68 protein-coding genes (2 of these 68 running past the window's edge) are annotated in these 53,011 nt (G+C 72.0%); 40 read left to right on the forward strand and 28 right to left on the reverse strand.

Features of this window, described 5'->3' with window-relative positions; translation table 11 throughout:
- A protein-coding gene (locus MUY14_RS45415; protein WP_247019173.1) for a cysteine hydrolase family protein crosses the window boundary here: on the reverse strand, positions 1–150 show its start. Its footprint begins 393 nt before the window's first position; 150 of the gene's 543 nt are visible here — the first part of the coding sequence; it begins with the start codon at positions 148–150; its stop codon lies beyond the left edge, outside the window.
- 71 nt (positions 151–221) lie between these two features.
- Here MUY14_RS45415 and MUY14_RS45420 point away from each other — a divergent pair, with 71 nt between their 5' ends.
- The 4 genes from MUY14_RS45420 to MUY14_RS45435 all read left to right on the forward strand — a co-directional run bounded on the left by MUY14_RS45420 (position 222) and on the right by MUY14_RS45435 (position 2,988).
- Entirely contained in the window at positions 222–1,181 is a 960-nt protein-coding gene (locus MUY14_RS45420) for a GlxA family transcriptional regulator (protein WP_247019174.1), read from the forward strand.
- Complete coding sequence (locus tag MUY14_RS45425) at positions 1,178–1,951, forward strand: enoyl-CoA hydratase-related protein (protein ID WP_247019175.1); 774 nt, start codon at positions 1,178–1,180, stop codon at positions 1,949–1,951. Before MUY14_RS45420 ends, MUY14_RS45425 begins: the two co-directional genes overlap by 4 nt.
- A gap of 75 nt (positions 1,952–2,026) precedes the next feature.
- Positions 2,027–2,527 carry a TetR/AcrR family transcriptional regulator gene (locus tag MUY14_RS45430; protein ID WP_247019176.1) on the forward strand — a complete coding sequence of 167 codons (501 nt, stop codon included), beginning with the start codon at positions 2,027–2,029 and terminating at the stop codon, positions 2,525–2,527.
- Entirely contained in the window at positions 2,524–2,988 is a 465-nt protein-coding gene (locus MUY14_RS45435) for a DUF2867 domain-containing protein (protein WP_247019177.1), read from the forward strand. The genes MUY14_RS45430 and MUY14_RS45435 overlap by 4 nt, the downstream gene beginning before the upstream one ends.
- Here MUY14_RS45435 and MUY14_RS45440 read toward each other — a convergent pair.
- Positions 2,960–3,505: an NUDIX hydrolase gene (locus MUY14_RS45440; RefSeq protein WP_247019179.1), complete on the reverse strand. Its 546-nt coding sequence runs from the start codon at positions 3,503–3,505 to the stop codon at positions 2,960–2,962. The genes MUY14_RS45435 and MUY14_RS45440 overlap by 29 nt on opposite strands.
- 37 nt (positions 3,506–3,542) lie before the next feature.
- Here MUY14_RS45440 and nucS point away from each other — a divergent pair, with 37 nt between their 5' ends.
- Together nucS and MUY14_RS45450 are read left to right on the forward strand one after the other, a co-directional pair.
- The gene (gene nucS, locus MUY14_RS45445) at positions 3,543–4,202 is read left to right on the forward strand and encodes an endonuclease NucS (protein WP_247019181.1); all 660 of its coding nucleotides are present in this window, start codon (positions 3,543–3,545) and stop codon (positions 4,200–4,202) included.
- 1 nt (position 4,203) lies between these two features.
- Positions 4,204–4,410 (forward strand): DUF1653 domain-containing protein, encoded by a 207-nt coding sequence (locus MUY14_RS45450; RefSeq protein WP_247019183.1) that lies wholly within the window; start codon positions 4,204–4,206, stop codon positions 4,408–4,410.
- Positions 4,411–4,418: 8 nt separating this feature from the next.
- Here MUY14_RS45450 and MUY14_RS45455 read toward each other — a convergent pair whose 3' ends face one another.
- On the reverse strand, positions 4,419–5,111 hold the full coding sequence (locus tag MUY14_RS45455; protein WP_247019185.1) for a ribosomal protein L7/L12: 693 nt from the start codon (positions 5,109–5,111) through the stop codon (positions 4,419–4,421).
- A gap of 412 nt (positions 5,112–5,523) precedes the next feature.
- Between MUY14_RS45455 and MUY14_RS45460 the strand changes: the two genes are divergently transcribed.
- The 8 genes from MUY14_RS45460 (at position 5,524) to MUY14_RS45495 (ending at position 13,785) form a co-directional block, all read left to right on the forward strand.
- Positions 5,524–6,300: a hypothetical protein gene (locus MUY14_RS45460; RefSeq protein WP_247019187.1), complete on the forward strand. Its 777-nt coding sequence runs from the start codon at positions 5,524–5,526 to the stop codon at positions 6,298–6,300.
- 189 nt (positions 6,301–6,489) lie between these two features.
- A complete protein-coding gene (locus tag MUY14_RS45465; RefSeq protein ID WP_247019189.1) occupies positions 6,490–8,187 on the forward strand; it encodes a sodium:solute symporter family protein in 1,698 nt (565 codons plus the stop codon).
- A 10-nt stretch (positions 8,188–8,197) separates the two neighbouring features.
- Positions 8,198–8,482 (forward strand): hypothetical protein, encoded by a 285-nt coding sequence (locus MUY14_RS45470; protein WP_247019191.1) that lies wholly within the window; start codon positions 8,198–8,200, stop codon positions 8,480–8,482.
- 47 nt (positions 8,483–8,529) lie between these two features.
- Entirely contained in the window at positions 8,530–9,534 is a 1,005-nt protein-coding gene (locus tag MUY14_RS45475) for a DUF3558 domain-containing protein (protein ID WP_247019193.1), read from the forward strand.
- Between the two features lie 67 nt (positions 9,535–9,601).
- Positions 9,602–10,603, forward strand: a complete 1,002-nt coding sequence (dhaK, locus tag MUY14_RS45480) for a dihydroxyacetone kinase subunit DhaK (protein ID WP_247019195.1) — start codon at positions 9,602–9,604, stop codon at positions 10,601–10,603.
- Positions 10,603–11,232: a dihydroxyacetone kinase subunit DhaL gene (dhaL, locus tag MUY14_RS45485; RefSeq protein ID WP_247019197.1), complete on the forward strand. Its 630-nt coding sequence runs from the start codon at positions 10,603–10,605 to the stop codon at positions 11,230–11,232. Before dhaK ends, dhaL begins: the two co-directional genes overlap by 1 nt.
- Positions 11,229–11,900 (forward strand): dihydroxyacetone kinase phosphoryl donor subunit DhaM, encoded by a 672-nt coding sequence (gene dhaM / locus MUY14_RS45490; protein ID WP_247019199.1) that lies wholly within the window; start codon positions 11,229–11,231, stop codon positions 11,898–11,900. The genes dhaL and dhaM overlap by 4 nt, the downstream gene beginning before the upstream one ends.
- Positions 11,901–12,018: 118 nt before the next feature.
- A complete protein-coding gene (locus MUY14_RS45495; RefSeq protein ID WP_247019201.1) occupies positions 12,019–13,785 on the forward strand; it encodes a 3-hydroxyacyl-CoA dehydrogenase family protein in 1,767 nt (588 codons plus the stop codon).
- Here the strand turns inward: MUY14_RS45495 and tsaA are convergent, their stop codons facing one another.
- The 3 genes from tsaA to MUY14_RS45510 are packed head-to-tail and all read right to left on the reverse strand — an operon-like array spanning position 13,786 to position 15,454.
- Positions 13,786–14,196 (reverse strand): tRNA (N6-threonylcarbamoyladenosine(37)-N6)-methyltransferase TrmO, encoded by a 411-nt coding sequence (tsaA, locus tag MUY14_RS45500; protein ID WP_247019203.1) that lies wholly within the window; start codon positions 14,194–14,196, stop codon positions 13,786–13,788. It abuts the gene before it with no gap.
- Entirely contained in the window at positions 14,193–14,618 is a 426-nt protein-coding gene (locus MUY14_RS45505; RefSeq protein WP_247019204.1) for a nucleoside deaminase, read from the reverse strand. The genes tsaA and MUY14_RS45505 overlap by 4 nt, the downstream gene beginning before the upstream one ends.
- Positions 14,615–15,454: an LLM class flavin-dependent oxidoreductase gene (locus MUY14_RS45510; RefSeq protein WP_247019207.1), complete on the reverse strand. Its 840-nt coding sequence runs from the start codon at positions 15,452–15,454 to the stop codon at positions 14,615–14,617. The genes MUY14_RS45505 and MUY14_RS45510 overlap by 4 nt, the downstream gene beginning before the upstream one ends.
- Positions 15,455–15,547: 93 nt before the next feature.
- Between MUY14_RS45510 and MUY14_RS45515 the strand changes: the two genes are divergently transcribed.
- Both MUY14_RS45515 and MUY14_RS45520 read left to right on the forward strand, forming a co-directional pair.
- Complete coding sequence (locus tag MUY14_RS45515; RefSeq protein WP_247019209.1) at positions 15,548–16,012, forward strand: Lrp/AsnC family transcriptional regulator; 465 nt, start codon at positions 15,548–15,550, stop codon at positions 16,010–16,012.
- Positions 15,996–16,520 carry an adenylate kinase gene (locus MUY14_RS45520; protein WP_247019211.1) on the forward strand — a complete coding sequence of 175 codons (525 nt, stop codon included), beginning with the start codon at positions 15,996–15,998 and terminating at the stop codon, positions 16,518–16,520. The genes MUY14_RS45515 and MUY14_RS45520 overlap by 17 nt, the downstream gene beginning before the upstream one ends.
- Positions 16,521–16,522: 2 nt before the next feature.
- Here MUY14_RS45520 and MUY14_RS45525 read toward each other — a convergent pair whose 3' ends face one another.
- Positions 16,523–16,999: an Lrp/AsnC family transcriptional regulator gene (locus MUY14_RS45525; RefSeq protein ID WP_247019213.1), complete on the reverse strand. Its 477-nt coding sequence runs from the start codon at positions 16,997–16,999 to the stop codon at positions 16,523–16,525.
- Positions 17,000–17,057: 58 nt separating this feature from the next.
- On the opposite strand from MUY14_RS45525, the gene MUY14_RS45530 reads away from it, so the two are divergent.
- Positions 17,058–18,176: a PLP-dependent aspartate aminotransferase family protein gene (locus MUY14_RS45530; RefSeq protein ID WP_247019215.1), complete on the forward strand. Its 1,119-nt coding sequence runs from the start codon at positions 17,058–17,060 to the stop codon at positions 18,174–18,176.
- On the opposite strand, the gene MUY14_RS45535 is transcribed toward MUY14_RS45530, so the two are convergent.
- Positions 18,173–18,379: a zinc ribbon domain-containing protein gene (locus MUY14_RS45535; RefSeq protein WP_247019217.1), complete on the reverse strand. Its 207-nt coding sequence runs from the start codon at positions 18,377–18,379 to the stop codon at positions 18,173–18,175. The two genes, MUY14_RS45530 and MUY14_RS45535, sit on opposite strands and share 4 nt — an antisense overlap.
- A gap of 466 nt (positions 18,380–18,845) precedes the next feature.
- On the opposite strand from MUY14_RS45535, the gene MUY14_RS45540 reads away from it, so the two are divergent.
- The 3 genes from MUY14_RS45540 to MUY14_RS45550 all read left to right on the forward strand — a co-directional run bounded on the left by MUY14_RS45540 (position 18,846) and on the right by MUY14_RS45550 (position 21,838).
- Positions 18,846–19,970, forward strand: a complete 1,125-nt coding sequence (locus MUY14_RS45540) for an alkaline phosphatase family protein (protein WP_247019219.1) — start codon at positions 18,846–18,848, stop codon at positions 19,968–19,970.
- A gap of 95 nt (positions 19,971–20,065) precedes the next feature.
- Positions 20,066–21,166, forward strand: coding sequence for an NAD/NADP-dependent octopine/nopaline dehydrogenase family protein (locus tag MUY14_RS45545; RefSeq protein WP_247019220.1), 1,101 nt, complete (start codon positions 20,066–20,068; stop codon positions 21,164–21,166).
- Between the two features lie 363 nt (positions 21,167–21,529).
- Complete coding sequence (locus MUY14_RS45550) at positions 21,530–21,838, forward strand: hypothetical protein (RefSeq protein WP_247019221.1); 309 nt, start codon at positions 21,530–21,532, stop codon at positions 21,836–21,838.
- A gap of 36 nt (positions 21,839–21,874) precedes the next feature.
- Here MUY14_RS45550 and MUY14_RS45555 read toward each other — a convergent pair whose 3' ends face one another.
- Positions 21,875–22,414, reverse strand: coding sequence for a GNAT family N-acetyltransferase (locus MUY14_RS45555; RefSeq protein WP_247019222.1), 540 nt, complete (start codon positions 22,412–22,414; stop codon positions 21,875–21,877).
- On the opposite strand from MUY14_RS45555, the gene MUY14_RS45560 reads away from it, so the two are divergent.
- A complete protein-coding gene (locus MUY14_RS45560) occupies positions 22,413–23,195 on the forward strand; it encodes an alpha/beta fold hydrolase (protein ID WP_247019223.1) in 783 nt (260 codons plus the stop codon). The two genes, MUY14_RS45555 and MUY14_RS45560, sit on opposite strands and share 2 nt — an antisense overlap.
- Here the strand turns inward: MUY14_RS45560 and MUY14_RS45565 are convergent.
- Positions 23,183–24,013 (reverse strand): phosphotransferase, encoded by an 831-nt coding sequence (locus MUY14_RS45565; RefSeq protein ID WP_247019224.1) that lies wholly within the window; start codon positions 24,011–24,013, stop codon positions 23,183–23,185. The two genes, MUY14_RS45560 and MUY14_RS45565, sit on opposite strands and share 13 nt — an antisense overlap.
- 135 nt (positions 24,014–24,148) lie before the next feature.
- Here MUY14_RS45565 and ctaD point away from each other — a divergent pair, with 135 nt between their 5' ends.
- The 4 genes from ctaD to MUY14_RS45585 all read left to right on the forward strand — a co-directional run bounded on the left by ctaD (position 24,149) and on the right by MUY14_RS45585 (position 28,476).
- Positions 24,149–25,936 (forward strand): cytochrome c oxidase subunit I, encoded by a 1,788-nt coding sequence (ctaD, locus tag MUY14_RS45570; RefSeq protein ID WP_247019225.1) that lies wholly within the window; start codon positions 24,149–24,151, stop codon positions 25,934–25,936.
- Positions 25,937–26,052: 116 nt separating this feature from the next.
- Entirely contained in the window at positions 26,053–27,282 is a 1,230-nt protein-coding gene (serB, locus tag MUY14_RS45575) for a phosphoserine phosphatase SerB (RefSeq protein WP_247019227.1), read from the forward strand.
- The gene (locus MUY14_RS45580; protein WP_247019229.1) at positions 27,279–28,058 is read left to right on the forward strand and encodes a peptidyl-tRNA hydrolase; all 780 of its coding nucleotides are present in this window, start codon (positions 27,279–27,281) and stop codon (positions 28,056–28,058) included. The genes serB and MUY14_RS45580 overlap by 4 nt, the downstream gene beginning before the upstream one ends.
- A gap of 16 nt (positions 28,059–28,074) precedes the next feature.
- Complete coding sequence (locus tag MUY14_RS45585; protein ID WP_247019230.1) at positions 28,075–28,476, forward strand: OsmC family protein; 402 nt, start codon at positions 28,075–28,077, stop codon at positions 28,474–28,476.
- A 3-nt stretch (positions 28,477–28,479) separates the two neighbouring features.
- Here the strand turns inward: MUY14_RS45585 and MUY14_RS45590 are convergent, their stop codons facing one another.
- From MUY14_RS45590 to MUY14_RS45605, 4 genes are all read right to left on the reverse strand, one after another.
- The gene (locus MUY14_RS45590; RefSeq protein WP_247019232.1) at positions 28,480–28,776 is read right to left on the reverse strand and encodes a hypothetical protein; all 297 of its coding nucleotides are present in this window, start codon (positions 28,774–28,776) and stop codon (positions 28,480–28,482) included.
- A gap of 250 nt (positions 28,777–29,026) precedes the next feature.
- On the reverse strand, positions 29,027–29,368 hold the full coding sequence (locus tag MUY14_RS45595; protein ID WP_247019234.1) for a hypothetical protein: 342 nt from the start codon (positions 29,366–29,368) through the stop codon (positions 29,027–29,029).
- Positions 29,369–29,529: 161 nt separating this feature from the next.
- On the reverse strand, positions 29,530–31,581 hold the full coding sequence (locus MUY14_RS45600; RefSeq protein ID WP_247019236.1) for an ATP-dependent DNA helicase: 2,052 nt from the start codon (positions 31,579–31,581) through the stop codon (positions 29,530–29,532).
- Positions 31,582–31,662: 81 nt separating this feature from the next.
- Positions 31,663–32,250: a biotin transporter BioY gene (locus MUY14_RS45605; RefSeq protein WP_247019239.1), complete on the reverse strand. Its 588-nt coding sequence runs from the start codon at positions 32,248–32,250 to the stop codon at positions 31,663–31,665.
- Positions 32,251–32,457: 207 nt separating this feature from the next.
- On the opposite strand from MUY14_RS45605, the gene MUY14_RS45610 reads away from it, so the two are divergent.
- A complete protein-coding gene (locus tag MUY14_RS45610; RefSeq protein ID WP_315863309.1) occupies positions 32,458–33,075 on the forward strand; it encodes a choice-of-anchor P family protein in 618 nt (205 codons plus the stop codon).
- A 10-nt stretch (positions 33,076–33,085) separates the two neighbouring features.
- Here the strand turns inward: MUY14_RS45610 and MUY14_RS45615 are convergent, their stop codons facing one another.
- From MUY14_RS45615 to MUY14_RS45625, 3 genes are read right to left on the reverse strand one after another with little or no spacing between them, the layout of a single operon-like run.
- A complete protein-coding gene (locus MUY14_RS45615) occupies positions 33,086–33,745 on the reverse strand; it encodes a bifunctional 4-hydroxy-2-oxoglutarate aldolase/2-dehydro-3-deoxy-phosphogluconate aldolase (protein WP_247019243.1) in 660 nt (219 codons plus the stop codon).
- Complete coding sequence (locus MUY14_RS45620) at positions 33,742–34,320, reverse strand: isochorismatase family protein (protein ID WP_247019244.1); 579 nt, start codon at positions 34,318–34,320, stop codon at positions 33,742–33,744. The genes MUY14_RS45615 and MUY14_RS45620 overlap by 4 nt, the downstream gene beginning before the upstream one ends.
- 14 nt (positions 34,321–34,334) lie before the next feature.
- Positions 34,335–35,636, reverse strand: a complete 1,302-nt coding sequence (locus MUY14_RS45625; RefSeq protein WP_247019247.1) for a nicotinate phosphoribosyltransferase — start codon at positions 35,634–35,636, stop codon at positions 34,335–34,337.
- Positions 35,637–35,710: 74 nt separating this feature from the next.
- Here MUY14_RS45625 and clpS point away from each other — a divergent pair, with 74 nt between their 5' ends.
- The 3 genes from clpS to MUY14_RS45640 are packed head-to-tail and all read left to right on the forward strand — an operon-like array spanning position 35,711 to position 37,541.
- A complete protein-coding gene (gene clpS, locus MUY14_RS45630) occupies positions 35,711–36,010 on the forward strand; it encodes an ATP-dependent Clp protease adapter ClpS (protein WP_247019249.1) in 300 nt (99 codons plus the stop codon).
- Positions 36,007–36,564: a DUF2017 domain-containing protein gene (locus MUY14_RS45635; protein WP_125313000.1), complete on the forward strand. Its 558-nt coding sequence runs from the start codon at positions 36,007–36,009 to the stop codon at positions 36,562–36,564. Before clpS ends, MUY14_RS45635 begins: the two co-directional genes overlap by 4 nt.
- Positions 36,561–37,541, forward strand: a complete 981-nt coding sequence (locus MUY14_RS45640; protein WP_247019252.1) for a P1 family peptidase — start codon at positions 36,561–36,563, stop codon at positions 37,539–37,541. The genes MUY14_RS45635 and MUY14_RS45640 overlap by 4 nt, the downstream gene beginning before the upstream one ends.
- Before the next feature lies 1 nt (position 37,542).
- Here MUY14_RS45640 and MUY14_RS45645 read toward each other — a convergent pair whose 3' ends face one another.
- Positions 37,543–37,920 (reverse strand): hypothetical protein, encoded by a 378-nt coding sequence (locus MUY14_RS45645; protein ID WP_247019254.1) that lies wholly within the window; start codon positions 37,918–37,920, stop codon positions 37,543–37,545.
- Positions 37,921–37,991: 71 nt separating this feature from the next.
- On the opposite strand from MUY14_RS45645, the gene MUY14_RS45650 reads away from it, so the two are divergent.
- The 3 genes from MUY14_RS45650 to MUY14_RS45660 all read left to right on the forward strand — a co-directional run bounded on the left by MUY14_RS45650 (position 37,992) and on the right by MUY14_RS45660 (position 39,691).
- A complete protein-coding gene (locus tag MUY14_RS45650) occupies positions 37,992–38,399 on the forward strand; it encodes a Mov34/MPN/PAD-1 family protein (RefSeq protein ID WP_247019256.1) in 408 nt (135 codons plus the stop codon).
- Positions 38,400–38,464: 65 nt separating this feature from the next.
- Positions 38,465–38,737: a MoaD/ThiS family protein gene (locus tag MUY14_RS45655; RefSeq protein ID WP_020640924.1), complete on the forward strand. Its 273-nt coding sequence runs from the start codon at positions 38,465–38,467 to the stop codon at positions 38,735–38,737.
- Positions 38,738–38,740: 3 nt separating this feature from the next.
- The gene (locus MUY14_RS45660; protein WP_247019258.1) at positions 38,741–39,691 is read left to right on the forward strand and encodes a PLP-dependent cysteine synthase family protein; all 951 of its coding nucleotides are present in this window, start codon (positions 38,741–38,743) and stop codon (positions 39,689–39,691) included.
- Position 39,692: 1 nt separating this feature from the next.
- Here the strand turns inward: MUY14_RS45660 and MUY14_RS45665 are convergent, their stop codons facing one another.
- The gene (locus MUY14_RS45665; RefSeq protein ID WP_247019260.1) at positions 39,693–40,520 is read right to left on the reverse strand and encodes an MBL fold metallo-hydrolase; all 828 of its coding nucleotides are present in this window, start codon (positions 40,518–40,520) and stop codon (positions 39,693–39,695) included.
- A gap of 9 nt (positions 40,521–40,529) precedes the next feature.
- Here MUY14_RS45665 and MUY14_RS45670 point away from each other — a divergent pair, with 9 nt between their 5' ends.
- Positions 40,530–41,246: an aspartate/glutamate racemase family protein gene (locus MUY14_RS45670; RefSeq protein WP_247019262.1), complete on the forward strand. Its 717-nt coding sequence runs from the start codon at positions 40,530–40,532 to the stop codon at positions 41,244–41,246.
- On the opposite strand, the gene MUY14_RS45675 is transcribed toward MUY14_RS45670, so the two are convergent.
- A complete protein-coding gene (locus MUY14_RS45675) occupies positions 41,204–42,055 on the reverse strand; it encodes an arylamine N-acetyltransferase (protein WP_396126666.1) in 852 nt (283 codons plus the stop codon). The two genes, MUY14_RS45670 and MUY14_RS45675, sit on opposite strands and share 43 nt — an antisense overlap.
- A gap of 93 nt (positions 42,056–42,148) precedes the next feature.
- On the opposite strand from MUY14_RS45675, the gene MUY14_RS45680 reads away from it, so the two are divergent.
- From MUY14_RS45680 to rdgB, 5 genes are read left to right on the forward strand one after another with little or no spacing between them, the layout of a single operon-like run.
- Positions 42,149–42,787: a rhomboid family intramembrane serine protease gene (locus MUY14_RS45680; protein WP_247019264.1), complete on the forward strand. Its 639-nt coding sequence runs from the start codon at positions 42,149–42,151 to the stop codon at positions 42,785–42,787.
- Positions 42,784–43,590, forward strand: coding sequence for a glutamate racemase (murI, locus tag MUY14_RS45685; RefSeq protein WP_247019266.1), 807 nt, complete (start codon positions 42,784–42,786; stop codon positions 43,588–43,590). Before MUY14_RS45680 ends, murI begins: the two co-directional genes overlap by 4 nt.
- A 29-nt stretch (positions 43,591–43,619) precedes the next feature.
- A complete protein-coding gene (locus MUY14_RS45690; RefSeq protein ID WP_247019268.1) occupies positions 43,620–44,387 on the forward strand; it encodes an MBL fold metallo-hydrolase in 768 nt (255 codons plus the stop codon).
- Positions 44,388–44,411: 24 nt separating this feature from the next.
- Positions 44,412–45,188: a ribonuclease PH gene (gene rph / locus MUY14_RS45695; protein ID WP_160694094.1), complete on the forward strand. Its 777-nt coding sequence runs from the start codon at positions 44,412–44,414 to the stop codon at positions 45,186–45,188.
- Positions 45,185–45,793: an RdgB/HAM1 family non-canonical purine NTP pyrophosphatase gene (gene rdgB, locus MUY14_RS45700; protein WP_247019269.1), complete on the forward strand. Its 609-nt coding sequence runs from the start codon at positions 45,185–45,187 to the stop codon at positions 45,791–45,793. The genes rph and rdgB overlap by 4 nt, the downstream gene beginning before the upstream one ends.
- A 20-nt stretch (positions 45,794–45,813) precedes the next feature.
- On the opposite strand, the gene bcp is transcribed toward rdgB, so the two are convergent.
- From bcp to MUY14_RS45725, 5 genes are all read right to left on the reverse strand, one after another.
- Positions 45,814–46,287: a thioredoxin-dependent thiol peroxidase gene (bcp, locus tag MUY14_RS45705; RefSeq protein ID WP_247019270.1), complete on the reverse strand. Its 474-nt coding sequence runs from the start codon at positions 46,285–46,287 to the stop codon at positions 45,814–45,816.
- 117 nt (positions 46,288–46,404) lie between these two features.
- Entirely contained in the window at positions 46,405–46,950 is a 546-nt protein-coding gene (locus tag MUY14_RS45710) for a hypothetical protein (RefSeq protein WP_247019271.1), read from the reverse strand.
- A 192-nt stretch (positions 46,951–47,142) separates the two neighbouring features.
- On the reverse strand, positions 47,143–47,325 hold the full coding sequence (locus tag MUY14_RS45715; protein WP_247019272.1) for a hypothetical protein: 183 nt from the start codon (positions 47,323–47,325) through the stop codon (positions 47,143–47,145).
- Positions 47,326–47,459: 134 nt separating this feature from the next.
- The gene (locus MUY14_RS45720; protein ID WP_247019273.1) at positions 47,460–48,347 is read right to left on the reverse strand and encodes a hypothetical protein; all 888 of its coding nucleotides are present in this window, start codon (positions 48,345–48,347) and stop codon (positions 47,460–47,462) included.
- A 50-nt stretch (positions 48,348–48,397) separates the two neighbouring features.
- Positions 48,398–49,291, reverse strand: coding sequence for an AraC family transcriptional regulator (locus MUY14_RS45725; RefSeq protein WP_247019275.1), 894 nt, complete (start codon positions 49,289–49,291; stop codon positions 48,398–48,400).
- A 116-nt stretch (positions 49,292–49,407) separates the two neighbouring features.
- On the opposite strand from MUY14_RS45725, the gene MUY14_RS45730 reads away from it, so the two are divergent.
- The gene (locus MUY14_RS45730) at positions 49,408–50,493 is read left to right on the forward strand and encodes an aldo/keto reductase (RefSeq protein ID WP_247019277.1); all 1,086 of its coding nucleotides are present in this window, start codon (positions 49,408–49,410) and stop codon (positions 50,491–50,493) included.
- On the opposite strand, the gene MUY14_RS45735 is transcribed toward MUY14_RS45730, so the two are convergent.
- Positions 50,487–50,804 (reverse strand): hypothetical protein, encoded by a 318-nt coding sequence (locus MUY14_RS45735; protein WP_247019279.1) that lies wholly within the window; start codon positions 50,802–50,804, stop codon positions 50,487–50,489. The genes MUY14_RS45730 and MUY14_RS45735 overlap by 7 nt on opposite strands.
- A 159-nt stretch (positions 50,805–50,963) precedes the next feature.
- Positions 50,964–51,881, reverse strand: coding sequence for a helix-turn-helix domain-containing protein (locus MUY14_RS45740; RefSeq protein WP_247019281.1), 918 nt, complete (start codon positions 51,879–51,881; stop codon positions 50,964–50,966).
- Between the two features lie 70 nt (positions 51,882–51,951).
- Between MUY14_RS45740 and MUY14_RS45745 the strand changes: the two genes are divergently transcribed.
- On the forward strand, positions 51,952–52,899 hold the full coding sequence (locus tag MUY14_RS45745) for a saccharopine dehydrogenase NADP-binding domain-containing protein (RefSeq protein ID WP_247019283.1): 948 nt from the start codon (positions 51,952–51,954) through the stop codon (positions 52,897–52,899).
- On the opposite strand, the gene MUY14_RS45750 is transcribed toward MUY14_RS45745, so the two are convergent.
- A protein-coding gene (locus MUY14_RS45750; RefSeq protein ID WP_315863247.1) for a helix-turn-helix domain-containing protein crosses the window boundary here: on the reverse strand, positions 52,892–53,011 show its 3' portion. It continues 162 nt past the right edge of the window; only the last 120 of its 282 coding nucleotides appear in the window; its start codon lies beyond the right edge, outside the window; the stop codon is at positions 52,892–52,894. The two genes, MUY14_RS45745 and MUY14_RS45750, sit on opposite strands and share 8 nt — an antisense overlap.

Raw genomic sequence — 53,011 nt, forward strand, 5'->3', positions numbered from 1 at the left:
CACGAGCACGACGGGCAGCCGCCGCTCCTGCCACGCGTCGAGCAGCGCCTTCATGTTCGCTTCGGCGCCGGGGTTGTTGCGCGGGCCCCAGAACGCCGCGTCGCCGAACCCGCGCTGGACGTCGATCAGGATGAGTGCCGTTTCGGTCATGTCGTCGAGTTTCGCCGGTCCGGCCGGCTCGGGGGAGTGGCAGAAGACGCGCGATGCGGTACTTTCCTGCCATGCGCACGATCGGCGTTCTGCTGCTGCCCGGTACCCGGATGTTCGACCTCGCGGTGGTCGGCGAGGTCTGGGGCCAGGACCGGACGGACAGCGGGATCGGCCCGTTCACCGTCCGGCTGTGCAGTCCGGGCCGGGCGCGGACCGCGGTGTCGCCGTTCGGTGACGTCGCGGCCACGCACGGTCTGGCCGGGCTCGACGGCTGCGACCTCGTGCTGGCCCCGGGCCGCGACGACCCGCTCGCCGCGGTGCTTCCGGCGGCGACGAGCGCGTTGCGGCGCGCGCACCGGGACGGGCGGACGGTCGCCGGGCTGTGCTCCGGCGCGTTCACCCTGGCCGCCGCGGGCCTGCTCGACGGCCGCCCGGCGACCACGCACTGGCGGGATCTCGACGCGTTGGCGCGGGTCGCGCCGCGGGCGGACCTCCAGCGGGACGTGCTCTACACCGACGACGGCGGTGTCCTGACGTCCGCGGGTGTGGTCGGCGGCCTCGACCTCTGCCTGTACCTGGTCCGGCGCGACCACGGCGCGGAGGTCGCCGCCGCGCTCGCCCGCCGCCTGGTGATGCCGCCCGCGCGGGAAGGCGGGCAGCGGCAGTACGTCGACACCCCGTTGCCCCCGGCTTCCCGGCCCGGCATGACGTCCACAATGGACTGGGCGCTGGCCCGGCTCGGCTCCGGGATCGGCGTGGACGACCTGGTCGGACACGCGCGAATGAGCGAACGGACGTTCCACCGCGAGTTCGCCGCGGCCACCGGAGTCACCCCGGGGCGCTGGCTGCGCGTGCAGCGGGTGCGGCTCGCGCAACGGCTGCTGGAGACGACGTCGCTGCCGGTCGAGCGGGTCGCCGAGCGGTCCGGACTGGGGACGGCGGCGAACCTGCGGCGGCGGATGCGCGCCGAAGTCGGCGTCGGCCCGGACAGCTACCGGCGCACGTTCCGACCGGTTACCGTCAAAGCATGACCGAGTACGAACACATCCTGGTCAAGCGCGACGGCGACACCGTCACGATCACGATGAACCGCGCGGCGCGGCGCAACTCGCTGTCCGCCGACCACCTGGCGGAGCTGCTCGCCGCGTTCCGCGAGGCGGGCACGTCCGACGCGACCGGCATCGTGCTGGCCGGCGCCGGCCCGGTGTTCTCCGCCGGCCACGACTTCGGCGACGTCGCCGCGCGTGACCTGATGGGCGTACGCGAGCTGCTCACGCTGTGCACGGACCTGATGAAGACGATGGAGTCCGTGCCGCAGGTGGTCATCGCGCGGGTGCACGGCCTGGCCACCGCGGCCGGCTGCCAGCTCGTGGCGTCCTGCGACCTCGCGATCGCCGCCGAATCGGCGGGCTTCGCGCTGCCCGGCGGCAAGGGCGGCTGGTTCTGCCACACGCCGGCGGTGCCGGTGGCGCGCTCGATCGGCCGCAAGCGCCTGATGGAGCTGGCGCTGACCGGTGACGTCATCGACGCGCTCACGGCGTTGGAGTGGGGCCTGGTCAACCGCGTCGTTCCCGACGAGCAGCTCGACGACGCCGTCGCGGAGCTGCTGGCACGGGCGACGCGCGGCAGCCGCGCGAGCAAGTCAATGGGCAAGGTCACGCTCTACGCCCAGCTCGACCGGCCCGAGGCCGATGCGTACGCGATCGCGCTGGAGGTCATGGCCTCGGCGTCGCAGCTGCCCGGCGCGCGCGAAGGCATGGCCGCGTTCCTGGAGAAGCGCAAACCCTCCTGGCCCGACTGAGCCCGAAACCGCACTTTCCTAGGGAAAGTGCGGTTTCTGGCGCCCGCACTCCGTACCATACGGTATGGTATGGCCATGGCAGGGAAACGTGACTGGCTGGACGCGGGGCTGGTGCTGCTGGCGGAGCAGGGCGCGCCGTCGGTGACGATCGAGCGGCTGACCGAGCGCCTCGGCCTGTCGAAGGGCTCGTTCTACCACCACTTCAAGGGCATGGGCGGCTTCCGCACGGCCCTGCTGGAGCACTTCGAAGCCGAACGCACGACCCGGTTCGTCGAGCAGGCCGAAGCGGCCGACGGCGATCGGCTGGGCGCGCTGCTGAAGCTCGTCCTCGCGCCGGGACCCGGGCCGGAGCTGGAGATCGCCGTCCGGGCGTGGGCCCTGCAGGACGCCGAAGCGCGGGCGGTCCAGGAGCGCGTCGACCGCACCCGCGTGACCTACCTGACCGAGATCAGCGGCGACGCCGATCTCGCGCAGGCGCTGTACCTGGTCGTCGTCGGCGCCGGGCAGGTCGTGCCCCCGCTGTCCGGCCGGCAGCTCAAGAGCGCGCTGGAACTCGTTCTGGGGAGACGGAAATGACCGAGCCTTACGTCGACGGCGCCGACTACGTCGAATTCAAGGAGATCGCGAGCGAGAACAGCCTGCGCGATTTCGTCGCGGGCGTGTTCGGCTGGTCGCCGTGGTGGGTGAAGGGGCTCTTCGGCGTCCGCTACCTGCTCGCCAAAGCCCTGCGGCTGGACACCGCCTCGGTGCCGCAGACCGGCCGGCTCCGGCCCGAAGACGTCGGGTTCGCACCCGGCGACCGGGTGGCGTTCTTCACCGTCCGGTCCGGTGATCCGGAGCGCTACCTGGTCGCGGGCGTCGACGACAGTCACCTGAGCGGGTACCTCACGGTCGAGGCGGTGCCGCGCGGGTTCCGGCTCGGCACGATCGTGCACTTCCACAACCGGGTCGGGCCGGCCTACTTCGCGGTGATCAAGCCGTTCCACCACCTGGTGATCCGCGGGATGCTCAAGGCCGGAGCCGCTCGTACAGCATGAGCTGGGCCCACGCGGCGATCGTCTGCGCGTCGGTGATTTCGCCGGCCAGGATCATCTTCTCGACGTCCGCGCGCGAGAACCACGCGCTGCGCATGTCCTGCTCTTCGTGCTCGCGCTCGGGTTCGCCCTCGGTGACGTCCGTGGCGAGGAACACCCAGCCGCGCTGGCTGCTCATGCCGGGGGCGACGTCGAGCTTGCCGAGCGAGACCATCGAACCGGCCCGCAGCCCGGTTTCCTCGCGCAGCTCGCGCGCGGCGAGCTCGGCGGCCGGCACCTCGGCCCGGTCGGGCGCGGTGCCCTGGGGGAACTCCCAGCGGCGCTCGCCGACCGGGTAGCGGAACTGTTCGACCAGCTGGAACCGGTCGCCGTCCTGCGGGATGACGAGCGCGTACGCGGGTTTGTCGATCACGCCGTAGATGCCCGGCGAGCCGTCCGGGCGGCGGATTTCGTCCTCCCGCACGGTCATCCAGTTGTTCCGGTACACCTCACGGGACGCGACACGCTGAATGGGGTCCACCCGACCAGTATCACCGACTCTGTCCTACCCTCCTCGGGTGCGTCTCGTGATCGCGCGGTGCCAGGTCGACTACGCCGGCCGGCTCACCGCCCACCTGCCGATGGCCACCCGCCTGCTGCTCGTGAAGTCCGACGGCTCGGTGTCGGTCCACTCCGACGACCGCGCGTACAAGCCGTTGAACTGGATGAGCCCACCCTGCTGGCTGATCGAGGACGGCAAGATCTGGATCGTCGAGAACAAGCAGGGCGAAAAGCTGGTGATCTCCATCGAGGAGGTCTTCCACGACTACACCCAGGCCCTCGGCGCGGAACCGGGCCTGCAGAAGGACGGCGTCGAGGCGCACCTGCAGGAGCTGCTGGCCGAGCACATCAAGACCCTCGGTGACGGCTACACCCTGGTCCGCCGCGAATTCCCGACGGCGATCGGCCCGGTCGACATCATGGCCCGCGACGCCGACGGCGGCTCGGTGGCGGTGGAGATCAAGCGCCGTGGCGAGATCGACGGCGTCGAGCAGCTGACGCGGTACCTGGAGCTGCTCAACCGCGACCCGCTGCTGGCCCCGGTGCAGGGCGTGTTCGCGGCCCAGATCATCAAGCCGCAGGCCCGCACGCTGGCGGAGGACCGCGGCATCCGGTGCCTGACCCTGGACTACGACGAGCTGCGCGGCATCGAGTCCGACGAGTTCAGGCTGTTCTGAGGTGCTGCCCGGCCGGTACGTCCACTACAAGGGCGGCGAGTACGAGGTGCTGGGCGTGGCCCGGCACAGCGAGACCGAGGAAGAGCTCGTGGTGTACCGCGCGCTGTACGGCGAGAGGGGGCTGTGGGTGCGCCCGAAGGCGATGTTCACCGAGACGGTGGAAACGGCCGACGGCGTCGTACCGCGGTTCCGGCACGTGGAGAGCTGACCCGGGTTTCACAGCAGTTCGACGGCGGCGCCGGCCTTCTCGAGTTCTTCGCGGGCCGCTTCGGCTTCGGGCTCCGGCACCTGCTCCAGCAGGATCGACGGGGTCCCGGTCACCAGTTCCTTGGCGTCGATCAAGCCGATTCCCCGCACGAGACGGCGGACCGCCCGGACGACCTCGACCTGGCGCGCGCCGGCGTCGAGCAGTGCGACGTCGAACCGTTCCCGGCCGTGCGGCGGACGGGATCGCGTGCGGTGACCGGAGCCGGGGTGTTCGCCGAGCTCGTTCAGCGCCGCGGCGAACTCCTCGGCCGCCGCGGCCCCGTCCGGGTGCTGCCGGAGGCTGACCGCCCGTTCGATCGTCCGCCCGGGCCCTTCGACGACGAGGTGGGCTTCGCTCTCGTAGCCCCTCTTCTTGACGGCCAGCGCCAGGAGCCCGAGCAACAGTGCTCGCGGCACGGTGACCCGGCTGTGTTCGGCGCTCCGGATCTCCACGCGCGCGGACAAGCCCGCCACCGGGTGGTGCAGCGCCCGGTCTCCGCTGCCCTCGACGACGGCGGTGCGGGTCAGCCGCAGGCCCGCGAAGGCCGCGATGACTCCCTCGTCGAGGTCCGCGCCCGCCGCTGTCGCGGAACGCATCACCTTCACGCCGATCGCTCCGGCGAAGATCGCGAGGAGGAGTACGACGACGGCCCACGGTGACATCCGGGCTCCCTTCGGCTGCGGTATGGCCACCGGGTCGTCGCGGGGCGCTCCGGCGTTACGGCGGGCGCGGTAATCGTTCTCCGCGCCGATACCGGATCGATGCCGGATTCCGGTATCTGATTCCGGCTCGTTTACTCCGCAAGGAAATCATTGACGTGGTCGGCCGCGGCGCTGTGACCAGGTCTTATTTCGGTCGATTCCTGCGCTGTTCGGGTGAGCTGCGGATCCTTTCCCGCGTGCCGGTGGGACACTCGTTTCGAGGGGTTCCGCCGGTGCGTTCCGGCGTGGCCGGAGGGTGGTGTGCTCGGCCGTCTTTCTTTGCCGTGCCTGCGTTTCAGTCCGCCTTCGAGCTCGTGTGCGCATGCCAGCCGGCCGGTGTGCGCGCGTTTTCGCCTGCACGGAGGAGGAAGTCATGCGTTATCGCCCACTCGGTTCCGATCCGGCCGACCCGCGGCTCGGGCGGTTCATTCCGGACGACTGGCGGCACGTGGAAAGGTATCCGTTGTCCGCGCTCGCCGAAGACGACCGGCCCACCCGGGCGCCCGTCGTGATCGGGGTCAACTGGTACTCCGCGTTCGACGAGCCGGAACAGGACGAGACCTCCGGCGAGTTCTTCATCGCGCGGGCCGGGGCCGAGAAGCTCGGCCGGGTCCGCGGCGGGCACTGCGTGTGCCTCGAACCGGGCGGGACGCCGGACACCGACGCCTGGTACACGTTCTACGACCAGGGCCGCGAAGGCGCCTGCGTCGGCTTCGGCTGGTCGCGGTGCATGTCGATCTTCAACGGCAGCGAGTACACCGCCCGCTGGCTGTGGGACTCGGCCAAGAAGCGCGACGAGTGGCCCGAGACCAACCCCGGCGACGACAACGGCACGTCCGTCCGCGCCGCGGCCGAGGTGCTCGCCGAAGCGGGGCACGTCCTCTGGGACAACTCCTACGCCGGCGACGACTGGCAGAAGCGCGAGCAGTACGTGCCGGAAGCCAAGCAGGGCATCAAGGCGTTCCGCTGGGCCAAGTCGGTCGACGACGTGCACGCCGTGCTCGGCAACCCGCGGGCCGACGAGCTCGGCGCCGTGCCGATCCTCAACTCCTGGGGCCCGGGCTACCCGCACCGGACCTACCTGCCCGACGCCGTCCTGGCCCGGCTGATCGAAGAGGAAGGCGAAATCGCCGTCCCGACCGACCGGTGATCGGCTGCCGCTCCCGCGGCGCGTGAAAACGAGGGCGCGTTTCCCCAGGTGAATGCCAGGGGGGACGCGCCCTCCGGCCACTTCGGACACGTCAGCGTGCCGACCCTGAATCCATGCAGTACTGTCCCGATCCGACAGGGTAGTGGGGATTCCTGTGGGTTGTTGTCCAGTTTGAAAGAGGTGGGTCGGGTGCTCGTCCTAGCCGATGCGAACCTGCGACTCGACGCGAGCGCGATCGACTACATCGAGTTGGCGTTCTATTTCGTGCTCGTACTCGGCATCGGGTACCTGGCACGGCGTCAGGTGTCCAGCAGCCTCGACTTCTTCCTGTCCGGCCGGTCGCTGCCCGCCTGGGTCACCGGCCTGGCGTTCATTTCGGCGAACCTCGGCGCGGTCGAGGTGATGGGAATGTCGGCCAACGGCGCCCAGTACGGCCTGCCGACCGTGCACTATTTCTGGATCGGCGCCATCCCGGCGATGCTGTTCCTCGGCATCGTGATGATGCCGTTCTACTACGGCTCCAAGGTCCGCAGCGTCCCCGAGTTCATGCGCCGGCGCTTCGGCAAGCCGGCCCACCTGGTCAACGGCATCAGCTTCGCCGCCGCTCAGATCCTGATCGCGGGCGCGAACCTGTTCCTGCTGGCCAGTGTCGTGAACCTGCTGCTCGGCTGGCCGCTGTGGGTCTCGATCATCATCGCCGCCGCGATCGTGCTGTCCTACACCGCGCTCGGCGGCCTCTCCGCCGCGATCTACAACGAGGTCCTGCAGTTCTTCGTGATCGTCATCGCGCTGGTGCCGCTGACGATCATCGGCCTGGTCAAGGTCGGCGGCTGGGAGGGCCTGGTCGACAAGGTCACCAACAGCCCCGGCGGCGACGCGCAGCTGCACTCGTGGCCCGGTGACAACCTGACCGGCTTCGGCAACAGCATCCTTTCGGTGCTGGGCATCGTGTTCGGCCTCGGCTTCGTCCTCTCGTTCGGTTACTGGACGACGAACTTCGTCGAGGTCCAGCGCGCGATGGCGTCGAAGAGCATGTCCGCCGCGCGGCGGACGCCGATCATCGGCGCCTTCCCGAAGATGCTGGTCCCGTTCATCGTCATCATCCCGGGCATGATCGCCGCGGTCAGCGTGTCCGAGTACGTCAAGGACAAGCAGGTGCTGCTCGACGGCGGCAAGGCCGAAAGCGGCGTGACGTTCAACAACGCCCTCCTGCTGCTGATGCGCGACCTGCTCCCGAACGGCATGCTCGGCATCGCGATCGCCGGTCTGCTGGCCTCGTTCATGGCCGGCATGGCGGCCAACCTGAGCTCGTTCAACACCGTCTTCACGTACGACATCTGGCAGACCTACATCAAGAAGGACAAGCCGGACGGCTACTACCTCCGCCTCGGGCGCGTGGTGACCTCCGGTGGCACGATCCTCGCGATCGGCACGGCGTTCATCGCGTCGAACTCCGGCAACATCCTGAACTACCTGCAGGACCTGTTCTCGTTCTTCAACGCGCCGCTGTTCGCGACGTTCATCCTGGGCATGTTCTGGAAGCGGATGACGCCGCAGGCCGGCTGGCTCGGCCTCGTGCTCGGTACCGCGTCGGCGATCACCGTGTGGGGCCTCTCGCAGGCCGGGGTGCTGGGCCTGACCGGCCAGGGCATCAGCTTCGTCGCCGCCGGGACCGCGTTCGTCGTCGACATCGTCGCGAGCGTCGTGGTGTCGCTGGCCACCAAGCCGAAGCCGGACGAGGAGCTCGTGGGGCTGGTCTACTCGCTGACCCCGCGCGACTCGCTCAAGCACGACGACACCGGCGAAAACGCGGGCTGGTACCGCAAGCCGGGCCTGCTCGCGGGCATCGTGCTCATCCTGACCATCGCCCTCAACGTCATCTTCTAGGGAGGCACGCATGGCTACCGAGTCCGGCGCACGGCCGCACAAGGCAGGCGCCTTCGACATCCGGCTGATCATCGCCCTGCTGATCGGCGTCTACGGCGTGATCTTGACAGTGATGGGCATCGCCTTCACCTCCGACGCGGACATCGAGAAGGCGGCCGGCGTCCGCATCAACCTGTGGGCCGGGATCGGCATGCTGGTCGTCTCCGCACTCTTCATCATCTGGGCGAAGGTGCGGCCGCTCGTCGTGCCGGCCGCGACCGAGACGGAAGACACGGCGCCCGCCGCGGGCGAATAGCCGGGTTGTCCGGACAGCGGCGCGGGGTTGCGGCTACCGTGCACCGCGTGCTCCTTCACGCCCGGCGCCGCCGTCTCCCGAAGCTGTTCCTGCTGGTCACCGCCCTCGCGCTGCCGCTGACCGCGTGCGGGCAGGACCTCGGCCGGTCCAACTTCGCGCGGACGACGGTGCCCGCCGCGGCCGGCACGGGCCAGGTCGCCGACGGCCCGATCACCGACGCCGCCGTGGCGACGAACGTGCTGCGCGCGATCAAGCCGTGCCAGTTCCTGACCAAGGACGCCCTCGGCGCGCTCGGCCTCGGCACGGTCGAGGACGACCCGTCGCAGTCGTCGATCGCCTTCGACACCTGCAGCAACAAGGTGAAGGACCCCGGCGGCAAGGAGATGCGGCTCGAGGTCGAGCTCGGGAACACCCTGCTGCCCCGGGCCGACAAGACGACCGGCCAGGTCGGCGGGCTGCCGCTGCGCGTCAACAAGACCGGCGACACCGACTGCATGCTCGCGGCGATGACGGCGCTGAACCCGGACCTGGGGCTCACCGTGTCGGTCACCTACCCGGGCGACCCGTGCCGTCCCGGGCAGGCGGTGCTGGAGGCGGCCGTCCAGAAGGTGCACAACTCGCCGGAGAAGTACTCGACGCCGCCGGGCACCACGCTGACCGCCGACCCGTGCGCGATGGCCGACACTTCGGCGGTGAGCGCCGCCGTGCCGTCGGCGAAGTCCGTGCCCTCGGGGCTGCACTCGTGCGACTGGAAGAGCAACGGAACGGACCCGACGGTCACCGTCAAGTTCCGGCCGGGCCTGCCCCCGATCGTCGGCGACGGTTACTCCAAGGTGGACATCGGCGGCGGCGTCACCGCGTTCCGGAAGCAGACCAGCACGAGCTCGTCGCGGTGCACGGTGGAGTGGCAGCACCGGCCCTGGGAGGGCGACGACGTCGAACTGGCCCAAGTGGACTACGGCAGCTACGCCGCCGAACCGGCCGACGACGACCCGTGCGGCAAAGCGGTGACCGTCGCGAAAAACGTCGTCACGAAGCTCCCCAAACCCTGATCTGGCGGTCGGCCGCGCGGCGAGGTAGGAAGGGGGCACCCCACCCGCCGATGTGCCGGAGGTTGCCGTGAAGAAGATCATCAACGATCCGGCGAACGTGGTCGCGGAGTCGCTGCGGGGCCTCGCCGCCGCGCACTCCGACGTCCTGCGCGTCCAGTACGACCCCGATGTCGTCGTCCGGGCCGACGCGCCGGTCGCGGGCAAGGTCGCCGTGATCTCCGGGGGCGGGTCCGGGCACGAACCGCTGCACGGGGGCTTCGTCGGCCAGGGCATGCTCGCCGCCGCCGTACCCGGCGCCGTGTTCACCTCGCCGACGCCGGACGCCGTGCAGGCCGCCGTCACCGCGACCACCGGCGACGCGGGCGCGCTGCTCATCGTCAAGAACTACACCGGGGACGTGCTGAACTTCGAGACGGCCGCCGAGCTGGCCGCCGCCGAGGGCCTCGAGGTGCGCAGCGTCGTGATCGACGACGACGTCGCGGTCAAGGACTCGACCTACACCGCCGGCCGCCGCGGGGTCGGCGGGACGGTGCTGCTGGAGAAGATCACCGGCGCCGCCGCCGAGCGCCGGGACTCGCTCGACGCCGTGACCGCGCTGGCGGAGAAGGTGATCGGCCGGGTCCGGTCGATCGGTGTCGCGCTGACCGCGCCGACCGTGCCGCACGCCGGCACCCCGAGCTTCGACCTCGACGACGGCGAGGTCGAGTTCGGCATCGGCATCCACGGCGAGCCCGGCCGCGAACGGATCCCGCTCGAACCGGCCGACGCGCTGGTGGCGCGGCTGGTCGATGCCGTCGTCTCGGACCTGCCCTTCGCGTCCGGCGACCGCGTCCTGCTCTTCACCAACTCCATGGGCGGCACCCCGCTCGTCGAGCTGTACCTGGCCCACGGCATCGCCGAGCGGCTGCTGGCCGAGCGTGGGATCGTGGTCGAACGCCGGCTGGTCGGCCCGTACATCACCAGCCTCGAGATGCAGGGGATGAGTCTGACGTTGCTCAAACTGGACGACGAGCTGACCGAGCTCTGGGACGCGCCGGTCAACACCGCGGCGCTGCGGTGGGGGCTCTGATGACCTGCAAGGCCGAGGGAGTCGCGGCGGCCGTGCGCGCCGCCGCTGCGGTGGTCGCCGAGCACCGCGCGGAACTGGTCGAGCTCGACCGCGCGATCGGTGACGGCGACCACGGCGAGAACCTGAACCGCGGGTTCACGGCCGTCGTCGCGGCGCTCGACGCCGGTGCGCCGGACACGCCGGGCGGGGTACTGAAGCTCGTCGCGACGACGTTGATCTCCAAGGTGGGCGGGGCCGCGGGCCCGTTGTACGGCACGGCTTTCCTGCGTGCCTCGGCCAAGCTGGGCGCGGCCGCCGACCTCGACGTCCCGGCGTTGCTGGACGCGCTGCGCGCCGGCCTCGAAGGCGTCCAGGCCCGCGGGAAGGCCGTCGGTGGCGACGCGACCATGGTCGACGCCCTGATCCCCGCGGTCTCGGCCGCGGAGAAGGCAGCGGAGGACGGCGGTGACGTCGCCGCGGTGCTGACCGCCGCGGCCGACGCGGCCGACCGCGGCGCGGAGTCCACAGTGGATCTGGTACCGCGCAAGGGCCGGGCGTCCTACCTCGGCGAGCGCGCGGTCGGGCACCTGGACCCCGGCGCCCGGTCGTCGGCGCTGCTGCTGCGCGCGTTCGCGGAGGCGGCCCGGTGAGCGTGGGGATCGTGCTCGTTTCGCACAGCGCCAAACTCGCCGAGGGCCTGGCCGAGCTGGCCGCCCAGATGGCGCCCGACGTCACCATCGTGCCGGCCGGCGGCCTCTCCGACGGCTCGATCGGCACGGACTACGACGAGGTGGTCGCAGCCACCCAGCGCGCCGACCGCGGCGACGGCGTCGTGCTGCTCTACGACCTCGGCAGCGCGCAGATGACCGCCGAGCTGGCCGTCGAATCGCTGGCCGACCCGTCGGCGGCCATCGTCGCGGACGGCCCGCTGGTCGAGGGCGCGATCGCGGCGGCCGTCGCGGCGCAGGCGGGGCAGGACCGCAAGGCGGTGGCCGAGGCCGCCGCGGCGGCCGGGATCCCCGAGGACCTCGAGCCGGCCGAGGCCACGGCGGGCGGCGCCGAAGTCGAGCTGGAGCTGCGCAACGACGTCGGGCTGCACGCCCGGCCCGCCGCGGTGCTGGTGCGCACGCTCAGCGAGTTCGACGCCGAGGTCACCGTCCGGCTCGGTGACCAGGAGGCCGACGGCCGCAGTGTGCTGGCCCTCATGTCGCTCGGCGCCCGGCAGGGTGACCGGATTCTTTTGCGGGCCCGCGGCCCGCAGGCCGCTGCGGCGCTGCAGAAGGCAAAGGAGCTCGTGGACGGCAATTTCGGCGAGTGAGCCGCGTTCGCCGACCGGGTGACTTGAGCCGTACTGACTCGATTCCGTCTGGGCTTCGCGCGGTTCCGCGTGGCAGTATCGGGGCAATTACCAGCGAGTAACATCTCTGGAGGCCTCGATGACGCGGGACATTTCGACGGTCGGAGTGATCGGCCTGGGCACGATGGGGGCCGGGATCGCCGAAGTGCTCGCGCGCAGCGGGCTCGACGTCGTCACGGTCGAGCTCGACGAAGCGGGGGTCGCGCGAGGTCGCGGGCACCTGCGGCACTCGACCGAACGGGCGCTCTCCGGCGGCAAGCTGGATTCTGCCGGTCGTGACGCGCTGCTGGGTCGGATCCGTTACGGCACTTCACTTTCCGATCTGTCCGATGTGGACCTCGTGATCGAGGCGATCCCGGAGAGCCTCGAACTGAAGGCCGACGTCTTCACCGAGCTCGACAAGATCACCCGGCCCGAAGTCGTGTTCGCGTCCAACACGTCTTCGCTGTCGATCACCGAGATCGGCGTGCACACCACGCGTCCCGGCAAGGTCGTCGGCATGCACTTCTTCAACCCGGCGCCGGTGCAGAAGCTCGTCGAAATCGTGAAGACGGTGGTGACCGAGCCGGAGGTGGTCACCGAGGTGGTCGAGTTCGCCGAGCGGCTCGGCAAGGTGCCGGTGGTGATCGGCGACCGGGCCGGGTTCATCGCGAACGCGCTGCTGTTCGGCTACCTCAACCACGCGGTGCGGATGTACGAGCAGCGCTACGCCACGCGCGAAGACCTCGACGCCGCGATGCGCTTCGGCTGCGGCTACCCGATGGGCCCGCTCGCGCTGCTCGACCTGATCGGGCTGGACACCGCGAACGAAATCCTCGACACGATGTACCACCAGTCCCGCAACCGCCTGCACGCCCCGGCGCCGCTGCTCAAGCAGATGATCACGGCCGGCCTGCTCGGCCGCAAGACCGGCCGCGGCTTCTACACCTACGACGCCCCGGACTCGCCGAACGTGGTCGCTTCCGATACTGCGTCCACTGTGGACTCGGTGCCGCCGAGGCCGGTCGCGCGGGTCGGCGTGGTCGGCACCGGGACGATGGCCACCGGCATCGCGGAGGTGTTCGCCAAGCGCGGCCTCGACGTCGTGCTGCGCGCCCGGAGCATGGAGAAGGCCGAAGCGTCGGTGGCGAAGGTGAAGAAGTCGCTCGACAAGGCCGTGGTCCGCGGCAAACTGTCCGAAGAGGATGCTGCGGCGGCACTGGCCCGGATCACCCCGGTGACGGACTTCGAGGCACTGGCCGACGTCGACCTGGTCGTCGAGGCGGTGGCCGAGGAACTGCCGGTGAAGCAGGCGGTGTTCGCGGCTTTGGACGAGGTGGTCCGCCCCGGCGCGGTGCTCGCCACGACGACGTCCTCGCTGCCGGTGATCGAGTGCGCGGCGGCGACTTCGCGGCCGTCCGATGTGGTCGGTCTCCACTTCTTCAACCCGGCCCCGGTGATGAAGCTCGTCGAGGTGGTGTCGACGATCGCGACCGCCCCGGACGTGGTGTCGACGGCGAGCGCGGTCTGCGCGGCGGTCGGCAAGCACGCCGTCCACTGTGGCGACCGCGCGGGGTTCATCGTCAACGCGCTGCTGTTCCCGTACCTCAACGACGCGGTGAAGATGCTGGAAGCCCACTACGCGGAGGCGGACGACATCGACACGGCCATGAAGGTCGGCTGCGGCTTGCCGATGGGCCCGTTCGAGCTGCTGGACGTCGTCGGCTTGGACGTCTCGCTGGCGATCCAGCGGACGTTGTACCTCGAGTTCCGCGAGGAGGGCTTCGCCCCGGCGCCGCTGCTGGAGCACCTCGTGACCGCCGGGCGGCTGGGGCGGAAGACCGGAAAGGGCTTCAAGACCTACTGATCAGCGCCCGGCCACCTCGCTCAGGACCGGCTTGACGTCCAGGATCGGCGTGCCGTCGATGGCTTCCAGCCCGGTCACCGTGAGCGTGCCGCCTTCCGCCGCGGTCACGGTGACCGGGTGCAGGCCGATCGGGTTCGGGCGGTCCGGGGAGCGCGTCGAGAACACGCCCGTCGTGGGGCGGGCCGGGTCGCCGCGGGGGCGGACCGCCTGGACTTCGCGGTCGGCTTCGTGCAGCCACGTGAGGAGGACCAGGCGGTCGCCCGGTTTCAGGTCGGCCGCGGCCGCGTGGAACTCCGGGGCGAAGACCACCCAGGCCGGTGGGGCGCCCTCGGCGCCTTGTTTCGGCGCTGCGCTCCGGTGGGTCAGGGGCGATTCCACGTGGGCCACCGGGCGGACCTCGTAGCCCGTCACGTGTAGTAGCCCTCGACCGGCACGCGGGCCTCGTCGAACAGGGCGGGGCCGTCGAGTTCGTAGCCCCACTCGACCGGCGGACGCAGGGTGAGGAACTGCTCGGTCGAGAGCGCGTACACGACGCGGCCCAGCCCGGACCGCTCGATCGCGCCGGTGCACATCCCGCACGGCTGGGTGCTGGTGTACATCGTCGTCGCCGCGGCCGTTTCCGGGTCCAGGTTCTGGGCGGCCCAGCGCGCCAGCTTCAGCTCCGGGTGCGACGTGATGTCGTTGTCGGTGATCGACGTGTTGCGGTCTTCGGCGATCACCTTGCCGTCGGCGTCGGCCAGCAGCGAGCCGAACGGCGGGTTGCCGTGCTCCTCGCGCGCTTCGCGGGCCAGCTCGATCGCCCGCCGCAGCAGGGTTTCTTCGGCTTTCTTCACCGGTTCTCCTTCCAGGACGCGGCGATCGCCGCGAGGTCACGCCACGCCACCTCCGGGTGGAGGGTTTCGGCCGGGTCCGTGTCGAACGGGTCGAGCACGACGGTCTCCGCGCCCAGCTCGCGCAGCTGCGTCAGGTCGTCGAGGACCTGTTCGAGGGTGCCTTCGCCGGCGCGCCGGCCCGGCCCGGTCACCGGTGCCCCGGTCAGCCGCAGGAGGATCCGCGGCGCGAAGGCAGGCGCCGACCGGTCACCGGCCAGCTTTTCCAGCCGTGCCAAGCCTTCCCGGAAGCCGGCCATCGTCAGCCGCAGCGGGTGCCACGCGTCGCCGAGCTCGATCGCGCGGCGCAGGCCGGCGTCGCTGTGGCCGCCCAGCCAGAGCGGGATCGGGCCCGCGCGGTAGTCGTCGTGGTCGGCCCAGGCCGCGCGGATCGTCCGGAGGTACTCGGTGGTGAGCTTCCCGCGTTGCCCGAACGGCACGCCCAGTGCGTCGAACTCCTGCTTCGCCCAGCCGATGCCGGCGCCGAGCACCAGCCGGCCGCCACTCAGCGCGTCGAGGTTCGCCGCCATCCGGGCCACCAGCAGGGGGTGCCGGTACGGCACGACCAGCACGGTGGTCCCGAGCCGCACCCGCTCGGTGACCCCGGCCAGCCACGACAGCGTCGTGAACGGCTCGTAGAACGGCGCCGGGTACTGCCCGGCGACGTCCGGCGTGATGGCGACGTGGTCGGACACCATCAGCAGGTCGTAGCCGAGGCCTTCCACCGTCCGCGCCCACGCGCGCAGCACGCCCGGATCCGTGCCGGGACCGAAGTTGGGGACGTTCACGCCGATCTTCACCGGAAAAGGCTATCGGCGCCGCGGCCCTGGCAGGAAGGGAACAATCACGGCGTTGGCCGGCTCGGGCCGTGGATCTCGCGGTACATTCGGCGAATGACCGAGAGTCTCGATCAGACGGACTGGGCGATCCTCGTCGAGCTCCAGCGCGACGCCCGGCTGCCGCTCACCGAGCTGGGCCGCCGGGTCAACCTCAGCGCGTCCGCGACGACCGAACGGCTCCGCCGGCTCGAAGCCACCGGCGTGATCACCGGTTACCGCGCGCAGATCGACCTCGGCAAGGTCGGCTACGCGGTGCTCGCCGTCGTCCGGCTGAAGTACCCCGGCAGCCGGCACGAGGCCCTGCACAAGCTGCTCGCCGATCGCCTCGAGATCCTCGAATGCCTGCGCACCACCGGCGACGACTGCTACACGCTCAAGATCGCCGCCGCCTCGATGGCCCACCTCGAGCACACGATGGACGAGCTCGCCCAGTTCGGCAGCACCACCACGAACGTCGTGTACAGCCAGACCCTGCCCTACCGCGGTCCGCAGGAGCCCGCCCGTGACCCCGGTGCCTGAGCGCATCGTCGTCTACGGCGTGACCGGCTCGGGCAAGTCGGCGCTCGCCGCCCGCATCGCCGAACGGACCGGCCTGCCCTACGTTTCGGCGGACGACCTGAGCTGGCAGCCGGGCTGGGTGCCGGTGCCGAACGAGGAGCAGCGCCGCCGGATCGCCGAGGTCTGCGCGGGGGAGCGGTGGGTCCTCGACGCCGCGTACGGGAAGTGGCGGGACGTCGTGCTGGCGCGCACCCAGCTCGTGGTGGGGCTCGACTACCCGCGCTGGCTGTCGCTGGGCCGGTTGGTGCGCCGGACGGTGCTGCGCTCGGTGACCCGCGAGCGGATCTGCAACGGCAACGTCGAGTCGGTCCGCCAGGTGTTCTCGGCGGACTCGATCATCCGCTGGCACTTCACGTCGTTCGCGACGAAGCGCGCGCGGATCCGGGCGTGGGCCGCCGAGTCGCCGGGCCCGGTCGTCGTCCGGCACACCTCCCCGCGCGAGACGCGCCGCTGGCTCGAGAACCTCTGACATCAGGCGCCGGGAGGTAGCAGCGGGCCGCCGCTCCAGTGCTGGAACACCAGGTTCGTGTGGACGCGGGCCACCTCGTCCCGCGCGGTCAGCTCGTCGAGCACCAGGCGTTGCAGCTCGCCGGCCGAGCTGGTGGCCACGTGGGCGAGGAAGTCGTCCGGGCCGGTCAGGTGGTAGACCGCGCGGACCTCCGGCAGGGACAGCAGGTGCTCGATGAACGGGTCGACCAGCGGGCGCCGGTGGGGGCGGACCTGGACGAACAGGAAGGCTTCCAGCGGACGGCCCAGCTTCGCCGCGTCGACCGAGGCGTGCTGGCCGGTGATCACGCCCGTGTCGCGCAGCCGGGCTACGCGGTCGAGGCAGGTCGACGGGGCGATCCCGACGGCGGCCGCGAGGTCCTTGTTCGTGATCCGGGCATCGTTCTGGACGAGACGCAAAATCTCGAGGTCCACCGGACTCAGTTCGACGGAATCGGACATCGGCGAATCATATCCGAGACTGTTGCCTTCGATCCGGGGAAAGATCGAGCATGCTGCCATGACTTCCTCGCTGCGAACCCGCGCTGTGCACGCCGGCCGTGACGACCTCACGGACCTCGGTGTGCACGCCGCTCCGCTCGACCTGTCCACGACCTACCCGTCCCGCGACAGCGCCGCCGAAGCCGCCCGGATCGACGACTTCGCCGCCGGTGGCGAGCTCGACGGCCCGCCGATCTACGGCCGGGTGGGCAACCCGACGGTGGAGAGGTTCGAGCGGGCCCTCGCCGAACTCGAGGGCTTCGACCACGGCGTGGCGTTCGCCAGCGGGATGGCCGCGGTCTCGGCCTGCCTGCTTTCCGCGGTGGCGCAGGGGAAGCGGCACGTCGTAGCCGTGCGCCCGCTGTACGGGTGCAGCGACCACCTGCTCGAGTCCGGGCTGCTCGGCACGGAGGTGACCTGGGCCGCGCCCGACGCCGTCGCGGCCGCGCTCCGGCCGGACACCGGGCTGGTGTTCGTCGAGACGCCCGCGAACCCGACGCTGGCCGAGGTCGACCTCGCCTCGCTGGCGGCCGCCTGCGGGGACGTGCCTCTGTTGGCGGACAACACTTTCGCGACCCCGGTGCTCCAGCGCCCGGGCCGCCAGGGGGCGCGGATCGTGCTGCACAGCGCGACGAAGTTCCTCGGCGGCCACGGCGACGTGATGGGCGGGATCGTCGCTTGTGACGCTTCGGAAGCCGCCCGGCTGCGGCAGATCCGCTTCGCCACCGGCGGTGTGCTGCACCCGCTGGCCGGATACCTGTTGCTGCGCGGGCTTTCCACGCTGCCGCTGCGCGTCAACGCGGCGTCGGCCACCGCGGCGACGCTGGCCGCACGGCTCGGCGAGCACCCGGCCGTGACGGCCGTCCACTACCCGCGGATCGGCGGGCCGCTGGTGGCGTTCGAGGTCGACGGGGACCCGCACGCCCTGATCGGAGCGGTCCGGCTGATCACGCCGGCGGTGAGTCTCGGCAGCGTCGACACGCTGATCCAGCACCCCGGTTCGATCAGCCACCGGATCGTCGAGGAGGGCGACCGCCACGGTGCCGGGGTGTCGGACCAGCTGATCCGGATGTCCGTCGGGCTGGAGGACGTCGAGGATCTGTGGGCCGACTTGGAGCAGGCGCTGAAGGCGGTCTAGCCGCAGCAGCCGCCACCGCAGCAGCCCCCGCCGGCCGGGGCCGCGGGACCACTCGCGGCTCCGGTGAGGGCGACGGTGGTGAGCAGCTTGACGGTGTCGGAGTGCCCCTCCGGGCAGGGCGCCGGCGCACCGGATTCGCTCATCGGGCGCAGGAGCTCGAAGGTCTCGGTGCACTCGCGGCAGCGGTAGGCGTAGGTCGGCATGGGGCGATTATCGCCGGAGTGCCCGCGGGAAGGGAAGCTGGGCGCCGGAGGGGTTCGGGTCGCGCGGCAGAGAGGGAGCCGTGCGCTTGAGCGGGACCGGGCCGCGCGGGTGGCTGGGGAGCTGGCGCTGGGGCTCGGACTGCTTGGCGGTTGGAGTTGGGCCCTGAGTAGGAGCGGACCGCGCGGGCGGTTGAGGCGCTGGTGTGGGGCCGGACCGTGTGGCGGTCGAGATGCTGCGCGCGCAGGGGGCTGGGACCGCGTGGCGAAGGGGAAGCTGGGCGTTCCGCCGGGGCTGGGACCGCGTGGCAGAGGGGAAGCTGGGCGTTCCGGCGGCACTCGGACTGCGCGGCGGTTGGAGCTGCGCGCAAGAGCAGGACCGGGCCGCGCGGGGGGTGGGAAGCTGGGCGTCGGCCGGGGATTTGGCGCTCGGGCCGCCGGGAGTGGCCGGCGGTGGGAAGCTGGGCGCGTGCAGCCGCCTTCGCTTGCCGATGTTCCTCATCTCGGCCAGGTCGTTCCGTCCCTGCTTGCCGCGCTCGGGGTGCCCGGGTGCGGGAACACCCTTGCCCTGCCGGAGGCGCGTAGTGCCGGGGTGCTGCTCGTCGATGGGCTCGGCTGGGAGCTGCTCGCCGAGCACGCCGCCGATGCCCCCGTGCTGACCGAACTCGCTCGCGAGTCGCTGCGGGTGGGGTTTCCGTCGACCACTGCCGCCGGGGTGGCTGCGATCGGTACCGGGCTCGCGTCGGGTGAGCACGGGATGGTCGGCTACACCTTCGAAATGCCCGGCGCTGGCGTGCTCAACGCGTTGCGCTGGTGCAGCCACGAGGACGGCAGTGACCTGCGCGGCGCCCTCCCGCCCCGCGATGTCCAGCCGTTGCCGACGACGTTCGAGCGGGCCGCCGCGGCCGGGATCGATGCCGCGGTGGTGTCCGCCGCGAAGTTCGCCGACACCGCGCTGACCCGGGCCACCCAGAGCGGGGCGCGCTACGCCGGGGTGCACGCGCTGGGCGACCTCGCCGCGCGGACGTTGTCCGTGCTCGACGGGCGCGCGTTCTGCTACTCCTACCACAGCGAACTCGACCTGCTCGGCCACGTCTACGGACCCGGCTCGGCCGCCTGGCGGATGCAGCTGCGGCAGGTCGACCGGCTCGTCGAGTCCATTGTGGACGGTCTGCCGGCCGGTGCGCTGCTCGCCGTCGTGGCCGACCACGGGATGGTGACCGTCGACGACAAGCTCGACCTCGAAGACGAGCCGGAGCTGCTGGAAGGCGTCCGGACGTTCGGGGGCGAGGTGCGGGCCCGGCACGTCTACACCGAGCCGGGCGCGGCCGCGGACGTCCTCGCCACCTGGCGGGCCGTGCTCGGAGAGCGGGCCTGGGTGCGCTCGCGGGAGGAAGCCGTCGCCGAGGGGTGGTTCGGGCACACCGTCAGCGACCGGGTGCTGCCGCGCATCGGGGACGTCGTCGCCGCGGCCCGGGACCGGTTCGGGATGGTGCGCGGGCTCGCGGAGGCCGTCGAGTCGTCGCTGGTCGGTCAGCACGGGTCGCTGACCACCGCCGAACAGCTGGTTCCGCTCGCACTCGCCCAGGGCTGACGGATCCCGGTTTCCGGGAACGTGCCCCGGCGGGAACTTTCCCCCGGCCGGTGCCGACCTGTCCACTGCGTACCGGACTGACGGGAGTGGGCGGAATGAGCGTGCTGAACGGGATCGGGGTCGTCGGGGCGGGCGGCGAGGGACGGGCCGTGGCCGCCCACCTCGCCGCGCGGGGGCTGCCCGTGCACCTCTACACGCGGGACCTCGGTGCCGTGGCGGGGATCGCGCGCCGCCGGGAGATCGTCGCGCGTGGTGCGCTGGAGGGCCGGTTCCCGCTGCGGGAGGTGACTTCGGACCCCGCGGAGCTGGGTGGCCGGGCCGTCGTGCTGATCGCCACCGTGACGACCGCCTACCCGGAGGTCGCCGCCCGGCTCGCGCCGCACCTGAGCGCGGGGCAGGTCGTGGTGCTGTTCTCCAGCAAGCTCTGCGGGAGCGTCGAGTTCGCGCACGCGCTCGCCGCCGCCGGGGCACCGGACGTCGACGTCGTCGAGACCGACGCGCTTTTCGCCGCCCGGCCGGCCGGGACCGACGGGGTGACCGTGCTGGGCGCCAAGCAGTGGAACCTCATTTCCGGCAGCACCCCGGCCGCGGTCGGCAGGCGGGCCGGGCTGCTGCGCGAGTGGTTCCCGGTGCTGGAGGTCGCGCGCAACCCGGTGGAACGCGGGCTGCACGACTTCGGCGCGGTCGCGCACGTGCCGATCGCGCTCGCCAACCTCGGGACCATCGACCGCGCGGAGGAGCTGCTCTTCTACGTCGACGGCGTCTCGGCGCGCACGATCGCGTTGCTGGAGCGGACCGAGGCCGAGTTCGCGCTGGTCGCGCGGGCTTACGGGGCTCGGCTGATGCCGATGACCGAGGTGCTCGACCGGTACTACGGCTGCCCGGCCACGACGCTGCTGGACGCGCTGCGGACGGTGGAGCCGTACCGGACGATCGCCGCTCCGACCAGCCTCGACCACCGGTTCCTGACCGAGGACATCCGGTCGACTTTGGTGCCGCTGCAGGCGCTCGCGCGGTGCGCCGGGGTGGCGACGCCGGTGGTGGACGCCGCGATCACGATCATGTCGGTGCTCGGCGGGGAGGACTTCCGGCGGACCGGGCGCACCCTGGGGCGGCTCGGCTGGGAGGGGCTCGGCCACGAGGGGATCGTGCGCCGGCTGGGGGATGGGCGCGGGGTGGCGGACCGGGCGGCTTGAGACCTCGCGGGCCGGGTACAGCTCGGAACCTCGCGGAGCTGAGCGGGGCCGGGCCGGGGTGCCGATTGGCGGCGGGTGGGCTGGGTGCCCACGAAGGGGGGAGATGGGCCGGCGGGGCCACCTCCCAGGGCCGGGCAGGCGAGGTGGCACCTGGACCTCGCCGGGTCGGGCAGGCCGGGCCGGGCTGCCGGCCAGGGGGCGGCGGGGGCCGGGCCGGCAGGTGCCGGGCCAGGGGCTGCCACGCCAGGGGCGCCGGGGTCGGCCGGGCCAGGGCTGCCGGGACGGGGGCTGCCGGGCCAGGCAGCCCCGGAGCCGTGCGGACCGGTGGCGGTCGGCCGGAGCGGTGGCCGTTACCGTGGGTTCGTGCCTCGACGCAACCGTCCCGGCCGCCGCTCGGACGGTGGGCCGTCGCCTGAGCGGGAGCTTGGTGCCGCTACCGGGTGGGCTCGGGCCGAGGCCGGGGCGGATGGTGACTGGCTCGTGCGGACCGTGCCCGGGGCGCAGGCCACCAAGTTCTACCGCTGCCCCGGCTGCGACCACGAGATCCGGCCCGGGACGCCGCACCTCGTCGTCTGGCCCGCCGACGAGACCGGGTCCGTCGCCGACCGGCGGCACTGGCACCGGCCCTGCTGGGACGCGCGGGCCCGGCGGCGGCCGACCCGGCGCCGGTGATCCTTCACTCTCCAGTTGTCAAACAGCGGACCGGCTTCAGCGCCGGTAGTGCCTCGACATCGCGCCGTCGTACACCTCCTCCGTGTACTCCGTGAAACCGAGGCGCTCGGCCACCCGCAGCGACGGCTTGTTCGCGATGCTCACGCTCGCCAGCACCGGCACGGACGGGAGGTCGCGGGCGCACCACTCGAGGACCGCCTGCCCGGCCTCGACCGCGTACCCCTTCCCCCACGCCGACGGCCGGAAGCGGTAGCCGAGGTTCAGCACCTTCTCGCCGTGGAACTCCCGCAGCCGGACGCCGCACATGCCGATCACCTCGGTGCCGCCGCGTTCGAGGACCGCGGGGTAGCCGAAGCCGTGGTCGGCCCAGTGCGCCAGCCAGTCCGAGAACATCGCCGACGCGCGCGGGACGTCGGGCGGGTCGGGGTGGAACCGGTTGGTGCGGGGATCGGTGTGGATGTCGACCATCGCCTGCCGGTCCGCCTCGTGGAGCGGACGCAGCAGCAGCCGGTCGGTTTCGATGTCGGTGAACACATCGGCGAAGCTAGCCCGGGGGTCCGACAAAATGGCCCGCATGACCGAACTGCCGCTGGTCCTCCTCCACGCCTTTCCCCTGGACGCCCGCATGTGGGACGCGGTGCGCGAGCCCCTCGCTTCACACCTTCGGGTGATCACACCGGACCAGCGCGGGCTCGGCCGCTCGCCGCTGCCGGAGTCCGGCCGGGAACCGAGTCTCGAAGACGCCGCCCGGGACGTCGTCGCCCTGCTCGACCGGCTGGACCTGGACCGCGTCGTGCTCGGCGGCTGCTCGATGGGCGGCTACCTCGCGATGGCCGTGCTGCGGCTGGCGCCGGAGCGGGTCGGCGGCCTCGTGCTGATCGACACCAAGGCCACGCCCGACACGCCCGAGGCCGCGCAGAGCAGGCTGGACGTCGCCGAGCGCGTCGACCGGGAAGGCATCAAGCCCTGGCTGGCCGAGGTCAACCTGCCGAACCTGCTGGCGGAACCGACCCGGACGGGACGGCCCGAGCTCGTCGAGACCGTCCGCGCGATCATCGAATCCCAGCCGCCCGCCGGCATCTCGTGGACGGCGCTCGCGCTGCGCACCCGGCCCGACTCCCTCGGGCTGCTGCGGGAAGCGGGCGTTCCGACGCTGGTCGTCGTGGGCGAGGCGGATCCGATCACCCCGGTCGCGGCGGCGAGCGAGATGGCCGAAGCCGCCGGCGCCACGCTCGCGGTGCTCCCGGACGTCGGGCACCTGACGCCGCTGGAAGACCCCGCGGGCGTCGTCGAGGCGATCCTGTCCTGGTACCCGGCGACCCACGAAAAGACCCATGAAAAGACTCACGAGAAGTAGGCGGCCAGCGCGGAACGGGCTTCGGGCAGCCGGTGCGGGAACCGCTTCGCGATGACGTAGCGCCACGCGACGGCGAACAGCTCCCGCAACCGCGTGCACGCGGCGAGGTCCTCGACGGGCACCGAGCCGGGGTACGCGGCCAGGTACTCGGGTCCGCCCTGCCGGGCCAGGATGGCCAGGTCCCAGGCGAGCGGCCCGTGCCAGGTGTCCTCGAAGTCGAGCCAGCACGGGCCGCCGGGCGTCGCGATCAGGTTGCCGGGGTGCGCGTCGCCGTGCAGCGGGCGGCCGGCGGCGTCCGGCAGCCCGGCTTCGACGCGCGCGGCCTCGGCCGCCAGCCGGGGTGCCGCGCCGTCCATCGCGTCGCCGTGGAGCGCGAGGATGCGTTCGAGGTCGTCGAGCGGGCCGCGGCGGGGCAGTTCGCCCGGGTACCCGCGCAACGCCGAGTGCACTTCCGCGAGAGATCGCGCGACGGTGTCCGGTGCGTACCGGTGGCCCGGATCGTGCGGGGTGTGGTGCCAGAGCGTGACCGGCAGCCCGGCCGCGAAATGGGGTCCGGCCGGGGGATCCGTGGTGGGTGAGACGACGCGCACACCACGGTCCGTGAGGAACCTCGAGACCGCGACGTCGCGGGCCAGCCAGGCCGACGGCTCCGGCCGGGCGAGCGCCGTCGTCGCCGGCACCCTCGCCACGAGCGGACCCAGTCTCACCAGCACGTTCGAGCGCTCGTGGAGCACTTCGGGATCGTGCTCGGGCAGGCCGAGCCGGGTGGTCACGGCCAGTGCCGCGCGGACCGCTCCCCGCGTGTGTTCGTCGGTCACGGCCCGATCTTGCCAGCCGGTGCGCGCGACTGTCGGTAGCGAGGGCTACGATCCCCCTAAGCCGCCGGACCGGGTGTTCCCGGGCCCCGGAGGCCGGACGATGACCACCACAAGGTTTCAGTGTTGGAGGCAGGAGTGACGGCCGTAGCCCCCAAGCCGATCGCGACGCGCCCGTACCCCGCGCGCGAGTCGGTCAAGGGTTCGTACCTGCTGCGGTTGTTCCGCACGACGGACCACAAGCAGATCGGGATCATGTACCTGGTCACGTCGTTCGCCTTCTTCATGGCGGGCGGCGCGATGGCCATGCTGATCCGCACCGAGCTGGCGCGGCCCGGGCAGCAGTTCCTTTCGCAGGAGCAGTACAACCAGCTGTTCACCATGCACGGCACGGTGATGCTGCTGCTGTACGCGACCCCGATCCTCTTCGGCTTCGCGAACTTCGTGCTCCCGCTGCAGATCGGCTCGCCGGACGTCGCGTTCCCGCGGCTGAACGCGTTCTCGTACTGGCTTTACCTCTTCGGCGGCCTGATCGTGCTGTCGGGCTTCCTGACGCCGGGTGGCGCCGCCGACTTCGGCTGGTTCGCCTACACCCCGCTGTCGGACGCGATCCACTCGCCGGGCGTCGGTGCGGACCTGTGGATCTCCGGCCTGGTGGTCTCCGGTCTCGGCACCATCCTCGGCGCGGTCAACATGGTCACCACCGTGGTCTGCCTGCGCGCGCCCGGCATGACGATGTACCGGATGCCGATCTTCACCTGGAACATCCTGGTGACGTCGATCCTGATCCTGCTCGCCTTCCCGATCCTGACCGCGGCCCTGATGGGCCTGCTGGCGGACCGGCACCTCGGGGCGCACGTGTTCGACCCCGAAAACGGCGGCGTGATCCTCTGGCAGCACCTGTTCTGGTTCTTCGGCCATCCCGAGGTCTACATCGTCGCGCTACCGTTCTTCGGGATCGTGTCGGAGATCTTCCCGGTGTTCAGCCGCAAGCCGCTGTTCGGCTACAAGAGCCTGGTCTGGGCGACGCTGGCCATCGCCGCGCTGTCCGTCGCGGTGTGGGCGCACCACATGTACGCCACCGGCGCCGTGCTCCTGCCGTTCTTCTCCTTCATGACGTTCCTGATCGCCGTCCCGACCGGCATCAAGTTCTTCAACTGGATCGGCACCATGTGGAAGGGCCAGCTGTCCTTCGAGACGCCGATGATCTTCTCGATGGGCTTCATCGTCACGTTCCTCTTCGGCGGCCTGACCGGCATCCTGCTGGCCGCGCCGGCGATCGACTTCCACGTGTCGGACAGCTACTTCGTCGTCGCGCACTTCCACTACGTGCTCTACGGCACGATCGTGTTCGCCACCTTCGCCGGCATCTACTTCTGGTTCCCGAAGATCACCGGCCGGATGATGGACGAGAAGCTCGGCAAGTGGCACTTCTGGACCACGTTCATCGGCTTCCACGGCACGTTCCTCGTCCAGCACTGGCTGGGCGCGGAAGGCATGCCGCGGCGGTACGCGGACTACCTGACCAGTGACGGCTTCACGACGCTGAACACGATCTCCACGATCGGCGCGTACATCCTCGGTGCTTCGACGCTGCCGTTCATCTGGAACGTCTTCAAGAGCTACCGGTACGGCGAGATCGTCACGGTGGACGACCCGTGGGGCTACGGCAACTCGCTCGAGTGGGCGACCTCCTGCCCGCCGCCGCGGCACAACTTCACCGAGCTGCCCCGGATCCGTTCCGAGCGGCCGGCGTTCGAGCTGCACTACCCGCACATGATCGAGCGCCTCCACAGCGAGGGCGAGATCGGCTTCTTCGGCAAGCAGAAGGTCAACAGCCACGCGGCGCCGTCGCAGGTGCTCACCGAAGCGGTGATCCCGGGTGACCACTCGAACGACAACGCCAGCGAGCAGGGCGACAAGTAAGTACCTGATCGAGTGAGCGCGTGCCCGGCTTTTGTGAAGCCGGGCACGCGCTCTACTTATGTCCGACCCCGGACCGGCAGACTGACCGTGCAGCGTTGCCGAACGAGGGATGACCAGTGACCCAGACCCCCGTCCTGATCACGACGACCGGCCCCGACAAGCCGGGCGTCTCGTCCGTGCTGTTCGCCGTGCTGACCCGGCACGACGTCGACGTGCTCGACGTCGAGCAGGTCGTCATCCGCGGGCAGCTGGTGCTCGGTGTGCTCGCCGGGGTCTACCGCGACCCGGAGGGCCTGCAGGAGTACGTCGAGCAGGCAATGGCGTCGGTCGGCATGACGGTCGACGTCAAGATCGGGTCGGCGATCGGGGACGACCCGTTCGCGCTCGGCCGCCGCGACTCCACCCACGTGCTGGTCGTGCTGGGCCGTCCGGTCACCGCGCGGGGCTTCTCCGAGGTCGCCCGCCGGCTGGCGTCGCTCGGCGCCAACATCGACGCGATCCGCAGCGTCGCCGACTACCCCGTGACGGGGCTGGAGCTGTACGTCTCGGTCGACCGCGACACCCCCGAGGCCGACACCGCGCTGCGCTCGGAGCTCGCCGACGCCGCCGTCGAGGCGGGCGTCGACATCGCCGTGGAGCGGGCCGGCATCACGCGCCGGGCGAAGCGGCTGGTCGTCTTCGACGTCGACTCGACGCTCATCCAGGGCGAGGTCATCGAGATGCTGGGCGCGCACGCCGGGGTCGAGCCGGAGATCCGCGAGATCACCGAAGCGGCCATGCGCGGCGAGCTCAACTTCAGCGAGTCGCTGGAACGGCGGGTCGCGCTGCTGGCGGGTCTGCCGGCGACGGCCATCGACGAGGTCGCCGCGTCGATCGAGCTGACCCCGGGCGCCCGCACCACGATCCGCACGCTCAAGCGGATGGGGTTCAAGACCGGTGTGGTGTCCGGCGGGTTCACGCAGGTCATCGGCGGTCTGGTGGCGGAGCTCGGCCTCGACTTCGCGGCGGCGAACGACCTCGAGATCGTGGACGGCAAGCTCACCGGGAAGGTCGTCGGCGAGGTCGTCGACCGGGCCGGCAAGGCGAAGGTGCTTCGCCGCGTCGCCGGTGAGTACGACATCCCGCTGGAGCAGTGCGTCGCGGTCGGGGACGGCGCCAACGACATCGACATGCTTTCGGCCGCCGGCATGGGCGTCGCGTTCAACGCCAAGCCCGCGTTGCGCGAGGTGGCCGACACCGCGCTGTCGCACCCGTACCTCGACGCCGTGCTGTTCGTCCTGGGGCTGACCCGCGGCGAGGTCGAAGCGGCCGACGCCGCCGACGGGCTCGAGCTGATGCGTCCGTGAGCAGCGTTCTCGACCCGCTGGGCGCCCGCTACGCCTTCTGGCTGGGGCTGCCGGCCGAAGACACGTCGGACACCTCCGACGAGCTCCCGGAGCAAGTCCGCGCGATGCCGGTCATCCTGCGCATCGAACGGGCCGAGCCGCCGGGCCGCACGCCGCTGCTGGAGGCCGCGGCGGCGGCCGCGCTGGCCGTGTGCCTGGACGAGCGCGCCGAGCCGGGCGGCGAGTGGGCCGAGCCGATGCACGCGTGGCTCGACAACCGGATCCGGAAGGTCGCGCGGCGGGCGCGGGGTGCGCACTGGGCGGCGGTGCAGGAGCTGCCGGGCGTCACCGTCGAGATCGACGGCGCCGAGGCGCGGGCCCTCGTCCCCGGTCTCGTCACCGAGACGCCCAAGGAAGTCGCGCGGCTGCAGATCTCGGGCAGCGAGCTGCCGCCGGACGAGCCGGGTCCGATCCCGGACGGCGTCCCGCTGCTGCTGCTCAACCCGCACGTGCCGATGACCGTCGGCAAGGCCTCGGCGCAGGTCGGCCACGCGACGATGATCCTCGCCGCGCTGCTGGACGACGCCGCGCTGGCCGGCTGGGCCGCGCGGGGATACCGGACGGCGGTGCGCACGGCGAGCCCCGTGCAGTGGAAGGAACTGCACCCGGGCGACGACCCGGAAGGCGCGTGGCGGCGCGACGGCGTCATCGCCGTGCGGGACGCCGGGTTCACCGAGGTCGACCCGGGCACGATCACGGTTCTCGCTCAATGGGCGCCGGAACAAGCGCGTCCCTGAGCCGGTTGGAGCGGGCATGGGACTCGAGGTTCAGCGTGACGGCAAGCACGCGTTCGTAGGGCGCAACGACCGGGGCGCGGAGGTCCGGCTGGGCCGGGCGGGCGCCGAAGGGGCGTTCTCGCCCGCGGAGCTGCTGCAGATCGCGGCGGCGGGCTGCAGCGCGGTGACCGCGGAAGAGCTGATCACGCGGCGGATCGGCGAGGACTCGAAGTTCCGCGTCAGCGTGACCGCCGACCGGCGTGAGGGCGCCTCGGAGCTGGACGCCGTGCACGTCGCGTTCGACGTCGACGTGTCGACATTGGCGGCGGACCAGCGGGAGGCGCTGGCGGGAGCCGTGGACCGCGCGATCGAGCGGCTGTGCACGGTGAGCCGGACGCTGAAGAAGGGGATCCCGGTGACGGAGGAGTTCCCGGTCTGACCGTCAGTCGGCGAGGCTCAGGACCTGCGCGCCCTGGTCGATCCACCCGCCGGGGCCGAGGTGGTCCTTGGCGTACACCTGGTGAGCGGAGTTGAGCAGCGCCTGACGTGGGCCGCCGTCGGACACGGCGATCGCCCGGGCGCCCTGGTCGAGCCAGCCGCCGCTGAGCTCGTCCTTCGCGTAGACCTCGCTGTCGGGGGCCAGGACGGAGACGCGGTTCTGCCCCGCGGACGCGAGGTCTTTGAAGTGGATGAAGTGGCTGAGCCACTGCGCGTCGGTAGGTGGGGGTGGGGGCGCCATTGACGGCCGAGAGCACGTAGGCCGCGTAGTTCGTGAAGTTGTGGCCGCCGTGCGCACCCCAATGGCCGTCGAGGTAGTGCTGCTCGAAGCTGTGCGCGGTGTGACCGGCGGCGATGCACGTGGCGTACGAACTGCAGGAGCGCAGAACTGTCACGCTGGCCGAAGCCGTTCCCGCGCCGGTGATCGCGGCTACCACAGCCACCGCGAAAGCCGTGCCGACGGTGGCGGATCTGTTACGCGGGGCGTCCCGTCAGTTCTGGGTGGATTCCCAGACGACGTAGGCCTGGTCGGCGTCCGTCGTCATGGCCTCGATGAACTTCTCGTTGTCGAAGCCCGGCAAGGCCTGGAGGCGCTCGATCAGGGCGTCGGCCGCCGGGTCGCCGCTCGGGACCGCGGTGCCCTTGCCTTCGGTGTCGACCAGCATGAAGAACACGTCTTCGTTCCATGGGCCGTCGGGGATCACGCGGACCATCACCGACGACAGGCCGGCCCACGTGACAGCTTCTTCGCTGCCGTCCGCGAGACGCCGCCGCACGCCGGTGTCGTCGACACTGACGGTCCGGGACTGTGCGCTGGACGAATCCTGGGTCAACCGGTGCTCCCTTGTTGCTGTGCCGCTGGTACCAATCCGACCACAGCCACGGCCGCATGACTTCCGTAGCGGCGGTTACGTCCCCCGTGGGGGGGCGGCCTGCTTTTGGCCGGATTGGTACCGGGGTTGCTTCACCGTACCGGTCGGTCCTGTGGACCGCGTCACGCGGGCGCGGCTGCGTCGAGCCGGCGCAGGGCCTCGCGCACCACCTTCGGGTCCATCGTCGGCCAGAACGGCGGCAGCGACGCACGGAGGAATCCGCCGTAGCGGGCGTTCGCCAGCCGCGAATCCAGCACCGCGACCACCCCGCGGTCGGTGACCGAGCGGTGCAGCCGGCCGGTGCCCTGCGCCAGCAGCAGCGCCGCGTGCGTGGCCGCCACGGTGAGGAACCCGTTGCCGCCGCGGGCTTCCACCGCGCGCTGGCGGGCCGAGGACACCGGGTCGTCCGGGCGGGGGAACGGGATCCGGTCGACGACCACGAGCTGCAGCGACGGCCCCGGCACGTCCACGCCCTGCCACAGGGACAGCGTGCCGAACAGGCACGTGCGGACGTCCTCGGAAAACTTCTGGACCAGCAGCGACGTCGAATCCTCGCCCTGGCAGAGGATCGGGAAGTCGAGCCGCCCGCGCATCTCCTCGGTGGCCTGCTTGGCGGCGCGCATCGAGGAGAACAGGCCCAGCGTGCGCCCGCCCGCGGCCTCGATCAGCTCCGCCAGTTCGTCCATTGTGGACGACGCGAGGCCGTCACGGCCCGGCGGCGGGAGGTGCTTGGCCAGGTAGAGGATGCCGTTGCGCTTGTGGTCGAACGGCGAGCCGACGTCCAGCCCGGTCCACTTGGGGCCCTTGTCGACGTCCGACGGCACTTCCTTCTCCGTCGCGGTCCCCGGCGCCTGCTCGACGCGGGCCGCGGCCGGCGGGAGACCCCACTGGCGCGCCATGGTGTCGAACGTGCCGCCGAGGGTGAGCGTCGCCGACGTCAGGATCGTCGTGTGCTGGTTGAACACGCGCTCGCGCAGCAGGCCGGCGACGCCGAGCGGCGCCACCTTCAGCGCCGGCGGGCGCGGGTTCGACGAGAACTTGTCGCCCGACAGCCAGACGACGTCGCGCTGGTGCGCCTGGTCGTCGTCGAACGCCTCCAGGAGCCGGACCGCGGTGTCGTGCACTTCGTCGAGCAGCGAGCGCGCCAGCTTGCGTGCCGTCGCCCCCTCGACGTCCTCCTTTCGGTCGGACCCGAGCGCGGTGATGCACGCGTGCGCGGCGTCGCGGATCGCCGGGATCGCGCCCTGCAGCGGCCGCGGCAGCTCGTCCAGCCGGCCCGCGGGCAGGTCGTCCACGATCAGCGCCAGCCCGTCACCCGCCTCCAGCAGGCCGTCGGCGACGTCGGCGTCGATCAGCTTGCCGCAGCGGCGCGCGGCCGACGCGCACATCGCGCTGGTCAGCTCGCCGGTGGCGACCGAGGTGACCCGGTCGACCAGGTCGTGGGCCTCGTCGATGATCACCACGTCGTGGTCCGGCAGCACCTGGTAGCCCTGCAGGGCGTCGATCGCCAGCAGCGCGTGGTTGGTCACGATGACGTCGGCGCGGCCGGCCTCGGCGCGGGCCTTCTCGGCGAAGCAGTCCGTGCCGATCGGGCAGCGCGAAGCGCCGAGACATTCCTTCGCCGTCACGGAAACCTGGCGCCACGCCTGGTCGGTGACGCCGGGGACGAGCTCGTCGCGGTCGCCGGTTTCGGTGTCCGACGCCCATTCCCGCAGCCGCGTGACCTCCTTGCCGAGGCGCGACACCGCGAACGGATCGAAGAGCTGGGCGTCCTCCGGCTCGTCCGGCGCGCCGGAATCCAGCCGGTGCAGGCACATGTAGTTGCGGCGGCCCTTGAGGATCGCGAAGGTCGGTTCGCGGCCCAGCGGCTTCTTCAGCGCCTTCGCCAGGCGCGGGAGGTCGCGGTCGACCAGCTGGCGCTGCAGCGCGATCGTCGCCGTCGAGACCACGACCGTGGCCTCCTTCTGAACGGCGTGGCGGATCGCGGGGACGAGGTACGCCAGCGACTTGCCGGTGCCGGTGCCCGCCTGCACGGCCAGGTGCTCGCCGGTGCGGATGGCACGCCCGACGGCGTCGGCCATTTCGACCTGCCCTGGGCGTTCGGCACCACCGACGGACTCCACCGCGTGGGTGAGGAGTTCGAGGACGCCGGGGAAATCAGTTCGGGCGGGCACAGCGACACACATTAGCCGCCGGGACCGACAGGATCGGTGATCCGTCGCGAACGGGCCGCTCGCGCCGGATCACCGAGAGCGTCAGTCCTGCTTGCGGCCCGAGACGAGCTTCCAGGTGAGCGGCAGCAGACCCGCCGCCACGACGATCTTGATCGCGTCCCCGACGAGGAACGGCGTGACGCCCTTGGCGAACGCCGTCGACAGGTCGAACCCGGTCGACGCCATCAGCCACGGCACGCCGAAGGCGTAGATCACGAGGTTGCCGAGCACCATCGTGCCCGCGGTGCGCACCGGCGTCCGGTCGCCGCCGCGGCCGGCGAGGGCGCCGACCAGCGCGCCGGCGAAGACGAACCCGACGATGTAGCCGGCGCTCGCGCCGGACAGGCCCGCGGTGCCGTGCTGGAACCACGGCACGCCGACGGCGCCGACCAGCAGGTACACCAGCATCGACGCGGCACCGCGCGACATGCCGAGCGACGCACCGACGAGCAGCGCGGCGAACGTCTGGCCGGTCATCGGCACCGGGCTGCCCGGCACCGGGATGGTCAGCTGCGCGGCGGCGCCGGTGAGCACGGCACCGCCGGCGACCAGCGCGATGTCCCGGACGAGCGAGCCGGGGACGAGGTCGGCCAGCACGGGCCGCTTGCCGGCGAAGGACAGCGAAGACACGAAACCTCCCTGGGTGAGCAAGTCGATCGAGGTTAACGCTCGTTACCGCCGCAAAACCCGCGAAGTTGCGTTCCTCACCGGCCACCCGTCCGGGTGGACCCGATCAGGTGCGCCACCGGGCCTGCCGATGACGAGAGGGGTAACTACGAACTGTCACGTGACCGAGGAGGCCGGTGCATGCGGAACGCCAGGAAGAGGACAGTCCGGTTGCTGGCGGTGACGACGCTGACCGCGCCGCTCCTGGCCGCCGCGGCAGCCGGCGCGTCCACCGGATGGGCGTCTTCGGGCTCGCTGGACGTGACCATCGACAACGAGCACGTCGTCACCGGTGAGCTGGCGAAGTGCACCGTGGACGGGCCGTACAGCGCGCGGACGCAGGGTGGCGCGACGGGCGACGTCGCCGCGTTCGGGATGGGCGAGTCCGGCTGTGGCCGCTCGGGGGCCGTCTCGGTCGCGCAGGCGTCCGGGCACCGGTTCGAGGCCACCGTGCTCAAGCGCTACGGCGGCCCGGTGATCACCGTGCGCACCTTCTCCGCGAAGTGCGCGACGAGCGAGACCGGCAGCGGCGGCGAGGTGTCCATCGGCGCCGTCCAGGGGATCACCGTGCCCGCGCAGATCCCGCCGAACCACCGGATCGTCATCCCCGGCGGGGCCGCGGGCACCGCGCTGGCGACGGTGGTCCTCAACGAGACCGTGACGCCCCAGCCGCCGGACGGCAGCCTGGTGACGCACGCGGTGCACATCGAGCTGTTCCCGCAGGGCGGCCCGGCCAGCGGCGACATCTACCTGGGCACGGCGGCCTGCGACCCGTACGGCAAGAAGTAATGCCGCACTTTCACGTGAAAGTGCGGCTTTGCGGCGCAAAGCGGGAGGCCGCTGCGACGAACTCGCCCGCGCGGGTGGCCAGGTCCGGGAGGCTGCCGCCCGGGCTGAGCGCGTCGCCCAGCAGCGGGGTCGCCGCCGCGACCGCGATCGCGCCCGAGCGCAGGTAGGACTCGACGTCGGCCAGGTGGACGCCGCCGGTCGGGACCAGCGGGACGTCCGGCAGCGGCGCCCGGACCGCGCGCAGGTACGCGACGCCGCCGGCGGCCGCGATCGGGAACACCTTCACCGCCGCCGCGCCGAGGCGCCACGCCTGGTCGATCTCGGTCGGCGTGAGCGCGCCGCAGACCACCGGGGTGGCCAGCTCGGCGGCGCGTTCCAGCACCGCCGGGTTGACCGTCGGGGTGATCAGGTACGCCGCGCCGGCGTCGACCGCGGTGTCCACATCGGACGGTTCGCGGACGCTGCCCGCGCCGATCAGCGCGTCTTCGCCGAGGGCCAGGCGCAGCGCGGTGATCGCCGCGGGCGCGCCCGGCGTCGTCAGCGTCGCTTCGAGCAGGCGGACGCCCGCCGCGTGCAGCACCATCGCCGCGTCGGCGAACCGCGACGCGTCCGAAGCCCGCAGGATCGCGACGAGCCGGTGTTCCGCCAGCGCGGCCCGCAGGTCCTTCACGAGGCCGGCGGCACCGCGGCGGTGCCCGTGTAGGAGACGCCCGCCTCGTCGAAGTCCTTCAGCGTCGCGTCGACGGTCGGCTGCGAGCCGCCGACCGTCAGGTCCAGCAGCACCCGCACGCCGAAGCCCGCCTTCGCCGCGTCGAGCGCCGTCGCGCGGACGCAGAAGTCCGTCGCGATGCCGACGACGTCGACGTCGGTGACGTCGTGCTCGCGCAGCCACGCCTCCAGGGACTTCCCGTCGCGGGCCGCGCCCTCGAAGCCGGAGTAGGCGGCGCTGTACTCGCCCTTCGAGAACACCTCGCCGATCGGGACGACGTCGAGCGCGGCGTGGAACGACGCACCCGGCGTGCCGGCGACGCAGTGCACCGGCCAGCTGTCCTTGAAGTCGGGCGTCTCGCTGAAGTGGTCGCCCGGGTCGATGTGGTTGTCCCGGGTGGCCACCACGTGGCTGTACCCGCCCTCGGCGGCCTGCTTCGAGATGCCGGCGGCCGCGGCGGCCCCGCCCGGCAGGCCGAGCGAACCCCCTTCGCAGAAGTCGTTCTGCACGTCCACCACGATCAGCGCGGTCCCCATGGTCGGACTCCGTTTCAGAGGAAGAGTGTCGGGATGGCGGGCTCGCCGTGCGAGAGCTTGAGGCCCTCCCACGGCAGGCTGACCAGGCCGCGGCGCAGCCGTTGCCTGGCATCGTCGAGCGTAGGCAGGTCGGCCTCCGTGCGGCCAGCGCGGATCAGCGGGATCTGCAGCGGCCGGTCGTTGGCCTCGGGGGCCGGCGCGGTCGCCGCCGTGGTCCAGACGACCTCCTCGACCGCCGTGCCGGTGCCGCGGTGGCGCCGCAGCGCGGACTTGCGGCCGCCGCGGGACTCCTTGTGCGCGCTGCGCTTGGCGACCGGCTTGCCGTCCACCTCGACCAGCTTGTAGACCATGCCGGCGGTCGGCGCGCCGGACCCGGTGACCACCGAGGTGCCGACGCCGTACGCGTCCACCGGCTCCGCGCGCAGCGCCGCGATGGCGTGCTCGTCGAGGTCGCCGGAGACGACGATCCGGGTGTCCTTCGCGCCGAGGGCGTCCAGCTGCTCGCGGGCGCGGCGGGCGAGCGGGCCGACGTCGCCGGAGTCGATCCGGATCGCGCCGAGCTCCGGGCCGGCGACGCGGACCGCCGTCTCGATGCCGGCGGTGATGTCGTAGGTGTCGACCAGCAGCGTCGTGTCCGCGCCCATCTTCCCGACCTGGGCGCGGAAGGCCGCTTCCTCGCTGTCGTGCAGCAGCATGAAGGCGTGCGCGACGGTGCCGCGCGTCGGGATGCCGTAGCGGCGGCCTGCTTCGAGGTTGGACGTCGTCGCGAAGCCCGCCAGGTACGCGGCGCGCGCGGCCGCGACCGCCGCGTACTCGTGCGTCCGGCGCCCGCCCATCTCGATGATCGGGCGGCCGTGCGCGGCGCCGGACATCCGGGCCGCCGCCGACGCGATCGCGCTGTCGTGGTTGAGGATCGACAGGACCAGCGTCTCCAGCAAAACGCACTCGGCGAACGAGCCGGTGACGGTCAGGATCGGCGAGCCCGGGAAGTACAGTTCGCCCTCGGCGTAACCGTCGAGGTCACCCGAGAACTCGTAGCCGGCGAGCCAGGACAGCGTCGCGTCGTCGACGACCGCGGTCGCTTCCAGCTGCGCCAGTTCGGCGTCGGTGAAGCGGAAGTCCGCGATCGCGTCGAGCACGCGCGCGGTGCCCGCGACGACGCCGTAGCGCCGCCCGGCCGGCAGCCTCCTCGCGAAGACCTCGAACACGCAGGGCCGCTCGGCCGTCCCGTCGGCGAGCGCGCTGCCCAGCATGGTCAGCTCGTAGTGGTCGGTGAGCAGCGCAGTGCTGGCCGTGACCGGCTCCGGTGAACCCATGGGGTCAGCCTATTCACCCACATGGCCGGACCTGGCGCGGCGTACCCCGTCACCCCCGTGACACCATGGGGTGCATGTCCACGCCTGTCGCATCCGAACAGACGCAGGTCGAGCCGGCCGGCGCCGAAGTCGCCGAGTCGGACACCCCCTGGCGGACCGTGGTCTGGAACGACCCGGTGAACCTGATGTCGTACGTGACGTACGTCTTCCAGAAGCTGTTCGGCTACAGCCGCGACCACGCCACCAAGCTGATGCTCGACGTGCACCAGAAGGGCAAGGCGATCGTGTCGTCCGGCAGCAAGGAGAAGGTGGAGACGGACGTGGCGAAACTCCACGCCGCCGGCCTGTGGGCCACCATGGAGCAGACCTCGTGAACGGCTGGCGGCGCAAGGGCGCGGTCATCCACGCCGGGTTCGAGCAGCAGGAGGCGGCCGTCCTGCGCGGGCTGGTCAGCCAGCTCGAGGACATGCTCACCGCGCGCGCCGAGGAGGCGCCGCAGGACGAGCTCGCCGAGCTGACCGGCATCCGGACCGGGCCCACCGAGTCCCCGGACGACCCGGTGCTCTCGCGGCTGCTCCCGGACTTCCACAAGCTCGACCCGGACAACCCGACCCGCGAAGACCTCGACTCGGCGTCGGCGATGCGCTCGCTGCACGAGCCGGAGCTGCTGGACATCAAGGTCGGCGTGGCGAAGATCGTGCTCGACACGCTGCCCCGCGACGGCGGCCACGTCCGGCTCACCGAAGAGCAGGCCGATGCCTGGCTGGGCGCGCTCAACGACGTCCGGCTGGCGCTGGGCACGGCGCTCGACGTCACCGAAGACATGCCCGACGAGCTGCCCGAGGACGACCCGCGGGCGCCGCACCTGGGCGTCTACCACTGGCTGACCTGGGTGCAGGAGACGCTGATCCAGGCGCTGACGGGATGATCACCGACGTCCCCGGCGTGCTGGTCGGGCACCACGAGCGGGTCGGCGACGGCTGGGCCACCGGGACGACGGTGGTGCTGGTGCCCGGCGGCGCGGTCGGGGCCGTCGACCAGCGCGGGGGCGCGCCCGGCACGCGGGAGACGAACCTGCTGGAGCCGGAGAACCTGGTGCAGCGGGTCAACGCGGTGTGCCTGTCGGGCGGGTCGGCGTACGGCCTGGCCGCGGCGGACGGCGTGATGCGGTGGCTCGCGGAGCGGAACCTGGGCTTCCCGGTCGGCGCGCACCCGCACGAGGTGGTGCCGATCGTGCCCGCGGCGGTGCTGTTCGACCTGCCGCGCAGCGAGTGGGGCAACCGGCCGGACGCGACCTTCGGGTACGAAGCCTGCTCGGCTGCCGCTCCTTCGTTCGCGGAGGGGACGGTCGGTGCGGGTGCGGGGGCCGCCGTGGGGTCGTTGAAGGGCGGGATCGGCTCGGCGAGCGAGGTCGTCGGCGAGTTCACCGTCGGGGCGCTGGCGGCGGTCAACGCGGCGGGCGAGGCGGTGGACCTCTCGACGGGCCGGGCCTACGCGGCCGACCACGGGGACTTCGGCGTGACGTGGCCTTCGCGGGCCGCTTCGCTGCCGTCTCGCCGGACCGACCTGAACACGACGATCGGCGTGGTCGCGGTGGACGCGGCGCTGGCGAAGGCCGAGGCCCGGCGGATCGCGGTCGCGGCCCAGGACGGGCTGGCGCGGGCCGTGCGCCCGGCGCACACGATGTTCGACGGCGACACGGTGTTCGCGCTGGCCACGGGCGAGCACGAGCTCCCGGACGCGAGCGGCCCGTTCGGCGCGGCGGCGCGCCCGGCGGCGCTGGACGCGCTGTGCTCGGCGGCGGCGCGGGTGTTCGCGCGGGCGATGGTGCGCGGCCTGCTGGCGGCCACGACCGCGGGCGGGGTGCCGGCCTACCGGGACGTGTGGCCGGAAGCGTTCGGCTGAGTCACAGGTCGGGCAGCGGGTCCGGCGGCAGGTCGCGGGCGCCTTCGAGGTTGGCCGCGCGGACGGCGCTGACGTACTCCTCGTCGATCTCCAGGTGCAGTTCCGCCACGGTGAGGACCGGGCCGAGGGACGGGTGGACCTCCACCGGGCCGATCTCGGTGCGGCGGGGGAGCCGGTCGTAGACCGCCTTGGGCCGGTAGCGCCGGAAGCGGCCGCCGTAGAGGACGGTTATGCCGCGGTCGGTGACCACGACGAAGAAGGCGGCGCGGGTCCGGACGCCGTTGACGTAGAGCGAGATCCCCGGGATGAGGTACTGGATCCGCTCGCCGTCCCGGAGGAACTCGCGGCCGCGTTCGCGGGCGATCGACGGCATCGGCATGCCCCGAGTGTGCTCCTGAGCACAGCATCTCAAGATATGGATCGCTCGTGTCCACGACCTAAGATGTCGATGTGCTCCGGATTCGCCGTGAACTCGTCGACGAGATCGTCGCCCACGCCCGCCGTGACCACCCCGACGAGGCGTGCGGGGTGATCGCCGGGCCGGAGGGGTCGGATTCGCCCGAGCGGCTCATCCCCATGCTGAACGCGGCCCGCTCGCCGACGTTCTACGAATTCGACTCCGCCGACCTGCTGAAGCTCTACCGCGAGCTGGACGCGAACGACGAGGTCCCGGTGGTCATCTACCACTCGCACACCGCGACCGAGGCGTACCCGTCGCGGACCGACGCGAACATCGCGGCCGAGCCCGACGCGCACTACGTGCTCGTCTCCACCCGCGACCCCGAAGTGCACGAGTTCCGGTCGTACCGGATCGTGGACGCCGAGATCACCGAGGAGCCGGTCGAGATCGTCGACTGACGTCCCGGAATAAAGCGCCGCGCCGAGTGCGTCAGCGTCTAGGAAACCACCGGAGGTAAGAACCCATGGCCGTGACCGTCTCCATCCCGACGATCCTGCGCACCCACACCGGCGGCGAGAAGTCCGTCGAGGCGAAGGGCGCGACCGTGCTCGAGATCATCGACGACGTCGAGTCCCGGCACGCCGGCATCAAGGCGCGCCTGGTCAAGGAGGAGAAGCTGCACCGCTTCATCAACGTCTACGTCAACGACGAGGACGTGCGCTTCTCCGGTGGCCTCGAGGCCGAGGTCAAGGACGGCGACACCCTGACCATCCTGCCCGCCGTGGCCGGTGGCTGATCGATGGCTCGCTTCGAGTCCCTGCTCGACGCGCTCGGCGGCACCCCGCTGGTCGGGCTGCCCCGGCTCTCGCCCACGCACGACGTGCGCCTGTGGGCGAAGCTGGAGGACCGCAACCCGACCGGCTCGATCAAGGACCGCCCCGCGCTGGCCATGATCCAAGCCGCCGAGCGCGAGGGCAAGCTCCGGCGCGGCTCCACGATCCTGGAGCCGACGTCGGGCAACACCGGCATCGCGCTGGCCATGGCCGCCAAGCTCAAGGGCTACGGACTGGTCTGCGTCATGCCGGAGAACACCTCGACCGAGCGCAAGCAGCTGCTGCAGGCCTACGGCGCGCGGATCGTCTTCTCGCCCGCCGCGGGCGGGTCGAACGAGGCCGTCCGGCGGGCGAAGGAACTGTCCGAGGCCAACCCGGACTGGGTGATGCTCTACCAGTACGGCAACCCGGCCAACGCCGAAGCGCACTACCGCGGCACCGGTCCGGAGCTGCTCAAGGACCTGCCGACGCTGACGCACTTCGTCGGCGGCCTCGGCACGACCGGCACGCTGGTCGGCTGCGGGCGGTACCTGCACGAGGCCAAGCCGGACGTCCAGATCATCGCGGCCGAACCGCGCTACGGCGAGCTGGTGTACGGCCTGCGCAACCTCGACGAGGGGTTCGTGCCGGAGCTCTACGACCCCAGCGTGCTGAACGGGCGGTACTCGGTGGGCGCGTACGACGCGCTTCGCCGGACGCGTGAGCTGCTGGAGCACGAGGGCATCTTCGCGGGCATCTCGACGGGCGCGGTGCTGCACGCGGCGCTCGCCGTCGCCGAGAAGGCCGCGGCTCGCGGCGAAGCGGCCGACGTCGCCTTCGTCGTGGCCGACGCCGGGTGGAAGTACCTCTCGACCGGTGCTTACGCCGGTTCGCTGGACGAAGCGGCGGAGCGGCTCGACGGGCAGCTCTGGGCCTGAGCTACTCCGCTTTCCAGAGTTCGGGCAGGGCGAGGCCGACCCCGTCGGCCTCGGCCAGCCGCTCGAACGTCGCCATCGTGGTACTCAGGTCGTCCAAGACCTTCGGCAGGAGCTTGATCGGCTTGCTCAGCGGCCGCCAGAAGGCGTCCCAGTGCACCGGCCGGACGGTCCGGGCGCCGACCGCGCCGACGGTCTCCCGCCAGTACTCCTCGCGCCAGCCCTCGGTCTTCTTCCCCGCCGCGCCGATGCCGAGGTAGACCACGTCCGCGGGGTGGCCGGCCAGTGCACCGGGCACGAAGTTCGCCGAGGCGTGGACCAGGACGCTGCCCGCCGCGTGGGCGATGTGGAACGAGTAGCAGCGCCCGGTCTTGAACGCCTTGGCCTTCGCCGGCGGCCGGACCGGCCCGGTGATCTCGCCGGGCACCCGGTCGCCGTCGCTGTGGCGGGCGTCGACGGGGGTCACGGTGAACGCCCCGAACTCCACCGGCTGCCCCGGAACCAGCTCTTCGAACGGCTCGTCCGCCAGGCCGTAGCCCTCCTGGATCCGCCGCGTCGACGGCGAGCCGCCCAGCGTGGCGCCGGTCAGCTTCGCGACCACCGGCGCGTCCAGTGCGTGGTCGACGTGCGAGTGCGAAACGAGGACGGCGTCCAGCTCCGTGACGCCGAGGCGGCGCAGCGCGTCGTCGATCCGGGCGCGGTCGGGCGCCACCCGCGTCGCCAGCTTCAGCACCGACGGCCGCGAGAAGAAACCGTCGACCAGCACGGCCGACGCACCGTCGCTGACCAGCACGTTCGAGACCCCGGCAAACGCCGTCCGCAGTTCGGGCATGCTGTCATCATGAAGGTCATCGGGTTGCTGGGCGGGATGAGCTGGGAATCCTCCGGCGAGTACTACCGGCTCGTGAACGAACGGGTGAAAACCGTGCTCGGCGGGTTCCACTCGGCGCACACCGTGCTCTATTCCGTCGACTTCGCCGAAATCGAGCGCATGCAGGCCGACGGCCGCTGGGACGACGCCGGCGCCGAGCTGAACCGCGCGGCCAAGGCGCTCGAAGCGGCCGGTGCCGGCTTCGTCGTGCTCTGCACCAACACCATGCACAAGGTCGCCGACCGGCTCGAAGACGGCCTCGGCATCCCGCTGCTGCACCTCGCCGACGCCACCGCCGCGGCCGTGCGGGCCGCCGGGATCCGCCGGGTCGGCCTGCTCGGCACCGGGTTCACCATGGGACAGCCCTTCTACCGCGACCGCCTCGCCGCGCACGGCCTCGACGTGCTCGTGCCGCCGGTCGAAGACCGCGACCTCGTGCACCGGGTGATCTACGACGAGCTGGTGCTCGGGGTCGTCGAACCCGCCTCGCGCGAGGCCTACCGCGCGGTGATCGCGCGGCTCGTCGAGGCCGGTGCCGAAGGCGTCATCTACGGCTGCACCGAGATCGAGCTGCTGGTCGGCCCCGAAGACGCCTCGGTGCCGACCTTCCCCACGACCCGCCTGCACGCCGAAGCGGCGGTGGACTACGCGCTGGGCACCACCTCGCTGCCCTTGCCGCCGACGTGAGCCTCGTGCTGGGCGACGCACCGCCGCCACAGCCGCTCGCGCTCCTCGTCCGTGAAGAGCGCCGCCGGGATGCCGTAGACGTCACCGGCGGCCGCCCACCAGTCGCCGGGTGACTCGATCAGCTCCTTGGCGCCGTGGCGGTCCAACGTCAAGGCGCGCAGGGTGTCCACACCCGCCGCGTCCCGCCGTTGCAGCACGCAGACCCGCACGAACCCGGACTCCGGCGCGCTCGACAGCCAAGCGTGCTTCGCCGCGAAGTCGGCCATCTCCGCGACGCCGGGCGCGAAATCCATGCCGGTGAAGCTGCCCGAGGGGTCGTGCTCGAACCGCCAGCCGCCCGGCGCCACCGCGGACGGCCGCAGCCGGTAGGTGTGCGGGCCCTGCACGTAGGTGCCTTCCCGGAGGGGGAGCGGCTCGTGCGGGCCGTCGCCGAGACCGGTGTCGGCCAGCCACGCCGTCTCCGGCGCGTCCGGCAGCCCGGTGACCGTCAGCGCCAGGTGGTTCCGGTCGACGTTCGGCGCGTCCGCCGCGCTGCCCTGCACCCCGCCCAGGTGCCGGGTCACCCGGTAGCCGAGGGCGTGCAGCAGCGCGGAAAAAGCGCCGTTGAGGTGGTAGCAGTACCCGCCGCGGCCGCGCAGGATCCGCGCCAGCGAGGCCGCCGGGTCGAGCGGGGTCGGCCGCCCGAGCTGGACCTCCAGCGCTTCGTAGGGCACGCGTTCGACGTGCGCCGCGTGCAGCCGCCTCAGGGCGGCGAGGCTCGGCGGCTCGGGATCGAGCCCGAGCCGCGCGAGGTAACCGGTGACGTCCATGCCGCGCACGCTAGCGGCGGGCACCGACAAAACCGCCGGATCAGGGATTTCACCCGAGGCGGAGCCGCCCGGCCCGGACGTAGCCTCGAAAGCGTGAGCACACCGATCCCCGCCCCGGAAACCGACGCCGCCAAGCGCGTGCTGCCGCCGCGACCGAAGGCGGCCGCGCTCGTCGCGCTGTCGTTCACCCTGCTGCTCTACCTGGTCGAGCTGGTGGACGTGATCCTGCCCGGCGACCTGGACCAGGGCGGCATCCATTCGCGGGAGCTGTCCGGGCTGGACGGCGTGCTGTTCGCGCCGGTGCTGCACGCCGGCTGGTCGCACCTGTTCGCGAACACCGTGCCGGTGCTGCTGTTCTCCTTCCTCGCGATGGCCGCCGGGATCGGCCGGTTCGCCCTGGTCACGGCCATCATCTGGGTGGTGTCCGGACTCGGGGTGTGGCTGATCGGGCCGGCCAACGCGGTCACCGTCGGCGCGTCCGGGCTGGCCTTCGGCTGGCTCGCCTACCTGCTGGTGCGCGGCATCTTCAACCGCGCGGCCGGGCAGATCCTCGTCGCCGTCGTCCTGCTGGGCGTGTGGAGCGGCATGCTGGCCGGGCTGCTGCCGGGCAACCCCGGCGTCTCCTGGCAGGGCCACGTCTTCGGCGCGCTCGCCGGCGTCCTCGCCGCGTGGCTGACCAGCCGCCGGTCGCGCAAGGCCGTGCCGGCGGCAGCAGGTAGCCTCGAAGCGTGACGTCTCCGCCCGCTGATGCCCCGATCGGCGTGTTCGATTCCGGCGTCGGCGGGCTGACGGTCGCGCGGGCGATCCTCGAGCAGCTCCCCGCCGAGCAGCTCCGCTACGTCGGCGACACGGCGCACAACCCCTACGGCCCGCTCCCGATCGCCACCGCGCGCAGCTACGCGCTCGCGGCGCTCGACGAACTCGTCGAGAGCGGCGTGAAGGCGCTGGTGATCGCCTGCAACACGGCGTCCGCGGCCTGCCTGCGCGACGCCCGTGAGCGCTACGACGTCCCCGTGATCGAGGTCGTGCTGCCCGCCGCGCGCCGTGCTGTGGTCGCGACGCACACCGGCCGCGTCGGCGTCATCGGCACCGAGGGCACCGTGCGGTCGCGGGCCTACGAAGACGCGTTCGCCGCGGCGCCCGCCATCACGCTCACCAGCGTCGCCTGCCCGCGGTTCGTGGACTTCGTCGAGCGCGGCATCACTTCCGGCCGCCAGGTGCTCGGGCTCGCGCAGGGCTACCTGCAGCCGCTGCTCGACGCCCAGGTCGACACGCTCGTGCTCGGCTGCACGCACTACCCGCTGCTGCAGGGCGTGCTGCAGATCGTGATGGGCCAGGAGGTGACGCTGGTTTCGAGTGCCGAGGAGACCGCGAAGGACCTCGTCCGCGTGCTCACCGAACTCGACCTGCTGACCACGCGCGACACCCCGCCGCGGCACGAGTTCGTGGCCACCGGCTCGGCCGAGCCGTTCGCCCGGCTCGCCCAGCGGTTCATGGGCTTCGCGCCGGGTGTCCTCGCTCCCACCACCGCGTGATCGGGGCGGCGGACGCTTAGGGTGTCGAGGTGCGACTGACCATCCTCGGGTGCTCCGGCAGCATCCCCGGGCCGAACGCGGCCGCGTCCGGTTACCTGCTCGAAGCCGAGGGCTTCCTGCTCGGCCTCGAACTCGGCAACGGCACGCTGGCGCAGCTGCAGGCCGTGGCCGACCCGTTCGACCTGGACGCCCTGGTGCTCACGCACCTGCACCCCGACCACTGCGCCGACGTCAGCGCGCTCACCGTCCTGCGGCGCTACCACCCGGCGCCGCCGTACCCCGCCCGGCCGCGCCTGCTGCCGCTGTACGCGCCGCACGACGCTCCGACGCGGCTGGCGAACGCCTACGCGCCCAACGAGACCGAGCGGGCCAGCACGGACCTGTCGGACGTCTACGCGTTCCGCCCGCTGCGGCCGGAGCCGTTCCGGATCGGCCCGTTCGACGTCGTCGCGGTCGAGGTCGACCACCCGACCCCGGCGTACGGCCTGCGCATTTCCTACGGCGGCCGGATCCTGGCGTTCACCGGCGACACCGGCCCGTGCGCGGCGCTGAACGAGCTCGCCGACGGCGTCGACCTGCTGCTCGCGGAGGCGTCCTGGACGGATTCCGCGGAGCGGCCCGCGGGCGTGCACCTGTCCGGCAAGCAGGCCGGCGAGCTGGCGCGCGACGCCGGCGTCGGCAGGCTGCTGCTGACGCACATCGCGCCGTGGACCGACGCGGGCGCGGTTCTCGCGGAGGCGTCGGCCGAGTTCGCCGGGGCCGAGGTCGTCAAGCAGGGTGCCGTCTACGACGTGTGAGCGGTGCGGTCCTAGAGTGCTCCCGTGGCTCGAAAAGATGGCAGGAACGACGACCAGCTCCGTGACATCAAGATCACCCGGGGGTTCCAGCAGTGGCCGGCGGGTTCGGTCCTGATCGAATTCGGCAACACGCGGGTGTTGTGCGCGGCGAGCGTCACCGAAGGCGTCCCGCGCTGGCGCGCCGGCTCCGGCCTCGGCTGGGTGACGGCCGAATACGCGATGCTGCCGTCCGCGACCAACACCCGCGGTGACCGCGAGTCGGTGAAGGGCCGCATCGGCGGGCGCACGCACGAGATTTCGCGGCTGATCGGCCGTTCCCTGCGCGCCTGCATCGACCTGGCGGCGCTGGGCGAGAACACGATCGTCATCGACTGCGACGTCATCCAGGCCGACGGCGGCACCCGCACGGCCGCGGTGACGGGCGGGTACGTGGCCTTGGCGGACGCGATCACGTGGCTGGGCGCGGCGAACCGCCTGAACGACCCGCAACCGCTGTCGTCCTCGGTGGCGGCGGTGAGCGTCGGCGTGGTGGACGGCCGCGTGCGGCTCGACCTGCCGTACGAGGAGGACTCGCGCGCCGAGGTCGACATGAACGTGGTGGCGACGGACGCCGGGACGTTGATCGAGGTCCAGGGGACGGGTGAGGGGGCCACCTTCGCCCGGTCCACTTTGGACAAGATGCTGGACATCGCGCTGGCGGGGTGCGAAGAGCTGACCCGGTTGCAGAACGAGGCTTTGGCGCTGCCGTACCCGGGTGAGCTGCCGGAGCCGCGTCCGGACAAGAAGAAGGGGTCGAAGTGACGAAGCTGCTTCTGGCCACGCGGAACGCCAAGAAGCTCGGGGAGCTTCGGCGGATCCTCGAGGCCGAGGGGATTTCGGGGATCGAGGTGCTCGGTCTCGCCGATGTGCCCTCGTTCCCGGAGGCGCCGGAGACTGCTCCGGACTTCGAGGGCAATGCTGTCGCGAAGGCCCGTGATGCCGTTGCGGCTACTGGGTTGCCGGCCATTGCGGACGACTCGGGGATCGCTGTCGATGCTTTGAACGGAATGCCTGGGGTGCTTTCGGCCCGCTGGTCGGGTAAGCACGGCGACGACGAGGCGAACCTGGATCTGGTGCTGGGGCAGCTCGGGGATGTGCCGGATGAGCGTCGTGGGGCGCAGTTCGTTTGTGCTGCGGTGCTGGTGCTGCCTTCGGGCGAGGAGACGGTCGTCCGCGGGGAGTGGCGTGGGTCGCTCGTGCGCGCGCGGCGGGGGACGAACGGGTTCGGGTACGACCCGATCTTCCGGCCGGACGGCGAAAGCCGGACGTCGGCGGAGATGGAGCCGGCGGAGAAGGACGCGTTGTCGCACCGGGGCAGGGCCCTGCGAGCCCTGCTCCCGGCGCTGCGGGAGCTCGCGGAAGCCTGACGGCGTCCGCGAGCTCGGCGTCAGGCGGCGAGGCCGAGGTCGCGGATCAGCTTCGCCACGTGGCCGCTCGCCCGGACGTTGTACCAGGCGTGCGCGATCTTGCCCTCCGGGTCGACCACGAACGTCGAGCGGATCACGCCCAGGTACGTCTTCCCGTAGTTCTTCTTCTCGCCGTACGCGGCCCACGCCTCGATGACCGACTTCTCCGGGTCGCCCAGGATCGGGAACGTCAGCTTCTCGTTCTCCGCGAACTTCGCCAGCTTCGCCTGCGTGTCCGGGGAAATGCCGATGACGCGGTAGCCGGCGTCGTTCAGCTCGGCCAGGTTGTCGCGGAAGTCGCAGGCCTGCTTCGTGCAGCCCGGGGTGCTCGCCGCCGGGTAGAAGTAGACCACCACGGACTGGCCGCGGAAGTCGTGCAGGGACACGTCCTTGCCCTCGCTGTCGGGCAGGGTGAAGTCCGGGGCTTCGTCACCCGGGGAAAGACGCTCGGTCATGGCCCGAGCGTACTGCGCCGATTGTTATCCATCCGACCGGCAGCCACGGCGGAACGGGTGCCGGTGAGCGGGCCGGCTCCGGTTTGTGTCCGCCTGCTTTCGGCCGGATGGGTAACGTCACGCGGGACCGCAGTAGGTGACCGCGGCGGGTTCGGTCGCGCTCGGGCGCAGTTGCAGGCGCAGCTGGGTCTGCTCGCGCGGGACCGCGAACGCCAGCGTGATGAGCACCGACCGGCCCGGCAGCACGTCCTTGCCCGCGTCGGTGATGCCGGTGAAGCCCTGCGTCGTGTCGACGACCTGCTTGACCGCGGTGCCCGACGACGTCGCGGTGACCGTGAGGCCCGAGAGCTTGTACGTCGTCGCGCCCTCGTTCGTCAGCTGGATGTCGAACGCCGCGCCGCGCGGGCTCTGCGGGTACGCCGACGGGCTGGGGCGGAACGACTTCGGGGAGCCGACCGAGATGGCCAGGCCGCTGGCGAACCGGTGGTCGGCGCCGAACTTCAGGTCGTTGCTTGCCTGCGAGGCCGAGGCGCCGGCGCCCGCCGGGGAACCCGCGACGCCCAGTGCCGCGGTGCCGGTCTGCGTCGACGGGACCCCGCACGCCACCGCCAGGCCGAGCAGTCCTGAGGTGAACATGATCTTGCACGTGCGCGCGAGCGCCATCGCGGGTACTCCAGTCGGCGGTTCGGGGGTGCCGTTCGGCAACGGGGATTGCCGGGCGAACCCGCTCCACTCTGGCCGTGATCGCGCGTGGTTACGAGGCGCGACGGGGGGTTGTCGCGCACCTGGTGCCACCCCGTGGCCAATCCGTGACCGGAACGGCACCGGTGGTGACAATCACTGCCCACATGCCACTTAAACGGCGACGGCGAACAACAGGATGAAGATCGCCACGCCGGCCACCCACGCGGCCATCAGCCAGCCGAAATCCCGGATCGGGTCGACCGCGCGGCTCTCTTCGCCGGGCACGTAGACGCCGCGCTTCTCGAACCAGTCCGCCCAGCGGGCGAACCAGCCGAACAAGTTGCGCGACGACATGCTTCACCTCCGGCCCGGGTACCTGGAGTCACAGTACGGGTTCGGCCGCGGCCACCGAAAGGCACGTAACCGCTTACCGGCCGTGACTCGACGTGCCACGGCCGAGTGAACGCCGTCGTCGCTGGTGTAGATCTTCAGAGGACCCCGTTGCGCTGGAGCACCGACACCGCGCGGACGGTCGCGTAGCCGCGCCATTCCAGCTCCGCGGCGGGCGAATAGTTCGCGAAATCGACCCGCCAGCCACCGTCGTCCTGTTGTTCTCCGGCGAGCCGTCGCAGTTCGCCCTCGACGACGTCGTCTTTGAACAACGCGCGGGCCGGGCGGTCCGGCAAGGGCGCGAAGTCCAGCGCGCGCAGGGTTTCGCCGTCCGAACCGCCGGCCACCGGGGCCAGGCCGTCGGGCGGGACGAACGCGGCCAGGTGGTCCAGCAGGCCGGGCGCCTCCGGGTGGAGGTCATGGGCCGCGTCCACGAACTGCACCGCGAACGACAGCTCGATCGCGTGCGGCGCTTCGGAAAGCTCGCGGATGGCGCGGAAGCAGTACCGGGTCGCGGCCGCGAGCCACGGGTGTTCGCGCACCGAACGGTCGTGGCGGGCGACGCGCAGGGCGACGCCGGCGGTGAACGCGGTGCTCTGCAGGGTGGCGACCGCCGGATCGGCCTGCGCCCAGAACGGCGCGCAGCCCGCCGGGTCCGCGACGGGGACGGCGAAGGGCAGGCCGCCGTCGGGCAGGGCGACCGACGCGAGCCAGTCGCAGAGCTTCGCCGCGTGCGGGGACGTGCCGGGCGCGACGTCCTCGAACACCTCGAAGGCGTGCAGCGCGCCGCCGGGCTGGCTCTCCGCCGCGCGCAGGTCCGGCTCGAGGCCCCAGCCGTAGCCGCCGTCGGGATTGCGGTAACCGTCGACGGCGGCCAGCACGGCACCGACGTCGGTCTGGCCCCGGAGCAGTTCGAAGCGACGGCGGTCGAGGAGGCGGGCGTGCGTCGCCATGAACGACGCCGCCGCGGGAAGGTTCACGGACATGCGCTCAGCGTCGCACCCGGCGGGGTTGGCGGTCTTGAACGGATCGGCACTCAAGGCAGCTGCGGCCCCGCGGGCGCGGCGGCCTCCCGCAGCCGGGCCGCGTCCTGGCCGGGTGGGGCGCCGAACAGGCGGCGGTACTCGCGGTTGAACTGCGACGGGCTGTCGTACCCCACGAGGTGCCCGACGCCCGCGACGTCGCCCGCGTCCGCCAGCAGCAGGGAACGGGCCTCCTGGAGACGGATGCGCTTCTGGAACTGCAGCGGGCTCATCGCCGTCACCGCGCGGAAGTGGCGGTGGAACGCCGAGGCGCTCAGGTCGCTCAGGCGCGCGAGTTCCTCGATCCGCATCGGCTCGGCGTAATTGGACCTGATCCAGCGGATCGCCCGGCTGACGTGCGACAGGCCGCTGTCCGCCAGGCCGATCTGGCGCACCAGGCCGCCGTGCGGGCCGGTCAGCAGGCGCCAGAGGACCTCGCGCTCGATCAGCGGGGCCAGCACCGGGGCGTCGGCCGGGTGGTCGAGCAGGCGCAGCAGCCGCAGCGCCGCGTCGAGGAGTTCCGGGGTCGCGTCACCGGTCGCGATCGGGGATGGCGGTGGGGTGCGGGACCAGCGCCCGGGCGGGGACTCCAGCAGCAGCGGGGCGATCGCCGCCGGGCGCAGCGTCAGGCCGAGGCCGAGCGCCGGTGTTCGCGGGGTCGCGCCGACGAAGTGTCCCGTGACCGGCAGTTCGGTGCTGACCAGCAGGTACTGCCCGGCACGGTACTCGTGGACGCGGTCGCCGAGCAGCAGCCGCTTGCCGCCTTGGGCCATGATGACGAACAGCGGCTCGGCCAGCGAGTGGTGCGGCTCGCTTGTGTCCACTTTGGACAGAAGTAGGCCGGGGACCGGCGTGCGCAGGTCGGCGTGCGCGTGGGCGGCGACGAGGTCCCGCATCTCGGTGAGCACCACTCCAGGAAACCCAAGTCGAGAGGATCGTGCAAGGGTGTGCGGGCATCGATCTACCAAATACCCGGTTAACGCGGTTTCCTGGGTTGACCGATCCGACACGCAAGGAGAGTTTCGTGCCACTCGACCACTACGTCACCCTCGGCCGGTCCGGCCTCCGCGTCAGCCCCTTCGCCCTGGGCGCCATGACCTTCGGCGAAGACCCCGGTGGCGCCGGCTGCGGCGTCGAGGAGTCCGAAAAGATCCTTGCGACCTACCTCGACCACGGCGGCAATTTCGTCGACACGAGGGAACTTTTCTCCACCAACGGCCACTCCGAAAAGATCCTCGGCGACTTCTTCGCCGCGCACCCCGGCCGCCGCGAGCGCGTCGTGCTGGCGTCGAAGTTCTTCGGCAACATGTTCCCCGGCGACCCCAACGGCGGCGGCGCCGGCCGCGGGTCGATCACCGCCCAGCTCGACGAGTCGCTCCGGCGGCTGCGGACCGACCACCTCGACCTCTACTGGCTGCACAACTGGGACCGCCACACACCGGTCGAGGAGACCATGCGGACCCTCGACGACCTCGTGCGCGCGGGCAAGATCCGGTACGTCGGCTTCTCCAACACCCCGGCGTGGGTGACCGCGCAGGCCCAGACGAGGGCGCTGCTGCGGGGCTGGACGCCGCTGATCGCGCTGCAGGTCGAGTACTCGCTGCTGGCGCGGACCGTCGAAGGCGAACTCGCGCCGTTCGCGCTCGACCAGGGCCTCGCGCTGACGCCGTGGAGCCCGCTGAAGAACGGCTTCCTGTCGGGCAAGTACCGGCGCGGCACCGACGTCACCGACTCGGCCCGCGCGGCCTTCGTCGGCGGCCCGTCCGAAGCGGAGTTCGCCGTGATCGACGCCGTCGCCGGGATCGCGGACGAACTCGGGACGACGTCGGCGGCGGTGTCACTGGCGTGGCTGCTGGCCCGGCCCGGCACGGTGGTCCCGATCGTCGGCGCGCGGCGGCGGGAGCACCTGACCGGCAACCTCGCGGCGCTGGACGTCACGCTGTCGCCGGCTCAGCTCGCGACGCTGGACGAGGTCTCGGCGCCCACTTTGGACTACCCGGCCCCGATGCACGGCGCCCAGCGGGCGATGCTGCAGTTCGCGGGCACGACGGTCGACGGCGAACCGTCCACTGTGTACCCGCCGTTGCTGCAGAGCGACGTGCGCTACTGACCCTTCACACGGGCGAGGACGTCGTCGAGGGCACGGCGCACGCGCTCCGGGTCTCGTACGGCCGTCCGGAACTGCTCGTTGATCCCGCCGGGCGTCTCGTGCCTGCGGGCCAGCTCGCCGAGGGTGCCGTCGAACCCGGCCAGGGTGCGGCCGAGTTCGCCGAAGACGTGGGCGAGGTAGCCGTCGGCGTCCGCGGGGGTGACACCGTGTCCGGCCATCCAGCCCGCGATCGTCGCGAGCTGGTCAAGGTGCGCGGCGAAGGTCGCGGTGGCGGCGCTGAAGGTGGCCAGGGTCGGTTCGTCCGGGTACATCGCGGTGCGGCTCGCCCGGCGGCTCGCGGTCGGCAGCGGGATGGACCGGACGATCCGCTCCGCTGGCGCGAGCGGCGCTCGGCTGTGGACAACTCGGGCTACGCGCGGGAATCTTCTGCGCCGGAGTGAAAGCAAAGGACCGCGAGCGGGCGGCGAACCCTAACCGCGGAAAGTGCGGCGGTAGGTGTCCGGGGGTACGCCGACCGCGCGGTTGAAGTGGCGGCGCAACGTCGTCGCCGTGCCCATGCCGACCGCCTCCGCGATGGACTCGACGCCGTTGTCGGTGTTCTCCAGCAGCTCCTGTGCGCGGCGGATGCGCTGGGTGAGCAGCCACTGCAACGGCGTCGTGCCGGTCGCCGCGCGGAAGTGGCGGCCCAGGTGGCGGGAGCTCATGTTGGCCTGGCGGGCCAGGTCCTCGACGGTCAGCGGCCGGTCGAGGCGGGCGGTGATCCACGGGAGCAGCGCCGAGAGCGGGTGGTCGTCGCGCGTGGGGACCGGGGCCGCGACGAACTGGGCCTGGCCGCCCGCGCGGTGCGGTGGCACGACCAGGCGGCGGGCGACCGCGTTCGCGACCGACGGGCCGTGGTCGGCGCGCACCAGGTGCAGGCACAGGTCCATCGCCGCGGCCTTGCCGGCGGACGTCAGCACCTGGCCGTTGTCGACGTAGAGCACGTCCGGGTCCACCGTCACCCCCGGGTAGCGGGCCGCGAGGACGTCGGTGTGCGCCCAGTGCGTGGTCGCGCGCAGCCCGTCGAGCAGGCCGGCGGCGGCCAGCACGAACGCGCCCGTGCAGAGCGACGCCACCCGTGCACCCCGCGCGTGGGCCGCGCGCACCGCGTCGATCAGGCCGGCGGGCGGGGCCGCGTCGACGTCGGCCCACCCCGGCACGAGCACCGTGTCCGCCCGCGCCAGCCGGTCCAGGCCGTCGTCGGGTTCGAGCAGGAAGCGGCCGACCCGCACGGGCTCGTTGCCGCACACCGCGAAGTCGTAGCGGGGGTTCTCGCCGAACACCTCGGTGGCGATCGTCAGCTCGAACGAGAGCATCCCGTCGGTGGCGGCGAGCGCGACAGCGTGCACGTCCGAAAGTGTACGCATCACGTCGTTCCGGACACTGTCGACGGCGAACGAACGTCGCGAGGATTGCTTCATGACTTCGGTACTGGTTTACGGCGCTTACGGGCTCACCGGCCGCTTCGTGGTGGCCGAGCTGCGCGAGCGCGGCTTCACCCCGGTCCTTTCCGGGCGCGACGCGGCGAAGCTGCCGGGCGGGCGGCCCGCGTCGGTCGACGACCCGGCGGCCCTCGACCGGGCGCTCGACGGCGTCGCGGCGGTGATCAACTGCGCCGGCCCGTTCGCCGCGACGGCGCTCCCGCTGGCCTCGGCGGCGATCCGCGCCGGCATTCCCTACGTCGACGTCGCCGCGGAGATCGAAGCCAACCTCGACACCTTCGCGCTCGCCGCCGACACCGCGGTGGTGCCCGCGATGGCGTTCTTCGGCGGCCTGGGCGACCTGCTGGCCACGGCGGCGATGGGCGACTGGCCGTCGGCCGGCGAGGTGCACGTCGCCTACGGGCTGAGCGGCTGGCACCCGACGCCGGGCACCCTCGCGGCCGGCCAGGTGTCCCGCGAGCGCCGCGGCGGCAAGCGCGTCCGGTGCGCGGGCGGCCGGCTGGAGCACCGCGACGACGCCCTGCCGTCGCTGGAGTGGAGCTTCCCCGAGCCGCTCGGTACGCGGCCGGTGCTCGGCGAGTTCTCGATGGCCGACATCGTGACGATCCCGCGGCACCTGGCGGTCCCTTCGGTGACGTCGTACATGACGGTCGACGCGGCGCAGGGCCTGGCGGCGGCCGCCGAGCGCGACGCGGCGGAGACGTTCGTGGTGGACGTCCGGGTGCGGCGTGACGACGAGGAACGCCGGGCCGTCGCGCACGGGCAGGACATCTACGCGGTCAGCGCGCCGCTTGCGGTGGAGGCCGTCGAGCGGATCCTCACCGGGCGGGCGCGGGTGAAGGGCGTCGCGTCGGCGGGGGAGATCTTCGACGCGCCGGACTTCCTGCGGGCGCTGGCGCCGCACATCACCGTCGAATTCAGCTGAGCGAGCGGTAGCCGCCCAGGGTGGTCGCGTACTCGCGGCGGAAGGCGAAGGCGAACGCCGACCCGTAGCCGACGGCCGAAGCCACCTGCGCCAGCGGCCGGTCGGTCTCGCG

Source organism: Amycolatopsis sp. FBCC-B4732 (genome assembly GCF_023008405.1).
Classification (GTDB): Bacteria; Actinomycetota; Actinomycetes; order Mycobacteriales; family Pseudonocardiaceae; genus Amycolatopsis; species Amycolatopsis pretoriensis_A.

Bases quoted from the DNA above. Each gene is read 5' to 3' on its own strand.
- MUY14_RS45715 (WP_247019272.1), bottom strand. From the start codon at position 47,325: ATGTCGTCGCGCAACTTGTTCGGCTGGTTCGCCCGCTGGGCGGACTGG.
- MUY14_RS45655 (WP_020640924.1), top strand. From the start codon at position 38,465: ATGGCCGTGACCGTCTCCATCCCGACGATCCTGCGCACCCACACCGGC.
- clpS (WP_247019249.1), top strand. From the start codon at position 35,711: ATGTCCACGCCTGTCGCATCCGAACAGACGCAGGTCGAGCCGGCCGGC.
- MUY14_RS45675 (WP_396126666.1), bottom strand. From the start codon at position 42,055: ATGGACGTCACCGGTTACCTCGCGCGGCTCGGGCTCGATCCCGAGCCG.
- MUY14_RS45455 (WP_247019185.1), bottom strand. From the start codon at position 5,111: ATGTCACCGTGGGCCGTCGTCGTACTCCTCCTCGCGATCTTCGCCGGA.
- MUY14_RS45515 (WP_247019209.1), top strand. From the start codon at position 15,548: ATGACCGAGAGTCTCGATCAGACGGACTGGGCGATCCTCGTCGAGCTC.
- MUY14_RS45710 (WP_247019271.1), bottom strand. From the start codon at position 46,950: ATGGCGCTCGCGCGCACGTGCAAGATCATGTTCACCTCAGGACTGCTC.
- MUY14_RS45430 (WP_247019176.1), top strand. From the start codon at position 2,027: ATGGCAGGGAAACGTGACTGGCTGGACGCGGGGCTGGTGCTGCTGGCG.
- dhaL (WP_247019197.1), top strand. From the start codon at position 10,603: ATGACCTGCAAGGCCGAGGGAGTCGCGGCGGCCGTGCGCGCCGCCGCT.
- MUY14_RS45720 (WP_247019273.1), bottom strand. From the start codon at position 48,347: ATGTCCGTGAACCTTCCCGCGGCGGCGTCGTTCATGGCGACGCACGCC.
- MUY14_RS45735 (WP_247019279.1), bottom strand. From the start codon at position 50,804: ATGTACCCGGACGAACCGACCCTGGCCACCTTCAGCGCCGCCACCGCG.
- bcp (WP_247019270.1), bottom strand. From the start codon at position 46,287: ATGACCGAGCGTCTTTCCCCGGGTGACGAAGCCCCGGACTTCACCCTG.
- MUY14_RS45590 (WP_247019232.1), bottom strand. From the start codon at position 28,776: ATGGCGCCCCCACCCCCACCTACCGACGCGCAGTGGCTCAGCCACTTC.
- MUY14_RS45660 (WP_247019258.1), top strand. From the start codon at position 38,741: ATGGCTCGCTTCGAGTCCCTGCTCGACGCGCTCGGCGGCACCCCGCTG.
- MUY14_RS45525 (WP_247019213.1), bottom strand. From the start codon at position 16,999: ATGTCCGATTCCGTCGAACTGAGTCCGGTGGACCTCGAGATTTTGCGT.
- MUY14_RS45425 (WP_247019175.1), top strand. From the start codon at position 1,178: ATGACCGAGTACGAACACATCCTGGTCAAGCGCGACGGCGACACCGTC.
- MUY14_RS45665 (WP_247019260.1), bottom strand. From the start codon at position 40,520: ATGCCCGAACTGCGGACGGCGTTTGCCGGGGTCTCGAACGTGCTGGTC.
- MUY14_RS45435 (WP_247019177.1), top strand. From the start codon at position 2,524: ATGACCGAGCCTTACGTCGACGGCGCCGACTACGTCGAATTCAAGGAG.
- MUY14_RS45560 (WP_247019223.1), top strand. From the start codon at position 22,413: ATGACCGAACTGCCGCTGGTCCTCCTCCACGCCTTTCCCCTGGACGCC.
- MUY14_RS45585 (WP_247019230.1), top strand. From the start codon at position 28,075: ATGGGACTCGAGGTTCAGCGTGACGGCAAGCACGCGTTCGTAGGGCGC.
- MUY14_RS45470 (WP_247019191.1), top strand. From the start codon at position 8,198: ATGGCTACCGAGTCCGGCGCACGGCCGCACAAGGCAGGCGCCTTCGAC.
- MUY14_RS45670 (WP_247019262.1), top strand. From the start codon at position 40,530: ATGAAGGTCATCGGGTTGCTGGGCGGGATGAGCTGGGAATCCTCCGGC.
- MUY14_RS45545 (WP_247019220.1), top strand. From the start codon at position 20,066: ATGAGCGTGCTGAACGGGATCGGGGTCGTCGGGGCGGGCGGCGAGGGA.
- MUY14_RS45645 (WP_247019254.1), bottom strand. From the start codon at position 37,920: ATGCCGATGCCGTCGATCGCCCGCGAACGCGGCCGCGAGTTCCTCCGG.
- MUY14_RS45495 (WP_247019201.1), top strand. From the start codon at position 12,019: ATGACGCGGGACATTTCGACGGTCGGAGTGATCGGCCTGGGCACGATG.
- MUY14_RS45640 (WP_247019252.1), top strand. From the start codon at position 36,561: ATGATCACCGACGTCCCCGGCGTGCTGGTCGGGCACCACGAGCGGGTC.
- MUY14_RS45420 (WP_247019174.1), top strand. From the start codon at position 222: ATGCGCACGATCGGCGTTCTGCTGCTGCCCGGTACCCGGATGTTCGAC.
- MUY14_RS45555 (WP_247019222.1), bottom strand. From the start codon at position 22,414: ATGCGGGCCATTTTGTCGGACCCCCGGGCTAGCTTCGCCGATGTGTTC.
- MUY14_RS45460 (WP_247019187.1), top strand. From the start codon at position 5,524: ATGCGTTATCGCCCACTCGGTTCCGATCCGGCCGACCCGCGGCTCGGG.
- MUY14_RS45745 (WP_247019283.1), top strand. From the start codon at position 51,952: ATGACTTCGGTACTGGTTTACGGCGCTTACGGGCTCACCGGCCGCTTC.
- MUY14_RS45620 (WP_247019244.1), bottom strand. From the start codon at position 34,320: ATGGGGACCGCGCTGATCGTGGTGGACGTGCAGAACGACTTCTGCGAA.
- MUY14_RS45625 (WP_247019247.1), bottom strand. From the start codon at position 35,636: ATGGGTTCACCGGAGCCGGTCACGGCCAGCACTGCGCTGCTCACCGAC.
- MUY14_RS45530 (WP_247019215.1), top strand. From the start codon at position 17,058: ATGACTTCCTCGCTGCGAACCCGCGCTGTGCACGCCGGCCGTGACGAC.
- MUY14_RS45535 (WP_247019217.1), bottom strand. From the start codon at position 18,379: ATGCCGACCTACGCCTACCGCTGCCGCGAGTGCACCGAGACCTTCGAG.